Genomic DNA, 57671 nt, shown 5'->3' on the forward strand with positions numbered 1-57671 from the left:
CTTCAAATTCATCTTCAAAAAAACCCTTCTTCTGGGTAATAAAGGGTGGAATTTTGGTCAGATGGATTGAAAAGCGCCGCCGGGGTGTGTTGAAAAACCGCGCAGATTCAACGATTGAGGGGCTGTGTGGCGGCGGCCGTTTTTAATTCTAGTCGAGGTTGGTTGGGCGTTAGAAAGGTCTGGGAGCAGCTTCGCGAGGGATGTGGCCGGGACTTAAACGCGGGCATTGACCATCAGGTATGTGCCTAAAGGTGGAGAATAGCCGGGTAGCTGCCATTATTGGCAGCTACCCGGCTATTCTCCCCGGATAATCCCAGCTTCAAACCGTGAGGTACTGGAAATGGATATTCTGCGGGGGATTTTTCGGCATTCTTTCTAAAACTTGGTGCTTCGAGACGGTTTGTCCCCGCGGACCGATATGACTGGTAAAAATTGTGGCGTATTCCCAAAGGCTGTCGTACTGTGCCGCCGCGGACCAGTAGGGTTGGAATCGAGAATTCCAGCCGTGATACCCCAACGTCCAAAATAATACCTGTGCAGTTTTGACTTGAACCGCCGCATACACCCACGATGTCGGCACTTCTCAGCGTCTCGCGTCCCGGGCACTCCAGCAACTTAGCGAAATCCCAGCTAACTTTAACGGACACCCGGTATTCCAGCACGACCACTCCCCGCGCCGACTCAAGCCCCCGACTCCCTCGCCGACTCAAGCCCCCGACTCCCTCGCCGACTCCAGCCCCGACCCCCGTGTCCACTCCCGCGCCTACTCGAGCGCCGATTCCAGCATCGATTCCAGAGCTGACTCCATTGCCAACTCCATAACTGACTCAAACCCCACTCCCAGTTCCTTTGCAGCATCAACCCAGTTGCAAACTGTATTCCAACCCTTCGGCACATTCACCTGCCAATCGCCGGGATGCCCTTAAACCTTGGGTGAAACGCGGTGTCGGCGCCTTTGCAAAATAGCGCTCAGCCTCTGTTTTGTACGCTCCCATTCGTGCCAAATCTGTTGGTAACTCAGCCTGGTAGTCAGATATCCGGCGGCGGTGTTCGACAAATCCCGCTCGCGGTCAACCTCAAATGCGTTGGGTCTGTCGTGAAACTCCCTCCCGTCGCATTCCACTATCCACGAGTTGCCGACCAGCAAGTCTACCCATCCGGGCGCGGTCCGGTTCTGGGTATGCACGCTGACCCCGCGGCGCTGGAAAAATAACCTGACCCGAGTTTCGCTGCCAGACTGCGCCCCGCGGTCGAGGAACCGGTAGGTTGCAATCTTGTCCTTTTGCACTCCCGATGCCAGATGTTTTGCCTGGTCGTAGCCAATATGTCCCAGCTGCAGCGCCGATTCCAGCACAATCAGTCCCGTTTCAGCATCGTGATAGCGCATGGCTTGGTACAGGCAGTCCTCCAAGTCAAACATGGGGGAGTGCGGGTGGGTAGCGCAGCGGTGGAATTCGGTGAATTCAGCGGCGGGCACGGCGACTTTGTTTGACAAAACTACGTGTGTTTTGGCTTGGTAGGGAACCCAAAGACCATACTTTGCGCACCCGGACAGGCACCCCAGCCTGCCCCCGAGTTCCAGGGCACGGACGACATCCGGGTCTGCATCCGCCCCGGTATACCAGCCGCGCATAATCCGCTGCAGTTTTCCGGCCTTAACCAAAGCCTTAATTTGTCGCTTCGTGTACCCCGTGAGCAGCTGTTTTGCCGTGTAAACCCCATAGTTTTTCGTTTTCATGACCCCACCTTGCGGCATGGCCGAGAACAAAATCAACGCCGATTCAGATTACCTGTGGAAAACCCAGTTTTCCACAACCCTGTGCCTAAAAGGGGAGAATAGCCGGGTAGCTGCCATTATTGGCAGCTACCCGGCTATTCTCCCCCTATAAATCCAATGAAAAATTTACCTTGGCAAAATACTTGGCAATTCCCACCTCGTTTTCCTGTCCTTCCCTAAAACCCCAGGCCGATGCCGCCCATCCCGCGGATCACCGGCTTGGAAACCCCGTTTCCCGCGCGGTAGCTTGGAAAAGTGAGGCGGAAACAAAAGATTGCACTGGCATTAGTGCTGGTGACCCCCATTTTTGGGGTCACCACGGCCGAGGCGCTCACCGGGGATTTCAGCGGGGTCGGAAATATTATCAGCGGGATTCTCACCTCGACCAGCTCTGCCAGCTCCGATACCGACTCGAGCGCCACAGACACCGGTTCTTCCGGCCAAACCAGCGCCACCAGTTCTCACAGCTCATCGTCTTCTTACGGCTCGAACTCATACGTTTATTCGCCCCCGAAGCCCACCTACAACATTGTCGACATGGAAACCAAGTATGACTCGGAACTCGACACGTTGACGGTGACGGATCCGAAAACAAAAAAAGTCGTGGATACGATTTACTTACAAGATCTGAGCTTCATGGGCAATGCCACCGCAGCCATCGACCAAGAAGCCCTGACCGAATCAATCCAGGAAAAAATCGAGCCTCCCACGCCGGCGATGGAACCGCCTTCGGCCAACGTAGCTGTGGGCAAGGATGTCTACGCCCATGTCGAGGTCGACACCCAACATTTCCAGGAAAACGTGGCTGGCCAGGATGTCAATATCTCAGTTGAACCTGCGAGCTTCGAGTGGGATTGGGGCGATGGCGAAACCACAGATTCCGGCGCGGACGCGGGAGCGCCCTGGCCGGACGGCACGGTCACCCACAAATATCAACATGTCGGCCGCTATGCAATCACCTGCCGGATTCACTGGCGGGGCACCTGGGCTATTGGGAAAGGCGCGCCTCAGGAAATTCCCGGCGACATCGTCACCGAAAGTACCTCCCCAGAGTTCTTTGTGAAATACCTGGTTTCCTACCTTTCCTAAATCCCAATCCGCGCCAACCCTGGCATTCCAAACAATTCCGGGGGTCACGGCCAACAACCTCTCACTCTGAGTCCCCGCGCGGGCAAAGAGATGTTACTAAAATCGGGGTAGGATTCGAATCACTGGGCTACGGCCACGCAATCCCTAAATCACCCCATCGGAGAGGAATCTGTAATGGTAGACCAGCCGAAGTATCCCGGCAAAGTGGAAGTTATCAACGGCAACGGCGCGGTTGCCCGCGTAATGAACATGGTGTGTGGAGGGGTCATCGGCTATCCCATCACGCCTTCGACAGAAATCTCGGAGACCTTCGAAGCCGCGGTGGCGGCAGGTCAAAAGAACGTGTGGGGCCAGCACCCCTTCTTCTTTGAGCCAGAGGGTGAGCATTCCGCCCAGTCCGGGGCCATGGGCGCGGCTCTGACCGGCGGCAAGTTCATCTCGAACGCCTCTAGCTCGCAAGGCATCCTCTACGGCTTGGAGTCCCACTATGTCACTGTCGGCAAGCGCATCGGCGGTTTCGTGCTGCAGGTCGCGGCGCGCGTGGTGTCTCGCCACTCGCTGAACGTGATGGGTGGCCACGACGATGTATATGCCCTGCTCCCAGCCGGTTACACGGTCCTGTTTGGGGCAAACCCGGAGGAAGCGGCGAACCTGGCGCTGATTTCTTACCGCGCCTCGTCGCTGTCATTGATTCCGGTGGCAAACTGCATGGACGGTTTCGCGACTTCCCACATGATGAGCGAAGCGCGCCTGCCGGAAGCCGCGCTGGTCAAGGAATACTTGGGCGACCCCAAGGGTTACATTCCCTGTCCCACCGCCGCTCAGGAAATTTTGTTTGGTGCCAAAGGCCGGGTTTTCCAGTTTGGTCAGTTCCTGGAGAGCAAAAGGCCGGTGCTGGCGCCCGCCTCCCTCGAGGCGCTGCGGTCGTTCCTGAACTGCGCCGATAACGCCGAAGCTATCGAAAATGACTGCTGCGGCGAGCTGTTTGACCGGGAAATCGCGGGGCATCTGCCCGCGGCGGAAGTCGCCAAGTGGCGCCGCCAGTGGGTCAACGCTCCGGCGCGAGGCACCCGCAAACTTATCCCCTCCCTGGTGGATGTGGACAATCCGGGCTTGACCGGACCGGTGCAAAACCAGCCGGATTTCCAAGCCGGGGTGGCTGACCACCGCACCCACTTTGTCGCGGATGTGCCGCGCTTGGTGCGTCAGGCGATGGACGAATATAACGCCCTGACCGGTAGCGATTACGCCCCGGTGAAAACCTTTAACTGCGAGGACGCCGACTTCATCATGGTCGGTGTCGGCTCGATTTGTGAGGACGTGCGCGCCGTGCTGCCGTACTTGCGTCAGCGGGGTCTCAAGGTCGGTCTGGTCCAGATTGTCATGTTGCAGCCGTTCCCGGAGGCCGAGTTGGTGGCGGCTCTCAAGGGCGCGAAAGCCGTGACGGTGCTGGAGCGTTCCGACCAGGCGGCCTTGACCAAGTTCGTTAACGGCGCCCTGGTGAAAGCCGGGCAAAACGCGGGAGCTGCCAAACGTGACATGCCTGCGCGCTACCCGGATATTGCGGCGGTAGAGACTGGGGAAATGCCCCAGCTGTCCACCGGATTCTTTGGCTTGGGCGGCCACGACGTCCAGCCGCGCCACCTCATCGCCACGTTCAAAGCGATGCAGGCCGGCGACCTCGCTCCCGAGTTCTATATCGGCTCGACGTTCTTTGCCGATGACGCGACCGGGGAACAAAAAGCGATGCAGGATCGGCTGCGCGAAGCCTACCCGGAAACCGCCAAAATGGCCCTTCACCTGGAAGAAAACCCGAAAGACCTGCTGCCCAAGGAAGCGATGCGGATTCGGTTCCACTCTGTCGGGGGCTACGGCACGATTGCGACCGGCAAACTGCTGGCCGACATTTTGGCTGAAATGCTGCACTTGCACAGCAAAGCCGCCCCGAAGTACGGTTCGGAAAAATCGGGGGCGGCCACGAACTACTACATCACGTTGAGCCCGGAAACCATCAGGATTACGAACGCCGAGCTAGAGGACGTAGAGATTGTGGTCAGCCCGGATCATATGGTGTTTGCCCACACGAACCCGCTGAAGGGCTTGGCCGAGGGCGGGACGTTTATCTTGCAGTCCGACAAAACTCCCGCCGAGCTGTGGGCGAGCCTGCCGCGCCGGGCGAAACAAATCATTCGGGATCGGCATATTAACCTGTTTATTCTCGATGCGTTTGGGGTCGCGCTGAAGCACGCCCCCAATCCGGGCTTGCAAACCCGCATGATGGGCGTGGCCTTTATCGGGGCCATCGCCACCAAGGTCGACCGGATTGCTTCCGGGGCCAGCGAAGCGGATATGTTGGCCAAGATTCGCGAACAGATTGAGCACAAGTTCGGGGCGAAAGGCCCGGCGATTGTGGAAGCGAATATGGCGGTGGTCAAGGACGGGGCGGCCGCCACGCAAAAGGTCGAGTGGGAACAGCTCGACGCCGACCCGGGCGCGTCTGGTGGTGTGTCGGGCGAATCCTCCCAGTCCCGCCCAGTTTTGGACGCCTCCCTATCAGCCACGATGTGCCAGCGCGGCGCTACCGGCTGCGCGCTGACTGCTGGGCTGTTTGATCGGGATTATTTCCGGCGGGTCGTGGCGGAACCCTTTGCTCAGGGCACCATCAGCGAAGCCCCGGTTTACCCCGGCACTGGCTACTTCCTGCCCCCGGCGTCCTCAGCGGAAAAGGATAAGGGTCTGTTCCGCCGGACCATTCCGGTGTTCGACGCGAGCCTGTGTACCGGCTGTATGGAATGCACCTTGGCCTGCCCGGATGGGGCGATTCCAAACACGGTGTTTGGCATCGACACCTTGCTGCAGACGGCGATAGATCAGTCGGGCGAGGCCGGTGCCTCCCTAAAGTCGCAGGTGGATGACATTGCCGGGGCGATGCGCCAGGCACTGCTGGACACGAAGGCGCGTCCGGAAATCGCTGACGTCTTTACCGAGGCTGCGACCTCGCAAAACGCCGACCCCGCGGCGGTGGCGGCGGTGGCCGACACCTTGCGGACTTTCCCGGTGGCGCGCACCCGACCGTTCTTTGACTCCACCGAAAAACGCCAACCCGGAGCGGGAGTGCTGTTCAGCGCGACGGTTGACCCGTGGAAGTGTACCGGCTGTTTGGAATGCGTGGCGGTGTGCGGCCCGAACGCCCTGATTGGCACGGACCAGGACGACGAGGTACTGGCCACGACCCAGCAGCGGTTTGCGTTCTTGACGAAACTGCCGAATTCTCCCGCTGAATTCAGCGACCCGAACGGCGGGCCCAGCCTGGATATGAAACGGATTTTCCTGAATCGCGACAACTATTACGCGACCATCGGCGGGCACGGGGCGTGCCGCGGGTGTGGCGAAGTCACGGCTGTGCGCCAAACTATGGCTTTGGCCAACGACATCAATAACGGCCGGGTTTCGCGCCACCGCCAGGAACTCGAGGAGTTAGTGGCGGCCCTGGAGGAAAAGCGCCAAACCGTGACCGATGCTGAGCTTAGCGCCCTGATTGACCAGGTGCGCGAGCGTTTGGAGCAGCGTCTGTACCGTTACGAAGGGCCGGCAGGAGGGCGGGGCCCGGCGGCCGCGGTGGTCGCGAACTCGACCGGGTGTTCCTCGGTTTATGCCTCGACTGCACCGTTTAACCCCTACCAGCAGCCGTGGGTCAACGGCCTGTTCCAAGACGCGCAGCCCCTGGCGAAAGGCATTTACGAGGGTCTGGCGGCCGATTTGTCGATGGATGTTTTGGCGCTGCGGCAAGCCCGGGCCATCCTCGCTGGTGCGACCGGTGCGGCCATTCCATCCGATGCTCCGGAATGGAAACAGTTCACGGACGAGGAACTCGCGTTGATGCCCGCGGTCATGTCCATCGGCGGCGACGGCGCGTCCTATGACATCGGCTTCGGGGCGATGAGCCGTATCCTGGCGTCCGGCACCCCGATTAAGATGCTGGTGTTGAACACGGGAGCCTACTCCAACACGGGCGGCCAGGCCTCCACGGCCTCCCTGGAAGGCCAGGACGCTGACCTGTCCCGCTACGGCAAATACTTGAAAGGCAAGTCTGAGCAGCGCAAAGAGCTGGGCCTGTTGGCGGCCATGCACCCCAACGTCCTGGTGGTGTCCACCTCCACGGCTTACCAGGGACACTTCCTTAAGAACGTGTCGCGCGCCCTAGCCCAGGTCGACTACCCGGCGCTGATAGACGTGTACACGCCCTGCCAGCCCGAACACGGTATCGGGGACGACATGGCTAGTGAACACAGCCGCTTGGCGGTGAAATCGCGTATCAGCCCGCTGTTTGTCCACGAACCGGCCCACGCCGAGTTCAGCGACCGCTTCATCATTGACGGTAACCCGGATGTGAAAAAGCTGTGGTCACGCTACAAACTCAGCTACCATGACGCGGACGGCAAAGCCCAGCTGATGGACCTGCCCTACACGCCAGCGGACTTCGCCTACTCTGAGCTGCGGTTTAAGAAACACTTCCAGCCGCTGCCGGATAACGCCGAAAACCCGACGACCGTAGCGGATTATGTAGAGATGGACCCGGCCACTCGTGAAACCGCTACTCCATTTATCTATACGACCGGCGCGGACGGAGGCTTGGCAAAAATCCAAGTGTCGCCCTCCATCGTGAAACTGACCGAGCAATGCCGCGAACACTGGACTTTCCTGCAATACCTGGCCGGACAAGACCTAGCCGAGGCCCGCAAGGCGCACGCCGACCTGGAAAAGGAGCTGACCGAAGCTCGTGACGCCGCCGCGAAGTCGCAGGAAGAAACCATTGAACTCATCGCAAAAGCGATGGCAGAAGTCGCCGCGACCGGCACCACCACGACGCCGCTACCGTTCTTGGGCGGATTCGGCGGGGGAGCCAGCACGGCTGGGGGCGCCTCCGGAGCAGCCGCGTCCGACGCCGCCCCGGCAGACTCGGGAGCGCCCTTTCGCTACGAGCTTGCGAAAATAGCCCAGTGCACGGACTGCAAGACCTGCTACCAGGAGATTCCCGAATACTTCGAGGCGTCCACGGAAATCATTGACGGCAAGCCCACCCCGGTGGCGCGGCTCATTCCCGGCTCGCTGGAAAGCGTGGAAGTGACCGACGAACTGCGCGCCCGGGTCGCGAAAGTTGTCGCGAACTGTGACGCGGAAATCATCTTGTGACCGGGGAGGGGGAAAACGATGCTTGACACGACGAACACGGTCCAGCTAAACATTTTGGAACGCCGGTTTAACGCCGACCCGAAACTGTTTCAAGCCATGTTTGTGGCCGAGGGCCTGGCCCAGCTGCACGCGGCTTTTGACGCCGGGGAACTGCCCGAGGCTATGACCTTGAAAATTTGGGAGCTGCTGGAGCGCGAGGACACGGTGGGGCGCATCATGATGCGTTTCTTGTGGAACCTGCCGCTGGGCAAGAAACGCGTGTTTATCCGCGCGATTGACACCTGGCTGTCCGAGCGCTACCCGATGTTTACGGGGGTGAGCGATAACTGGCCCGCCGCCAACCATGTCGCCCCTTACGTGCGCCCGGCCTCCCAGCGGGTACACGACTTTGACCTGGTCACGCAAGGGTATCTGGGATATCTGACCCAGGGCTATTCCCAGCGGGAAGTCGACCTCTTTGTGTGGCTCGAATCGATGCGGGACAAGCACTGCGCGGATCGGCCCTGTGAGCTGGGCGAATTCCTGCAGGGGCGCAAAGTCGGGGGCTGCCCGGTCCAGATTCACGTCCCGGACGTCATGGAGGCCATCGCGGAGGGCGACTTTGACCGGGCGCTGCGCATCGTGGAGGAGTCGAACCCGCTGCCGAACGTGACCGGGCGGGTTTGTCCCCAGGAGCTGCAGTGTCAAGGGGTCTGCGTGCACAAGGCGCGGCCCATCGAGATTGGTCAGTTGGAGTGGTTCTTGCCTCAGCGGGAAAAAATCGTGCACGGCAACGAGGCGATTCTCAAGCGTTTCGAGGGACGTCCCGACCCGTGGCAGACCGCCGAAAAGCCCCCGATTGCTATCGTCGGTTCGGGTCCTTCCGGGCTAATTAACGCGTTCTTGCTGGCAAACCAGGGTTTTCCGGTCACCGTGTTTGAGGCGTTCCACACCCTGGGTGGGGTGTTGAAGTACGGGATTCCCGAGTTCCGCCTGCCCAATGAGCTGGTCGATGACGTGGTGGACAAGATTCGCCTGCTGGGCGGGCGTTTCGTGACGAACTTCGTGGTGGGCAAGACCGCGACTTTAGACGACTTGAAAGCGGCCGGTTTTTGGCGCATTTTCGTCGGTACTGGCGCGGGGTTGCCGAAGTTCATGAACGTGCCCGGCGAGCATCTCAACGGGGTCATGAGCGCCAACGAGTTCCTGACTCGCGTGAATCTGATGCACGGCAACCTGCCCGACTATGACACGCCCCTGCCCGAAGTCGCCGGCAAAGAAATCCTGGTCATTGGAGGAGGAAACACGGCGATGGACGCGGCACGCACCGCCCGGCGCTTGGGCGGTCACGTCACGATTGTGTATCGGCGCACCAAGGCCGAGATGCCGGCCCGCGTGGAGGAACTGCATCACGCCTTGGAAGAGGGCATCGTCGTGGCTGAGCTGCGCTCGCCCACCGAGTTCCACGAGGACGAAAACCACCATGTCGCGGGAGCCAGCGTAGGGGTGATGGAGCTGGGGGAGCCTGACGAGTCCGGGCGGCGCCGGCCCCAGCCGACCGGGGAAATCCTGGAAATGGACGCTGACCTGGTGATTATGGCGCTCGGTAACAGTTCCAACCCGATTATTCGCGATTCGCAGCCTGACCTGGCAGTGCAGCAGTGGGGTGCTATCAAGGTCGGGAAAGAGGCTACCGGTGAGGCTGGCGGCGCTGATGGGGCTGATAGTGCGGCAGAAACCCCCTCGCAAGCCACCAACCTAGAGGGAATCTACTCCGGCGGAGACGCTTCTCGCGGCGGATCGACCGCGATTAAGGCAGCCGGAGACGGCCAAGCGGCCGCCCGCCAGATGGGGGACCTGGCCGTACACCTGAAACCGGAGGAAGTCCGCCAGCGGGTACAACGCGCTTTGGAATATACGCAAAGCGCCGCCTCGGCCTACCGAATCTTGGAAAAACGCCAACTGTCGGAACGGACTTGGGAAATGAAACTGCACGCCCCGGCAGTCGCCCGCGCGGTGCAGCCCGGCCAGTTTGCCCGGTTCATGACCCACGAAAAAGGTGAGCTCATTCCCCTGACCGTGGCCGATTTTGACCGGGAACAGGGCTGGATTTCCATCGTGGTGCAAGCGGTGGGCAAATCGACCCAGATTATGTGTGCGATGGAAGTTGGCCAGGCGTTTTACGGGATTGCCGGGCCACTGGGCTTGGCGTCAAAGATGGAACGTTTTGACCCGGCCGCCCAAAGCGTGTGCTTCGTGGCTGGTGGGGTCGGGTTGGCGCCCGCCTATCCGATTGTGCGTAAACACCTGGAGCTGGGCAATCACGTGACCCTGGTGCTGGGGGCGCGTAATCGCGACCTGCTGTTCTGGACCGACCCGGACGGGGATCCAGCCGGGGATAGCCCGGAGCGTGTTGAAGTGCTGCGCCGCCAGTACCCGGATTTGCTGGATGTGGTTTTGACCTCGGACGATGGGTCGTTTGGTCGTCAGGGCGTGGTGACGTTGCCGCTGGAAGAGATGCTGCGGGACGGCCGCGGTGATGGGCGCCAGATTGCGGAAATCACCACTATCGGTCCGCCCATCATGATGAAGTTCGTTTGCCTGTTGACCGCGAAGTACGGTGTGCCGACAGTGGCGTCGCTGAACTCGATTATGGTTGATGCGACCGGGATGTGCGGAGCCTGCATGGTGCCTTTTAACGACCCGGAAACCGGCAAGCTGGTGCGCAAACACGCCTGTATCGACGGCCCTGAGCTGGACGGACACGCCATCGATTGGGACAAATTCCTGCCCCGATTCAACCAGTTCAAGGCCCAAGAAAAGGCCGCCCTCAAGTAGTTAATTTCCCGCGCGTATTTGTTGCGGGGTGGTCGCTTGGGGGCGCTTCCTTGCGCCCCGTTCACCTGTCTCAACTCACATCTGTGGGGCGTTCGCTCGGGGGCGCTCGCGAGAGGCGGAAGGGTACCCCCTCGCGTTTTGCGCGACTATTGTCGCAAAACGCTCACCAGCCTCTCGCTCGCATCGTAGATGCTCGCGCTAGGGCTGAAAACGCTGGCGCGTTTTCTTAACGCCCTAGCCCTCACGGGGTTCGAGTCGCTCCGCTGACTGTATGTTTACGCATGGGCGCCACTTGGGCGCCCCTGCGTAAACAAAAGTGGGCGAGAGGGGACTCGAACCCCCACGTCAAAGACACAGGAACCTAAATCCTGCGCGTCTACCAATTCCGCCACTCGCCCGGGCGCCCCTATAGTGTAGCGGATTTCAAGCTAAATCCGTGAGCGCGATATCAGCTAGGCGCGGGGTCGGCAAAGCCTGGGGGGAATCCGGGGGAGCCGGGGTCGCCTTCTTGGCGGCAACAATCAAATCCTCCAGCGGTTTGTCGTTGCGAATCCAGCCCTCGGGCGAGGGCCAATCGGCTTGTGGACCGGGCTGATCCGAACCAGCCGCAGCCTTTGCCAACAGCGCGTTCGGTGCGAAACACCACTTGGCCCGGTCAAAATCATTCAAGCCGCGCGACTCCAAAATATCCAAAATCGGCGGCAGCATCCGCACGCAGTTCGCGTAGGCCTGGGGCGAGGAAAACTGCCAAGTCGGGTAAACCCACTTCCGGTCCAGTGTCCGAAACCCCAGCAAGCGCCCGTCCCGCACCGCTTTCATAATCGCTTGGCGAGACACCCCCAGCCAGTCGCAAACGTTACCGGTCCGACAAACGGGTCCCACCAGCGTGTTTAGCGACGTCGGCGCCGCCAGGAAAGCCTGGGCAAAACGCGCCAGCCGATGCATATTTTCCCTGCTGGCATCGGCGGATGCGCGCGGCCGCGCCAAGAGCATAGTGCGGATGGTCTCTAAAAATTGTTCCTCTTCGTCGGTCAGTTCTCTCCGCACCGCTTCGCCTTTCGGTCAGAATAAGTAAACAAGTTTGTCTGATAGCGTCACTGCTATCACCAAGACTATCAAAAGCAAGATAATCGCGGTAATAAGCCAGCGCTGCGCCGCCCAAATACGGGCAAATCCGGTGTCGGGAAACAGCCATCCGAGCCGCATTAGCGCCGCCCCGAGCTGCACCCACAGGACAATCGTGCACGTCCAGACGATAAAACAGAACGGGCACAGCTTCGTGAACTCGAAAATGGACTGGTGCAGGAAAAACACAATCAGCACCATCCCTGCGGTCAGGCCCGCCTCAATCAGCAGCGCCAGCCAGCGCGACACCCGCCCGCCGCACCAAGCCAGGAACACGCCGGCCAAACCAGCGAACAAACCGACTCCGACCAGCGCGTTCGGGATGCCAAACAGCAGGTGAGCCTGCCAGGTCGTGAGCGAAGCCGAACAGCCAATCAGCGGGTTCAAATCGCATCCGAGATGCGCCGCGGGCTGCTTCAGCGTCTGAATTTCGGACAGCACCAGCTCCGCGCTCGCCGCCATCGCGATGACCGCCAGCACAATCAGCAGCACGAGCGTGGGGATGCCGGGCCGGGCGTCCCGGGCATCCGGGGCTTCCAAATCGGCCGGGGTTTCCGGGTCTGCCGAGGTCACAAGGGAGGTCGCGGCGGTCGCTGCTGTCGAGGTCGCCGGAGTTTCCGCAACCGCAGTCGCGTCCGCAGCAGCCGGAGTGTCCGGTTCGGGCGTTTGCGCTGGGCTCGGCGAGCGTGAGGCATCCGGGGCCGTTCCCTCATCGGGTTCTTGCTTCATGAGGATTATTCTAACTTTTATGTCCGCTCACCGGACCTAGTGTTCCTGAACAGCGCTGAAATGGGGCAACAACCACGACGGCCGCGCTGCAACTCAGAAAAATCGCCGCGGCCCTAACCGCGCCCCTGGAACCGCCACAAAAACGCCGAAACTCCCGCAACTCACTTGTGCGCCCGAACCCCACCGAACTCGTGACGGGTTTAGCCGACAACCTCACCAAAATCCGGGCCGAGGCGCTTGCCGAGTTCAGTTTGTCACGAGCGCCAGAATCCTGTAAACTAAACTTTCGTTGCCCCGGTAGCTCAGTCGGCAGAGCGTCTCCATGGTAAGGAGAAGGTCCAGAGTTCGATTCTCTGCCGGGGCTCGCTTCACGCTTGACGGTCCGCGCCGCTGAGCAGCGAGGCGGGGTAGCTCAGTTGGTGAGAGCGCACGACTCATAATCGTGAGGTCGAGGGTTCGAATCCCTCCCCCGCTACGAACCCGAAACGGGTAACCGCAGGGGATAAGCGATTAGAAAGAAGTAAAACAGTGGCTGCAAAATCGAAAGACATTCGCCCGAAGATTACGTTGGCGTGCACTGAGTGCAAGGAACGCAACTACATCACGAAGAAGAACCGGCGCAACACTCCGGATCGCTTGGAGTTGAACAAGTACTGCCCGCGTTGCAAGAAGTCCACGTCTCATAAGGAAACCCGCTAAGCGGTTTTTCACAAGTTTCCCGGCGTCGCCCCTGCGGTGACGCCGGTTTTTCGTGTCTCACGAGCCCGGTCACAAGCGCGGTGCGCGGGTTTTGTGGGGGCACAAGTGTGGGGTGGCGGTTTTTTCGGGTTGTGAGCGTGGGCGCTCGGGTCTTGCGGGTTCACAAGTGTTTTGCGGGGTCACCAGCCCGGAGCGCGTCTGCGTGGGGCGTGGTGCTGGGGAGTGGGTAAATGAAAGGGGGCGGCCGCAGCCGCCCCCCAAACTTCTCTGCAGAACTTACTTCAGTAAGCCCTTGAATTGGTCAACCAGGGAATCAGAGACTACGCCGAAGCCGCCCAATCCCTTGAACTTGCCTGCCAGAGCAGCATTCGCAGCGCGAGCCGCCTTGGCATAATCGGTCACTGCCGCAGGAGCGGAACCGGCCTGAACCAGCAGAACCGGGCCAGCCAGCTCGGCCTTGTTATCGAGGAAACCAGCCACGGTGGCATCAGCGGAGGCCGTGCCGTTAGCGGCATAGAGAGCCTTAGCCTTAGCACCGTTCGGGTACTGCGCCTTGGCAATTTCCAGGGCGGTCAGGTAGCGATCCGCACCAGCGATACGGGAAGCCTTGGCGCCCGCTCCACCCAGGTATGCCTGAACGTCAGCATCGCTCGGGCCTTGCTTGGCAGCTAACTGAGCGTTTTTCATTTCATACTCAGCCTTCAACAAAGCCGAATCCAGCTCGCTCTTGGTGGGAGCCATGTCATAGGCAGCCTGGACTTTGCTCAATGCCGACTTGTTAGAATCGGTCTTGCTAGCTTTAAACGCATCCTTGGCGTCCTGCAGATCCTTTTCGAGGCTGTCTTTGGTGACAGTGTCTTTCAGAGCCACCCGGGTGGACACTAAGAATCCGAAGGTACCCTTGTCGGTATTTTGGGCAGCTTTGTCAGCAGCGGCTTTGTTGCCGGACAGGGCGGTGCCGTCGACTCTCAACATATCGCAGGTTGCGCTAACCTCACCGGGCAAGAGGCGGGGGAAAGTCGATTCCAACGCGGCTTTCTTTTCAGCTTTCATTTTTTCGCTGTCGCTGGATGGAATCGGGGTGCACTTCGCGTCCTTGACCAGGTCCTCCACAGTCTTGCCAGCGTAGGTGTACCATCCGTCAAGTTTCATTTGGGCTTCGCGGACCGCTTTATCCAAATCGGCTTGAACCTTTGCTTTGGCTTGTTCCGCGGTCATTCCTGCACCGCCGCCAGCACCGTTAGCAGTTGCTGCCGCGCTCAATTCCGTGGGTCGAACAGCGCCTTCGCCACCCAGAGCGACAACTTCGGAGGGCTTCAATCGCTTGATTTCTTTCAGGGTCGCGGCGGGCAGGGTACCGGAACCGTCGGTCAACAAAATCGGGGCGCCATCGGTCATGGTGCCGCCGACCAGGGCATCAACCAGGGTAATGCCGTTAGCCAGGTACACCTTGGCGCTGGTCTTGCCCGAGGGGAACAGGTTCTTGGAAATCTCTGCTGCCGTCTCGAAACGGTTCGCGCCCGCCAGACGAGTGACCAGGGCATTGCCAGCGACTGCCTTTACTGCCGCATCGCTGACTGCACCGGTGCCACCCAACACCACGACTTTGGTGGCCTTTAACTTAGCGATGGCTTCGGCAACGTTTTTTTGCACGGTGGGCGAATCGTTGACCAGCAACAGGGGACCGCCGGGCAGTTTGCCGCCGGCGACCGCGTCAGCTTGGGAGTCGCCGCGGGACAGGTAAACCACGTCAGAGGTGCCAAAAGCGCTGGCCACCGAGATGGCGGTGTTGTAGCGATCCGAACCGGCGTAACGGTCAGCTTCCGTCGCCGCCACCGCGCTCATCGGCACGGTCATGGCAAAAGCAGCCGCGGCCGCGCTCAGAGTCAAAACAGACTTCTTCATGTTTATATTTCCTAACTTGTTGGTTGGATGAATTCCGTACTCATCCTATTGATAACTTCGATATCTCGCAGGGGATGGTAAACCTCCCACACCCTTTAGACGTTTCAGAATCCTAGTTTCTTACAGGCGTCATTAACGGTATCACGTCTGGTTTTTGAAACAGGTCAACCGGCTGCGGTGGGTTAGACTTAAACGGTGAGTGAAGAAACGACGAAAGACGAAAACCTGGCGGCCGGTGAGACGGAAATCCGCGCCACCCTAAAAGCAGCCCAGGAAACCTCAAAAGCGATCGAGGCCGACATCGCGGCGGGAAACGTTGGAAAGTACCGCATTCTAACCGGGGACCGACCCACCGGATTCTTGCACATTGGCCACTATTTCGGCACCTTGAAAACCCGCGTGGACCTGCAAAACCTCGGCATCGACACGACCGTGCTCATCGCGGACTACCAGGTCATCACTGATCGGGACAACCTCGGAAACGTGCGCGAATACGTATTAAACCTGGTGGCGGATTACCTAGCAGCGGGGATTGATCCCGAAAAATCCACGATTTTCTGCCATTCTCAGATTCCGGCTATTCACGAAATGCTGGTCATTTTCCTGTCCCTGGTGACCGAGGCGGAGCTGCACCGCAATCCAACCGTGAAGGCGGAGCTGGAAGCCGCCGCGCGTCCCATGTCCGGGCTGCTGCTGACCTACCCGGTGCATCAGGCCGCGGACATTCTGTGCGCTAAGGCGAACCTGGTGCCGGTGGGCCAGGATCAGCTGCCGCACCTGGAGCAAACCCGCGTGGTGGCCAAGCGGTTCAACAAGCGTTATCCGCAGCGCGACCCCAAGACCGGCAAAAAGACCGGGCGCGGCGTGTTGCCGATGGCGCAGGGCCTGCTGGGGCAGGGCGCGATGATTCTGGGCACTGACGGCCAAAAGATGAGCAAGTCGCGGCATAACACGGTGGAGCTGCGTGCCAGCGAGGACGACACCGCGAAAATCCTGAAAAAGGCCGTGACCGATTCGGATCGCCAGATTACTTTCGATCCCGTGCATCGTCCCGAAGTATCGAACCTGCTGCTCATTGCCTCGCTGTGTACTGGGCGCACGCCTGAGGACATCGCTGCGGAAATCGGAGCGGGCGGCGGCGGGGCGCTAAAAGCCCTGGTGACCCAGGCGCTGAACGAACACTTGCGCCCGCTGCGCCAGCGGCGCGACGAACTGATGCAGGACGAAGGCTACTTGTGGAGCGTGTTGGCCCGCGGCAACGAAAAAGTCCGCGATGAAGCCAGCGATGTGCTGCGCGAAATGAAGGCCGCTATGGGAATGAACTACGGGGTCTGATGGAACAGGACGACAAGAAGCCAGAGGATTTGATTCGGCGCCGCGACCACGCTCAGGCCGTGGCGGACCGGATGGTGGAACGCGCCCTGTGGATTATCAACCTGGATAATCAAGGTGCGTCAGTGAGCCCGGAAACCCGCGATGAGCTGGTGGATGAGACGACGGATATGCTGCTGGAATGGGCTTATGAGGTCGGGGAAGATTCTTTCCGCGCCGGGGAGTTCAAAGGGCGTCCCGGGGCGGCGGGGGAAAACAAGCCCTACCCGTCCTCGCCCGCGAAGGCCAATCCCAAAAGTCTGGGGCGCCGCGACTATCTGTTAGACGAATAGGCGCATTCTTCGGCGCGTTCACAAGGGCATCCGGCGGCTCGGTCGGTCTGTCCCCACCACACCGCAGGTCACGTCTGTTTTGCGGTATGTTCACAAGGGCGGGTCACCAGCGTGTCCGGCAGCTCGTCGTTCACGTCACCGGTGGCCCGACCTCACTACACCGCAGGCCACACCGGCCTTATGCGCTACACCCCGACGCAACACCCTAGTGCTTTTGGACTTTGCGCAAGGTGTTCAGCAAATCGATTTTCTCGTCCCCGGAGGGATTGTCCGGGACTTCGGCAAAGAAAATCCGCATCGAGAACGGCGCCATCTTGGATCTCATGCCGCGCACCGTCACGGGCAGCTCGGAAATGACTTCCGCCAAACGGATTCCCGAACCGGGGGTGACCCCGACTTCCTCGGCAAACAGCGCGACCGGGTCGTTCGTGTCTTGATGCCGGGCAGAGGGCGTCGCGGAGTTTAAACCGGTCAACAGCTGCAGCTTTTCCCCCGCGCTGCCTTCGCGGGCACTCGGATCGGGCCAGGTGGAGTCCCACACCAGCCGAAACACGCGGGAACGCGCCCGCGGGGGGTTAATCTGGACTTCGTCATTGGTCCCGTTAATCATGACCAGCAAATCCACGTCGTCCCAGGGCGCTCCGGAACGCAGCATCTGGAGCACGCGGTTGGCGGGATCGTGCCAGGCGCCGGGGGTCAAATGTTCGCCTTCGCGGTTGTACCACGACAGGTCCTGGAGTTTATCCCCGGCCTGGGGCATCCCGGAGGCAAACTCATCGGGGCGCATGACCGGGTGTTCGGCGCGTAAACGTAGCAGGTAGCGGGCAGTTTCAAACAGTCCCTTTTGCCAGGGTTGCCAGCGCCAATCCAACCAGGAAATCGGCCCATCCTGGCAATAGGCGTTGTTGTTGCCGTTCTGTGTGTTCCCGAACTCGTCCCCCGCCAAAATCATGGGGGTGCCGGAGCTAATCGCCAGGGTGCCCCACAAGTTTCGCAAGGTTTTCAGCCGGTTTGTGGCGACTTTGACCATCTCGGTGCGGTTCAGCGGGTCGCCGTGGAAAGGCGTGGTGGGATCCATGCGGCTAAACCGGCGGGAGAAACCTTCGCCAGACTGCGGGTCGGGGCCGATTTCCGCGGCAGCGCTGGGTAGGTCCTCGTCCCCCAGTTCTTTGCCGCTCAGCACGTGGCCTTCGTGACCGTGGTTCCACGAGTTATTGTTGTTCGTCCCGTCCCGGTTACCTTCCAGGTTGGCTTCGTTGTGTTTGTGGTCGAAAGTCACCAGGTCAGCCAGGGTAAAGCCGTCGTGGGCCGCGACAAAGTTGATGGACGCTCCCGGACCACGGTTGTATTCGGCGATGTTGGAACCATACAGGTCAGCCGACCCGGAGACGCGGGTGGCGAGCTCGTGCGGGCCGTGGGCGTGACGGCCGTGAGCTAGCGCCGCCGCATCGGTGAGCCAAAAACCCCTGATGCCGTCGCGGTAGCGGTCGTTCCAGTCCGCAAAAGGCGAGGGGAAGTTCCCAGTTTGCCACCCGTTCGGACCCATGTCCCACGGCTCGGCAATGAGCTTACAGCCAGCCAGAACCGGGTCGGTCGCCATGCCCACGAAAGAAGGATGGCGCAGGGCGTACTGTTCCCGGTTGCGCCCCAGCGTTACCCCCAAGTCGAAACGGAAACCGTCCACCCCGACTTCTCCGGCCCAATACCGTAGGGAATCCAACAGCAGCGCCACCGACTCGGTAGACGTGAAATCGACCGTATTACCGCAGCCGGTGAAGTCCACCATCTGGTTGGGGTAGCCGTGATTCCACACGTAGTAACATTGCGGATCCAAGCCACGCAAGCTGAGAGACGGTCCCAGGGTGCCACCCTCGGCGGTATGGTTATAAACCACGTCCAACAGAATCTCGATACCGGCCTGGTGCAGTAGTGAGACCATGCCGCGGACCTCGTCCAAGACGGCCTGGGGGCCTTGACGCTGGGCGGCTTCGGTCGCGTAGGTCGGTTCGGGCGCGAAATAGCTCAGAGTCGAGTAGCCCCAATAGTTACTCAGGTTTCGTTCCGCCAGAAACGGTTCAGGCATTTTGGCGTGAATCGGTAGCAGCTCAATAGCGGTCACGCCCAAGTTTTTCAGGTAATCAATGGTGACCGGGTTTGCCAAACCGGCGTAGGTACCCTGCAGTTCCGGAGGAATTCCGGGCAGTTGCCGGGTCAAACCTTTGACATGTGCTTCATAAATGACAGTGCGCCGCCAAGACGTGCGCGGCCGATCCGCTACCGGGAAAGAATGCGTGTTCACCACGACCGACAGCGCGTTGTAGTCCGCAGAATCCAACGGATCCATAGTGAGTTCGCGAGTCACGGGCTTCAGCTCGGCATCGACCTGATGGGCGTAAAGCTGGGGGCTGAGGACGGGGGGCTGCGTAATCGCTTTCGCGTAGGGGTCGAGCAGGACCTTCTGCGGGTTATAGAACACTCCCGCGTCGGGATCCCACGGCCCATAAGCCCGATATCCGTAGACCTGACCGGGACGTACGCCGCGAATGTTACCGTGCCAAATCCCGCGGAACGGACCGCGCAGCCGAATCCGGCGTTCTGACTGGTAGTGCCCGTTTTCGTCCGGAGAGTCGAACAGGCACACCTCTACTGCCGTGGCTTGGTGAGAATAAACGGAAAAGGCGACCCCGGATTCTGTAATAGTGGGTCCCAAGTGGTGTGGGTCGAGTTTCGGTTCCTCCGCGACCACGTCAGTGGGAGCAAATGTCGGTGTTGTCCCCTTCTTCTCGACAGTCATAGGTTCGACATTACCGGGAAAATGTCTCGCGTGCCGGACTTTATGAGCTTCGCCTAACTTGTGGCGGGTAATTCTGGCTTTTTCCGGTCGCGAGTTCTCCGTGGTCGCCCGATTTCAGTCACTGACGTTTTTCGTAAATGAGTTCCGGGGTCACAAGTGTGGTCCGCTGTCGGTAGCGGTGATGGTCGCCTGGGCGATGACTCGGTCTCCCTGGGGACTGTCCTGGTAAAGCACCAGAGACTGGCCCGGCGCCACTCCGGTAACCTCATCGGTGGGCAGTAGCGCCACTCGCAGTTCGGTGCCGCCATCCCCGGTTTCCAGATACACGCCCTGCGGGGTGACGGGTTTGCCGTGGGCACGGAACTGGATAGTCAATCCGGCCGGGTCCAACTGACCCTCACCCGTTGCGCCGAGCCCCAGGCTGGTGGGGTCTATCAGCCAGTTCACCGTCGGCCCGGCGTGAATTTCCGTGACGGTCAGCGCCTGGCGGGGAGCCACAAACACCGTGTTCGTTTCCGGATCCGTACCCTGTACGTAGCGGGGAGCGCCGTCCGCGTGAGGCCGGGGAATGTGCAGGCCGCGGCGCTGGCCGACCGTGTATTGGAAAGCGCCGTCATGCGAGCCGACCACCGCTCCGTCCTCGTCCACAATGGGACCCGGCGCCGCCCCGATACAGCCGCGCAAAAATCCGCGCGTATCCCCGTCCGGGAGGAAACAAATGTCGAAAGAATCCCGTTTGCCGGCCACCGGAATCCCCAGCGCTTGAGCTTCAGCGCGGGTGGCGGCCTTGTCCGTCACGTCTCCCAGCGGGAACACGGCTCGTGCCAACGCTGCGGCTCGCGCTCCTGCTAAAACGTAACTTTGGTCCTTGCCCATCGCCGACCCGCGCAGCAGGGCAAAGTCCGGGAACACGCCGTCCGCACCGGTCTGGGGAACTCCCGCCGGAATCAACCCTGCCTGGCCGGGACGCCACAGTCGGGCGTAGTGGCCGGTCGCGACGTAATCGAATCCCTCTCGCAGAGCGCGTTCGATGACGTAACCGAACTTGATGAAACGGTTGCAATGCACGCACGGATTCGGGGTCAGCCCCTCGCGGTAAGCCTGCACAAACGAATCCATCACGACCCGGTTGAACCGCTCGGCCAAGTCCCACACCTGCAGCTCGACCCCCAGGAAATCCGCGACACGGCGCGCATCAGCCAGGGCATCGACCGGCTCGGCAAAAGCGGCAGGACGCGACCACGGGCGGGAGGGGGACTCCAACTGCATAAAGAAGCCCGAAACTTCGTGACCGGCCGCTTGCAAGCGTGCGGTCGCCACGGCGGAATCCACCCCGCCGGATAATCCCATTAAAATTTTCGCCAAGTTTTTCCTCCTCAGTGACCTCACATTCTACCGTTTCCCATTGTGCTGGCTCCCGCCAGCCCCGAGACCTCGGGAATTTGCCTACTTGAAAGGGAAAACAATGGAAGAACTGACAACCACCGACCCCCGCGCTGACTTCGAACCGCGTACTTTCGCCGATTTCGGCCGGATTTGGCTGGAAAGCCGGGTCGACCTCAAGCCGACCACACGGGCAAGTTATCGTTCGATGCTAAACACGGTCAACCTGGAATTCGGGGAACAGGCTCCGAACCAGGTCAGCTACCTGCAGGTCGTCTCCTGGGTCGCGAAGCTCGCTCAACAGGGCGTCAGCCCTACCGGGGTGCGTCAGGCTTATCAAATCGTGGGGCAGGTGCTGGCCTTGGCCAACCGGTTGGGGGCCATCGAAAGCAACGTTGCGGCCGGGGTGCCGCTGCCGACTGTGTGCCGCACCGGACGCCACCGTTACTTGACCGTGCTGCAGCTAGAATCCCTGGCTTTAGAGATTGGGTGGTGGCGGTTGACCCGCGAACCTGCGGGGGTTATTTTGCCCGGCGGTTTGGGGCAGAATGTGGTGTTTTTGCGCAAGAAGGGTCGCGGCGGGTACCTGACTCGGCGCAAGTCCCGGGCGGGGGCGATAGACACGGGGTTGGCCTCGCTGGCTCGGGGGCGCGGTGGGCAAACCCCTGCGCCGGGTGGCAACCAACTGGAAATTTTGGTGCGTTTGCTGGGGTACACCGGTTTACGTATCGGGGAAGCCTTGGCGTTGACCCCCGCCGCGGTCGACTTGGAACGCCGCGTGATTCGGATTGAACGGGCGGTGTCGGAGGTGTCGGGGCGGCAAGTATTCGGTACTCCCAAGAACGGGCGCACCCGGGTCGTGCCGATACCGGATTTCTTGCGCCGCGACTTGCGGGTATTGACCCGGGCGGCGTGCGGAGGCGAGGATTTCCTGTTCGCTACGAAACATGGCACCCCGCTGCGGGCCTCCAACCTGCGCTTACACTTCGACATGGCGGCTCTCGCGGTCGGACAGGCCGGACTGCACATACACGACCTGCGCCACACCGCCGCCACTTTGGCCGTGTCGGCGGGAGCTAACGTGAAAGCGGTGCAGCGCATGTTGGGGCATTCCTCAGCTTCGCTGACCCTCGATGTCTATGCGGACTTATTTGAACCGGACTTGGGCGATGTCGCCGGGGCGTTGAGCCGGATGCGGCAAACGACTCTGCGCCGGGCTGCCGCCTAGTGCGAACGAGTTATACACATGGCCTGTGGAAAAAATGTGGATGAAGGAGTTTCCGGCGGAAAAGTGCAGGTAAACTCCAGGTTAATAAAGGGGTGAAAAAATGGCGTAATATCAGGCGAGTTGCTGCAAAGACCCAGTTCAGAGCCCTGACGACAGCGAAGGCTTTGTTAATACACCGATTCGCGATTTCCCCAGTAAACTCTGCAAAACTGTCCCCAACACCTGTGGATAACTTGTGGAAACTGTGCGCAGGGGGACGGGTTTTCGTCCCGTTTACCTACGCTGGCTTTGATAGGCTGAAGTCATGAACGAACCTTTGGCGGGCGCCAGCGGGCTGCCTGATGATCAGCCGGCGACCGGAGAGTGTCCCGAGCATGGCGCGGATAGCCTGCCGGGACGGCCCTCTACCAGCCGTGAAGAATACAACCGTGTCGTCTTCTTGGCGCGGGTCGTGTTGGGATTCACGGTAGTGGCGGCGGCGACGCTGATAGTCATTGCTCTCACGGCGCACCGGGACTATCCCTCCATCGTGGTCAGCATCGTGATGGTGGCGGCGGCTGTGTTCTATTACGTCAGGACGACCCGCGCGGTGAAACGGGATCTCGATGCCGGCCCTGAACTGGGGGAATAGGTTTTTTCGCGGCCGCGGCCGTCCGGGGCTCACCTAGGCTGGACCCCACGAAAACGGTGCGCTGCCCTGGCGAAAAGTGCAAGAATGGGGGCATGAGTAAAAATCGTGTTTCTGCGCGCCTTGCCGCCATTGCCCCGTCCGCGACCCTCGCTGTCGATAGTAAAGCGAAAGAACTGAAAGCTGCCGGAAAGCCTGTTATCGGCTTCGGCGCTGGTGAACCGGATTTCCCGACCCCCGATTACATCGTGGAAGCCGCCGTGGCGGCCTGTAAAGACCCCGCGAACCACCACTACACCCAAGGCAAAGGGATGCTGGTCACCCGCGAAGCCATCGCCGCCAAGACCTTGCGCGACTCCGGCTACGAAATCGACCCGAACAACGTCATCGTCACCAACGGCGGGAAACAATCCGTGTTCCAGGCTTTTGCCGCCACCGTCGACCCCGGCGACGAAGTGCTGCTGCCCGCGCCCTATTGGACCACTTACCCCGAAGCGATTCGCCTGGCTGGCGGCGTTCCGGTGGAAGTTTTTGCCGGTGCTGACCGGGACTACAAAGTCACCCCGGAGGACCTGGAGGCGAAACGCAGCGAGCGGACCAAAGTCCTGCTGATGTGTTCGCCGTCCAACCCGACCGGCACGGTCTACACCCCCGAGGAGCTGACCGCCATCGGCCAGTGGGCTGTGGAAAAGGGTGTGTGGGTCATCAGCGATGAAATCTATGAACACCTGCTCTATGACGATGCTAAGCCCGCCCACATTCTGAAGCTGGTTCCGGAACTGGCGGACACCTGCGTCATTGTCAACGGCGTGGCGAAGTCCTACGCCATGACCGGGTGGCGTCTGGGCTGGATGAACGGCCCGACTGACGTCATCAAGGCCGCCACGAACTTCCAGTCCCACCTGACTTCCAACGTGTGCAACATTGCCCAGCGTGCCGCCATCGCGGCGTTGAACGGGCCGCTGGATGCGGTGGAACAGATGCGTCAAGCCTTTGACCAGCGTCGTCAGACCATCGTGCGGATGTTGCGTGAGATTGAAGGCTTGCAGGTACCCGTGCCACGCGGCGCGTTCTATGTGTATCCCGACGTCACGGGGTTGTTTGGGCGTAGCTTGGATGGGGAGCGCATCGAGTCCTCCTCCCAGCTGGCTGCCATGATTTTGGACAAGGCCGAAGTCGCGGTCGTTCCCGGCGAAGCCTTCGGCCCCAGCGGCTTTATCCGCTTGTCCTACGCCCTGTCCGACGCTGACCTGGTCGAAGGAGTTAGCCGGGTGCAGGATTTGCTGGCAAAAGTGAAGTAGATTTTGGATTTCACCGGGGGTGGCGCGTGGGTGCGTTGCCCCCGGTGAAATTTTTATGATTCGGCTCGGTATTAGCGCGCTTGAAAGTTATGGCAGATTTGCCTTATCATTGAGGACGCTGCGTTTTTCGTTTCCACCCGGCGGGGCGTACGCAAAACTAGGGAAGTGGCGCAATTGGTAGCGCAACGGTCTCCAAAACCGTAGGTTGCAGGTTCGAGTCCTGTCTTCCCTGCCACTTGGATCAAACAGTTTCCAACGTTTCCGGGAGTGTCTGTGTACCGAAGCCGCCCCAGTACCGCCCTTTTCCTGCTGTTTTTCCTGGCGGGAATCGTCGCGCTGGTCGCGGTCGCGGCGGGTCTCGGAACCGTGAACCAACACCACACACCGGCCCCAGTGACCTCAGCCGCGCCCCGCACTCCTGCGCCTCTCGCTCCAACCACCCTAACCGTGGCGATGACCGGAGACATTTTGAGCCACGGCTGGGTCACGGCTGCGTCTCGAGAGGCAGACGGACAATATCACCTAGAGAAACTGCTGGCAGAGGTGAAGCCCTACCTGGAACGCGCCGACCTGGCCTTGTGCCATCAAGAAATTCCCTACGGAAAACCCGGACAAGCTCCCCACGGTTACCCGATTTTCAACGCCCCGATGGATTGGGCAAACGGCCTGGTCCAGGTTGGTTATGACGGCTGTTCTACGGCGTCGAACCACAGTTGGGACCAAGGAACCGCGGGTATCACCCACACTTTAGAAGTGCTGCAAAACGCCGGGCTGGGGACGGCCGGGACCCGCGCGAATGCCGAGCAAACCCCTTGGCAAATGTATGAAATTCACAAAGGGGGACGCACCGTACACGTGGCGCACCTATCGTTTACGTATGGGTTGAATTTTGAATCTGTGCCGGAAGTGGACCGCCACCCTTACCTGGTGGAGATTAACGATGTCGAGCAAATCATCGAGTATGCTCGGCAAGCCCGCCAGGCCGGGGCGGATATCGTGATTGTCAGTCCCCACGGCGGCAGCGAATACGTCTATGAGCCCCAACCCCAACAGCGGCAATGGGCACAGGCTCTGGCGCAATCCGGGGTTGTGGACGCCTATGTCGGCCACCACGCCCACGTTCCTCAGCCGATTACGCTCACGCCCGGAGGAGTGCACGGCACTGGGATGTGGACCTATTTCGGCACCGGAAACCTGCTGACCAGCCAAACCCCCGATATGGGAATCGGCACCCAGATTGAGTCGATTGCGTGGCTGAGCTTTGACATCTCCGGGCCGGAGAAACACCCGCAGGTCACTCTCAGCCAAGCGGCGTGGGTCCCGGTCGTGCTGGATCGCAGCCGATTCCACGCGGTTCCCGTCCACGATTTCGATGGCGGAACCGCGCCGCCTGGCTCGCGTCTCGATGCCGCTACCGTCCAGCGCTACCATGAGGAACTGGTAAAAGTGATGGGAAATGAGGCGACAGAGCTGAAGTCCCCGCCTCCTGCTCCGGCCGAGCCCACCGCGGTGACGGTCTTGGCGCGTTAGACTCCGCCGGGCCGGCCGCGGGTCAGCCTCGCACAAGCCGCGTACCGGCCGAGTAACAGCCTGCACGATTGGCTTTAGGTACGGTTTTCTACTATGATTTGACACATCCCCCCGTTAATTTGTTTAGGGTGAAGTGTGCCCGCGGCGGGGAAAGAAATTGCCTACAGGAGGAACAAATAATGGCAGAAACCGAAGGTGCCATTCAGCCGGCGAAAAAAGCCGAAGCTACCCCTAGCGCTGATCAGGAACTTGGTTTTTTCGCGCGTATCATGCAGTTTTTCCGCCAAGTCGTGGATGAGATGAAAAAAGTCGTCTATCCCACCAGCGAAGAACTGTGGCGCTACTTCTTGGTCGTGATTGTTTTCGTGGCTATCATCATGACCGCGGTCGGGTTGATGGATTTGGGCTTCGGAGCCCTCACCGACCTTATCTTTAGCTAGACCTGTTTGGTCTTTTCAATATCATTGCCCCACGAGGAATATCAGTAATGTCAGACGAAAACGAATTGCAAGAAAACGATGCTGTGGCTGAGGAAGCCCAGTCGGAACCTAACCAGGCCGCCGAGGCCGCTTCTGCGGCTGAACCGGACCTAGAGGAAGTCCCCGCGAACGTGGACCCAGAAACTGGTGAAATCATCGAGGATACCGCGGATACTGCGGACACCGAGACTGAGGAACTCGACCCGAAGCAGGCCCTCGAAGTCGAGCTACGCGCTTTGCCGGGCCGGTGGTACGTGGTACACACGTACTCCTCCTACGAAAAGCGCGTGAAACAGAACATCGAACAGCGCGTGGCGAATAATCCCGGCATGGAAGATTATGTCTACCAGGTCGAGATTCCGATGGAAGAACATGTCGAAGTCAAGGCCAAGAGCCGCAAGGTCGTGCAGCGTCCGCGCATTCCAGGATACGTTTTGGTGCGCATGGACATGGATGAGAACTCGTGGCGTCTGGTGAAGGACACCCCGGCCGTGACTGGTTTTGTCGGCAACCAGCAGGATCCGGTGCCGCTGACGTTGGCGGAAGTGGTCAATATGCTGGCCCCGACCGCTAAGGAGGCCGCGAAAGTGGCGGTGGAAGACGGTCAGGTCGAGATTTCACAAGCGACGCAGCGGACTGCTCCGGTGGCGGCAGATTTCGAGGTGGGTCAGTCGGTGACTATTACCTCCGGTCCGTTCGAGACGCTTTCTGCGACGATTGCCGAGGTCAATGCCGAAACTCAGAAGCTGACCGTGTTGGTCACCATCTTCGAGCGCGAGACTCCGGTGGAGTTGAACTTCAACCAGGTCGCCAAAATCGACTGATTTTTCAGGCTTGGCGGCGGGCGCGGGACTTCCATCCTGCGCCCGCCGTTGATTTTGGTCTTAATTTCCGGGACAGCTGACCGTATTGGCGTTCAGACCAGGCAAGAGGTCGTGGACATGGTTAAGGAAGTTCGTCGCGAACGCGCCGCGAACGCGCTACAGCCGCGCCACGAAATTATTATTTGAGAGGTGGAAAAAAAAGGGCGCTACTGGGAGAATTTGTTGAAATTGCAACGTTTTGAGTGGTACGCCATCAGGGACTCGAACCCTGAACCCACTGATTAAGAGTCAGTTGCTCTGCCAATTGAGCTAATGGCGCTTTGCGTTTTTGGCGCGGTTAACTATGCTAACGCTCCGGGCGGGGATTGACAAATTGAACGTGCCCCAACCCGGGGTTTAGCTCGCACAGATTTGGCGCGTCGCCGCCAGTCCGCTATCTGGCGCGGCCCGGCTATCCCAGGGATTCCAAAGATTCGGGGACGTTCGCGCCAAAGCCTAGTTCAATCAGGGCGCCGCGCAGTTTGTCGCAGCTGGCTTTGATTGCGTCCGCAGAGCCCGCCGCTTTAGCATCGGGATGCAGCACCCGCATGGAATCGGTCGGAATGACATGAATATGCAGGTGGGGAACATCAAAACCGGCGACGACAATCAAGGCGCGCGACACGTTGAACGCATCGCGCCCGGCTTGTCCAATAATCTGAGCTACCTGGGACAGGTGCGCAATCAAAGCCGGGTCGGCGTCCAGATAGTTGTCGACTTCCTCACGCGGCACCACCAGCATATGACCGTCGCTGCGCGGTTCGATGGTGGCGAAAACGACGCACTGCTCATCTTGCCAGACAAAGTTTCCGGGGATTTCGCCGTTGATAATTTTCGTAAATACGCTGGCCATGAGGTGTTCCTTTCGTTCGCAGAAGTCCGGTCGGGCGGCTTTTGTGTTCAGCGAGCGCATCAGGTGGGGGCGGAGAGCCCTCCCGGTGTTGCTCCGCTTTTATAGTAGGGGAATTTTTGTCTCCCGGGGGGCATGTAGAGTTAAAGCGTGGCAACAAAGAAGAATGCTCAGAGAAGCTCCCGGGCTGGTTTCGAGCCGTGGTCGCGCGCGGCGCTGGCTCCGGTGGTGTTGCTACTGGGCAAACAACGGGTTTTCGCCCAGCGCGCCATAGCCAGCTTGCGTGCTGCGGCCCTGGCCAGCGCCGAAAAGGACGGGGCGATGGAACCCCCGGAAATCACCGAGGTCAACGCACGGACTTATGAATCGTCCCGCCTGAGCCAACTGACTTCCCCCTCCCTCTTCGGAGGGATGCCGCTGGTCATCGTTCCCGGACTGGAACAGGCCAACGCCGAGTTGCTCCAGGATTTAGAAGCCTACCTGGCAAGCCCAGCGCCGGATGCCTACCTGGTGCTGTGGCACGCGGGGGGAAACCACGGGAAAAAGGTTTTGGACCTGTGCAAGAAGGGCGCTGCGAAGGTTTATGCCTGCGATGAGCTGCGCTGGCCGGAGGAGAAAGCTCAGTTCCTCCAGGCCGAGGCCGGTCGGTTGGGGCGTCCCATCAGCCAGGACGCAGTAGCGGCGCTGGTGGCGGCGCTGGGTGATGAATTCGAGGAATTGCTCTCCGTGACGACCCAGCTGTTGCAAACGGTAGGGGATCCCACTCAGCCGTTGAGCCTGGCTGAGGTTGATCAGTACCTGCAAGGGCGGGTGGAGGCCACCGGGTTTAATGTCGCCGATGCGGCCGTGACCGGCAATGTTGGCGAAGCGTTGCGCCTGTTGCGCCACGCTTTGGCCACCGGGGTAGCGCCGGTGTTGATTGTTTCGGCGATGGCCACGAAACTCCGCCAGATTTTGACCTCATTTTCCACCCAGTTGCCCCCCGCGGTGGCGCAGATGGACCTGGTGGACCCGCCTAAGCCTCTGTTCGGACGGATTGCCCAGGGAATCCACGCCGTTGCGCCGCGCTGGGACGATGAGCGGCTGGGCTTAGCCATCCTGGCGGTTGCCCGCGCAGACGAAGCGGTAAAAGGGGCTTCGCGGGATCCCGAATACGCCCTGGAAGCCATGGTCTTGGCGGTGTGCCGATACGCCAGCGGCGTGCGCGAGCCAGTTGGGACGCCACCCATGTGAAGCTGAGTGCCACAATCAACAGCCCGGTCACGCCCGCCGCCGGGTTTTCCAACCAGTCGACTTCCGCTCCCGGTCGACTGGCAAAGAACCTGGCCACGCCGGCAATCCACGCGGCAGCCCACCCGGTTACGTGCGCCGTGCCCTGTTCCAATAACCGCACCGGCATCGCAATAACGGCAAATGACGCGGCCGGGAGTCCCGCCAAGGCTGCTAGTGCGACCAGCCCTAAACCGCCCACGGTTACTATAGAGGAAACCCCTCCGGTCAACAGGTTCGCGGGGAGGGAATAAACCTGCAACTTCCCGCGCATGACCAGCATTAGTGGCGCACAAGCCAGCTGCGCACTGAGGGAAACAGCCAGCGGCAGAGCAATCAGGCGCGGCAAGAACCGTGCGCACCAGGCCGCCAAGTAAGGCCCGCCGGTCACGATGGCGCCGGTCGCCACTACCGACAGGGCAAAGCCCCAGGACGTCGCTTGGAACGGCTGCACCAACAGCATTCCGATGATGGCCGCAGACAGGGAGGACAGCGAGCGGGACGGACGGGATATCCACAGTCCTACCAGCGTCAACGACCCCATTGCCGCCGCGCGGGTGACGGAGGCGGAGCCTTCCAGCATGGCCAGGAAGATTCCCATAATTCCCGCTGCCACTACGACTTGCACCCCGCGGCGTTTCCGAGCGGTTAGCCCCAGCGCCACGGCCAGCACCACGCTGAGATGCATTCCAGACACGGCAGTCAGGTGTGATAAGCCTGCTACCTGCATAGATTCGCGGTCCAGGGGGTCTTGGACGGCGGTCAGCCCCAGGCTCATCGCCATAATCATTCCCGCCGTTGATTCCGAAAGCTCCGCCGTGGCCTCGCGCAGGCGCTGGCGCACCGCATTGACAAACACAAAACGCCCGGTCGGAGGTCCGATAATTTCAGGACCGGTCGGAGACTTCGCATAGCCCAGGTATTGGGTGGAAAGGTCCCGACTGGCCAGGCCGGTGCGCAGACGTACCCACGAACCGAGGGGGATACCCTCCCAGCCAGCCCCTTTGACCTGCAGCAGGGCGTGGGTGGGGTAGGTTGAGCCGTGCCAAGTCAGGCGGGTCACTTTGAGGTCAACGCGGTAACTGTCCCTCCAGCTCAGTTTCGGAGTGGAGACGACCTGGGCTTTCACGTCAAAACGGGCGGTCGGGTGAGCGCCAATGACCGCTAGGTTATCGCGTGAATCTAGCTCCAGACGCAGTGCCAGCGTCCCAAAAACGATGGCAATGACCAGGGCGGTGATCATAAGTGTAGCCAGCCCGGAGCCGCGCGGAAACAGGCGGTGGCGCCGGCGGGCGGGCATGACCGCGCCAGCTTTCCCTGCTCGGCCTGGCATTTCCGGGTAGCGATTCACCGCGCAACCAGGCATTTCAACGTTACGTTTCCCCACGCGGATGGGCGTGAGCGTGCCACGCCTGTCCCTACGGGCTTGTGACCGGTGCAACCACCCCAGCGCACCTCCCGCTAGGGCCGCGACCAGGGCGAATCCAACGCTCACCACCAGCGCGACGCCCTCCCCGCGGTTTCCCGCCGCCAACAGTGCTACCCACAGGCTCACCGCCGGAATCGCCAGGCGCAAATCCAGCGGGGCGGGGCGATAGTCCCGATCGGTACGCAGCCGCCGGACAATGAACGCGGTTTCGCCCTGCGCAGTCATCACGAATCCTCACACGCACACGTGGTCGCGCAGGCGCGCCATCAGCGACGGGCCAATCCCGCTGACTTCATCGAGCTGATCCACCGAAGCGAAACGCCCGTTGGACTCGCGGTAATCCACAATGCGTTGGGCCAGGGCCGGGCCGATGCCGGAAAGGGTCTGCAAAGTGCCCAAGTCCGCGGTGTTCAGGTTCACTTTTTCGCCATCAGCCCCCGCTGACTTTGTGCCCAAGCCCGGAGCGTTACCCGTGTTTCCCCCCGCGCTCGGCGGGGGAGTTTCCCCAGGTCGAGCCACATAAATCATTTCTCCATCCGTGAGAGGACGGGCCAGGTTCAGGGTGCTCAGATCCCCTTCGGGCAGGGCTCCGCCCGCCGCTTCCAGAGCATCGGCCACGCGAGACGGATCCGCCAGGTGAACCACTCCGGGATGGCTTACCGCTCCGGCCACGTGAACTACGACTTCGGCGCCGTTTGCACCGGGCAGAAACAGCTGCGGGGCGGCCCCCGGTGAGGGCGAAGCACCGGCCTTGCCTGCCGCGGTATTGCCGTCTTTCCCCTCAGCGGCTGCCAGCGCGGCACCCGGACCTGCGGAACTGCCCGTTTTGGAATCCGTTTTCCCTGTGGCGTCCCCGGACAGCACCCCGTCGGGAGGTGGTGTGGGCGGGGCGGCAAACACCTGCCAACCCACTACCAAAAGCCCGCTTACCAGCATAAACGCCGCAATTAAAGTCGCTACTCGCGGGCTGGGCGCCAGGCGTAACCGCTGTTCGCGCTCGGCCACGGGTCTGACTTGGAGACTGCTTTCAATGCCCTGTACCAGGTCCTCAGCCCGCCCAGCCAGGTTACCGCGAGTCGGTGGGTTCCCATCCGCGCCAAAATCGGGGGTCGGCGCAGGACGGCGCGCGGTTCGGTAATCAGGCTCGGCATCGTCCAGATAGCCCACACCCGCGGCTCTGGCCCGCTCAAAAACACTGGCAGTGAGCCGGTCGCGGTCCGTTTGTCCAAACTTATTTAGCATCCTGGCTACCTCCTCTATCGTGCCGGGAACTGTCCGCCCCTTGCTTGTGAAACTAATCGCGACCCACCGGTGCGGAAAGTCGAAAATGTTTTACCTGTGGAAAACCTGGAATTACCCGCCCCTGTGGAAAACTTCTCGAAAGGCAGTTTTTCGTTGCTATAGCCGGGATAAACTGAAGCAGTGAAAAAACAGAAACCGGATTTAAGCGATTCTGCGGCCGCGGTGCGCCAGCCCCGCTTGGTCGAACGCATCATCGGCGCGGTCATTCTGGCCCTGGCGGTGGTGGTGTTGGTGACCGCCACGACACAGTGGCTTGGTGATACCGCCCGGATTCGCAGCAACGCGGAAGTGAAGAAAATCACCACGGTCGCCCCGTTGAAAGAAGCCTGGACCCTGGCCATGCCCGCAAAAATGAAGGATCCGCGCACGGTACAGGTGTGGGACTACGCCGATTCCCAAGACTCTTTGGCGGCCCAGGACGCCGCTACCGGCGTGACCGCTAAACTGGCCGAAAACGAAAAGCTTGTGCTGGTGAAAGGCACTGATGGCAAGGCTCAAACCCAGGCTATTGCGCTGATAGACGAAACGACCGGCACCGCGAAATGGTCGAAAACCTACGATGACCTGCCCCTGGACTATTGCCTGAAACAGCTGTGGCAGAGCTCGATTACCTGCGAATCGGACGCCGCGAAAAAGGTGGTGCGTATCGACCCCAGCGGCAATGTTGCGGTAGGGGACTTGCCACAGGGTATTTGGGATTTAGCGACCGGAGAGCACGTGTTAGGGGCGATTTTTGACCAGTTCCTGGTGGTTCCTATTGCGGTTGCGGAAGGCAATTCGGCTGGGGTACAGGCGGTGTACGTCACGCCGAACTTTGCGTGGAAAGGCAAGTTCCCGCTCATGGTGCCAAACGCCCAGGCCGCCCAGCCTCTGCTGGCGCAAACTCGGGGGTCAGTGACTTTGCTCGGGGTGACTACTTCCAATCAAGACGGGTCTAACCGGCAAAATACCTGGAGCTATTCCCAAATCATCAACATGAAAATCGGTTCTCTCGACACCTCGAAACTGGGGTCTGCCCCCCAGATTTCCATGTTGGAAGCCGGTTTTTTTGCCTCCGCTGACCCGCAAAGCGCCGCTGAGGTTCATTGGCAAATTCACGGTTCTGACGGTGGTGTAGTGGGGGAGGGCCAGTGCCCCTCTGTAGCCGCTCAAGCCCTGCACGACCAACTGCGCGCCGGGCTGCGGCTGGATACGGACAGTGCTCTGGCCGCCTTGAAATCCGGGAAAGTTCCCGTCCTAATGCCCGACCGGACGTATTTCCTGGGTGCGACCGGGGAAACTTGTGCGTCCTGGCCTGGTTGCGCGGCTCAAACCTGGACTACCGGGGACGGCGTGGCCATCAATCTGAAAGCTCCGGGGGCTCCGCTGGCGTCTGACGGGACAAAAGCCGTGTTCACCGAAGGTAACGGCGGGCTGTTGAGCTACGGAATCGTTGACGGAAAATTCCTCTGGGAAGGCGTTGCCCCGCCCTTGAAAGATGCTGCCACCAGTGGTGATATGTTTGTTTTCGGGTCTGGATTGGGCCAGTTGGCGCAAACAGGCGACCTCAACAAGGGCAGCGCCAAGGCAGTATTGCGTTACCTCACTTTGCCGTAGGGGGTTGTCTCAAGAAGCAACCTGTTTTGCGGTTCCGGGTCAGGGCTGGGGGCGGCAGTCTGCGCGCCATGATAGCGCTGTAACCGCTGTTGCCGAAGCAAATCAACCAGCCAAACAATCAGGAACAATACTCCCTCAAGCAGCACGACTGTGGCTCCTGAAGCCGTGTCGAACCAGTAGGAAATATAGGCCCCCAGCACGACGCAGGATACGGAAAGCAAAGGAGCTATCCATAACATAGCGTTGAACCGGTTTGTGAGCAGTCGGGCAGTCGCGCCAGGGGTAATCACCAGTGCCACGATGAGGATTGCGCCCACTGCCTGCATCGCCACCACGACCGTCAAAGAGAGAGCTACCAGCAACAAAGTCGCCAACCAGCTTGTAGAAATGCCGATAGTGTGGGCATGAGTCTTGTCGAAGGCATACAGCACCAAATCCCGCTTTTTGTATAACAACAGCACCAGAGCGAGTGGACTCAATATCAAGACCTGCCACATATCGGCCCTGGTGATACCGAGCATGTCGCCAAACAAAATATGGTGCAAATCGATATGACTGGGGAACAGGCTGATTAGGACCAGGCCGGAGGCAAACATAGTTGTGAATACCACCCCAATAGCTGTGTCTTCCTTGACCCGTCCGCGCCCCCGCACTGCGCCAATCAATCCCACCACCAGCAAAGCTGCCACGAGGGCACCTATTGCAAAAGGTGCTCCCAACAGGTAGGACACGACGATTCCGGGAAGAATTGCGTGCGACAGGGCGTCACCTAACAGTGACCAGCCAATCAGGACCAGCCAGCAGGACAACACGGCGCAAACCGCCGCCGCGACTCCGGTGACAATAATGCCGCGGAGCATAAACTGCTGTGTCCACATTTCGATAAAGATTTCATAAAAATTCACTGTCCACCTCCCGACGCGGCGGGATTTAATCCAAACGCTTTCGCGAGATTCTGTGGGTCCAAGGCTCCAGCAGGATTGCCTTGATAAACCACGCGGCGATATAACAAAACCACCTCATCGCAGAGCTTTTCCAAAGAAGCCAAATCATGGGTTGAAACCACCACAGTGGTCCCTTTTGCAGAAATTTTTCGCAGTAAATCAACGATATTGGTTTCTGAGTATTTGTCTACTCCGGCAAACGGTTCATCGAGGAGCAGGAGCGGTGCGCCTTGGGCAATTGCGCGCGCGATAAACACCCTTTTCTTTTGACCGCCGCTCAACGCTCCAATTTGGCGCTGTTGCAAATCTTGCAATTCCACCATTTCTAACGCGGATTGCACCGCTGCCAGATCTGCAGATTTGGGACGACGGGTCGGTCCCATAAATCCATATCGCCCCATCATGACGACTTGGTTTACGTTAACCGGGAAGTCCCAATCGATTTCCTCGTTTTGTGCAACATAACCAATCAGTCGCTGTTTCCGGGCTTGGTTTGCGTCAATTCCGGCAACTTTAATGCTGCCCTTTTGATACGAAACGCTGTTGGTGATGGCTTTGAACAGTGTCGATTTCCCCGATCCGTTCATCCCTACCAGACCACAAATTTGACCGCGCGGCACGGTTAAACTGGCACCTTCCAGTGCCACATTAGCCCCGTAACAAACATGCAAATCTGAGACTTCTAATATAGGTGGGGCTGATTTTGAGCTGGACTCAGTTTCAGACCCGCCTGGCGCTACGTGGTTGTCGAGAGTGTCACTCATTTCTGAGTCAACCCTTGGGTAATCAGATCTGCGTCGTAGCGCAACAGATCCAGATAGGTCGGAACGTCTCCATCTGCGTCTGACAAGGAATCAACATACAATTCCCCACCAAATTTCGCCCCCGTAGCTTCCACAACGGGTCGCATCTTGTCTCCCACGGTGGACTCGCAGAATACTGCGGGAACGTGGTTTCGCTTCACGTAGTCTTCCACTTCCGCTACGCGAGAGGGAGTGAGGGCTCCTTCGGCATTTACGCCCCACAGGAATTTCTCGTTTAGGTTATAGTCCCGAGTCAAATACGAGAAAGCTCCCTCACAGCTGACCAAAGTGCGTTGTGACGGGTCGAGATGAGAAAGAGTGGAGGTGATGTCCTCGCCGACTTTTTCAATCTTGGCGCCATACTGTTCGGCATTTTCCTGGTACTCGGAGCAGTTCTGGGCATCTAAATCGCAGAAGGCTTTTGCCATATTTTTCACGTAGAGGGCACCGTTTTTCGGGCTCATCCAAGCGTGGGGATTGGGCTTACCCTTGTAGTCGCCTTCGGTTATCGGAATAGGCTCCACGCCCTGCGAAACGTTGACCTTTTTGGCATCCAGGTCGGCGGTAAACTTCGTGAACCAGCGTTCCAAATCCAGCCCGTTATTTAAAATCAATTTCGCTTTCTGCGCCGACTTTAAGTCCGAGGGCGTGGGTTGATAATCGTGGATTTCCGCCCCAGGTTTGGTGATAGAGCGGACTTCCATGTGGTCTCCGGCAACGTTTTGAGCCATGTCCTGCAACACGGTAAATGTGGTGAGGACCAGGGGCTTGCCTTGTGTGGCCGAATCCGAGCTGGCGCTGGATGTCCCGCTGCACGCACCGAGAGAGGCTCCCAGGCACAAAATCGCAGCTACAGTCAAGGTTTCTCTAATTTGCTTGTTTTTAATTCTCTTCATGGGTATAGCCTAAGTTAGGTATACCTAAGTTTGCAAGCCGGAAACCGTTGAAATCCCGTAATCTAGCGAATTTTTTGTACTGACAAATCCTACAAAACCAGGGACACGAGTTTCGGGGCGCGCACGATGACTCGCTTTGGTTCGCGCCCGTCCAGCAACTTCACCACGGCCGGTTCCGCCAGGACTTTTGCCTGCAAATCCACCTCGGAAATCTCGGGGTCCACCGAAACTTTCGCGCGCACCTTGCCTGCCACCTGGACCACGCAAGTGACCTCCTCGGCAGCCAACAGCGACTCATCGGTAACGACTGGGAACGTGGCACGGGCGATTCCGCCCTTGTGACCCAAGCGCTCCCACAGTTCCTCCGCAATGTGTGGAGCGATGGGGGCAACCATCACGACCAGCGCTTCTGCGGCCTCGCGCGGCACCCTGGGCAACCCGGTCAAGTGATTGTTCAACACAATCATCTTGGCGATAGCCGTGTTCACGCGCAGATTGTCATACTCCACGGTGACATCGTGAATGGTGCGAGCCAGCACTTTCGCGGTCGCCAAATCCGGGGCGTCATCGGTCACGGTGAGCGCGCCGGTGTTTTCATCGACGATATTGCGCCACAGCCGCTGCAGGAAACGCTGAGAGCCGACCACCGCGCGAGTGTCCCACGGACGGGACATATCTAGCGGCCCCATCGACATCTCGTAGACCCGGAACGTGTCCGCGCCGTAATCCGCACACATCTGATCAGGGGTGACGATGTTCTTTAGCGACTTGCCCATCTTGCCGAACTCGCGGTTGACGGGCTGGCCCTGCCAGGTAAAGCCGTCATCTTCGCTGCCCTCCACTTCGTCGGCCGGGACGTATTGCCCGCGCGAATCCGTGTAGGCGTAAGCCTCAATCATGCCCTGGTTGAACAGGCGATGGAACGGCTCTGAACTGGACACATACCCCAAGTCATAGAGGACCTTGTGCCAAAAACGCGCGTACAGCAGGTGCAGCACCGCGTGCTCCACGCCGCCCACGTACAAATCCGTGCCGCCGCTGAGGTTGCCCGCCTCGGGACGCGGACCCATCCAGTAGGCTTCGTTGTCGGGGCTGGCAAAAGCCGTGGAGTTGTCCGGGTCGGTGTAGCGCAGCTCGTACCAGCACGAGCCCGCCCAGTTCGGCATGGTGTTTTGGTCACGAGTGTAGGTCTGCTTGCCTTCGCCCAGGTCCAGTTCGACAGTCATCCAGTCCGTAGCGCGGCCCAGCGGGGACTCCGGGGTGGAGTGGGAATCATCGGGGTCAAAAGTCCGGGGCCGGAAGTCCGACACTTCGGGCAGCTCCAAGGGCAGCATCTCTTCCGGCAGGGCGTGAACCCGCCCGTCAGAGCCGTAAACCACGGGGAAAGGCTCGCCCCAGTAGCGTTGCCGGGAAAACAGCCAGTCACGCAGGCGGTAGGTCACGGTCTTTTCGCCCCGCCCGGTTTTCGCCAGCCAGTCGCTGATTTTTGCGATAGCCTCGGCCTTGCCCAGGCCGTTCAGGCTGATTTCGCTGTTGGCGGAGTTTTCGATGACGCCGTCGCCGGTCCAGGGTTCCGTCTGTACATCCAGGCCGTCCGGGCCGGAAATAGTTTGGATAATGTCCAGGTTGAACTTTTTGGCGAAGGCGTGATCGCGCTCATCGTGGGCGGGCACGGCCATAATCGCGCCGGTGCCGTACCCCATCAAAACGTAATCCGCCACGAAAATCGGCACCAGGGAACTATTGACCGGATTCGTCCCAAAAATGCCGGTAAACACGCCGGTCTTTTCGGTGAAGTCGGTTTCCGCAGTCCGTTCGCTGTCGCTCTTTGCGCTGGCTTGCGCCCGGTAGGCCGCCACCGCTGCGCGCGGGGTCGCGTAACCGCCGGTCCACTCCGGGCGGGTCCCCTCCGGCCAAGCATCCGGCACCTGCAATTCCGCGTCCGCGCAGTCCTCGGCACCCACCAGCGGGTGTTCCGGAGAAATGACCATGAAAGTCGCGCCGAACAAGGTGTCGGGCCGGGTTGTGAAGACCTGCAAAGTCTGTGGCTGCGGCCCTTGACCAGCCTCGACCTGGAAGTTTACGGTGGCGCCGAAAGACTTGCCAATCCAGTTGTGCTGCATGGTGCGGACCTTATCGGGCCAGTCAATCGTGGCCAGGTCGGCATCTAGCCGATCCGCGTAGCGGGTGATGCGCATCATCCACTGGCGCAGTTTCGTCTTAAACACGGGGAAGTTGCCGCGTTCGGAACGCCCCTCGGCGGTGACTTCTTCATCCGCCAGCACCGTGCCCAAGCCCGGCGCCCAGTTCACTGGCGCGTAAGCCACGTAAGCTAGGCGCTCGGCATCAATGAGTTCCGCCTGTTCCACTGCGGAAAGCTCGGCCCAAGCCCGCCCGTCCGGGGTGGGGCGGGTGCCGTCCTCGTACTGTTTCACAAGGGTGGTAATCGGCCGGGCCGCGCCCTTTCCGGAGCCGTCGCGGCGCGGAGCTTCGGGGTCATACCAGGAGTTGAAAATTTGCAGGAAAATCCACTGGGTCCACTTGAAATAGTCCGGGTCGGTCGTGGCGAAAGAGCGCCGCCGGTCGTGGGACAAGCCAATGCGGGCCAGCTGTTTGCTCATGTTGGCGATATTGTCATGCGTGGTGATGGCTGGGTGCTGGCCGGTTTGCAGGGCGTATTGTTCGGCGGGCAGGCCGAACGCATCGTAACCCATGGTGTAGAGCACGTTCTTGCCCTGGGCGCGCTGGTAGCGGGCCACCACGTCGGTGGCGATATAGCCCAGCGGGTGTCCCACGTGCAGGCCTTTGCCGGAGGGGTAAGGGAACATGTCGAGGATGAAGTATTTTTCGCGTTTTGCCAGGTCGCCGGCCAGGGGGCCGCTGGGGTTATCAGCGTTAAATGCGCCGGTTTCGTCCCAAATCCGTTGCCATTTTGCTTCCAGGTCCCCCGCCATCTCAGCCGTGTAGCGGTATTGCGGGGTGTCTGGGGTTTCCGGGGTGTTTTCAGCCATTATTCCTCTTCTTTCCGACAATCAACGTATCCAGTTTAGACCAGAATGATATACGCGACTTAAACCGATTAGTTTGTGCGCTGTTGTGGGCAAAAAGAAAACGTCCACCAAAAGGTGGACGTTTTCAAATAGCTTAGAGAAACCGGTTACTGCATGGCAGCAACGCGGGTGGCCAGCTTAGATTTGCGCTGAGCCGCCTGGTTCTTGTGGATGACACCCTTGGAAGCTGCCACGTCAAGGTGACGGGTAGCCACCTTCAAGTTGGCCTCGGCTGCGGCCTTATCCCCGGCCTCGATAGCCTCGCGGGTCTTGCGCACCAGGGTCTTTAGCTCGGAGCGCACGGCCAAGTTGCGCTGGCGCGCCTTTTCGTTGGTGCGAATCCGCTTTATCTGAGACTTAATATTTGCCAATGTTCTTCCCTCAAAAGTATTGATTTTCGCCGGTTTTGGCGACACACAAGGAAATATCCTACGCCATTTTGCGCCTCATCCGCAAATCGGTGCTGAGAACGATGAGCTAACGGATTCAGGCTACGTCCCACGTTCGTGATGCCGCTCATCATCTAGATGTTTCGTGCTGATTTCCGGTGTCTGCACACCGATACGGGACACGTTCACAAGGGCGTTTCTTGGTTGGTTTCAAAAATAACCGCGGCGATGCGCGTGTCATCGTTGGCGATGAACAGCGCTTGTTCTGCCTGGGGAAATAGCGAGGTCGAAAGTCCCACTGTCTGAAGCTCCGCATCTGAATCGCAGGCCCCGATTTCCGCTAGCCGACGTAATTCGCTGTCGTGCCGAAGCCAAATAGAAACCGGGGAGGGCGAGTCTTGTGCACACCGAAAAGCAATCTGGCGATAAGAGGACTCCTCCTTGACAGGCTTCAAATCCAGGTGCTTATCCGAACGGAATGATGCCTGCGCCAGGAATTGGGTAGGCATCCAACTTTCTTGAACTTCCTGTTTAATGTCGGAAATGGACAACTTGGGAGCTGCCGCATCACTCGGAGCAGAATCGCGCTGGGAACACCCCGACAAAACAAACGGCAAAGCAAGGACTAATAAAATCGCGATAAATGGTTTGGAAGACAGCTTTGACATGGATTCCCCCTAGACTTTGAGTATGGCGGGTGCATCGCCCGACATAGATAACGAGTGGTGAAGATGCGGGATATATCCTGGCTGGTGTGATAAAACCGGCGTTCCCGTGGCTCTGGGAAAACCCGGTGACCTGCAGCTAAGAAGTGGCTAACGCGTCGGGGTCAGCGAACAATCTCTGCGGCGAGATTAGAGATGTTTCAAGGTAACAGATTCCGCGTCTCTGCGCAATAGTCCGGCAGGCCCAAATTATTCCTGACCGGAGGAACGCCGCACCGGGCAACAGCCAGGGCGATTGCCGAAACTTGTGCGCGAAAGTCCTCCGGTAAACTTCGTGGCGGGAGACCCAGCCCCTTACAGCCCGCTAAAGATTGGGCAAACGGGGGAAAAATGACAAAATGGAATGTCTAGCGAGAAAGATAAGGAAGTCCATGCCCATTCCTGGTGATGCCCTGTCACAGTCGATTGCGCCCGCCGCCACCGACCCGTCCCTGATTCGTAACTTTTCGATTATCGCCCACATTGACCACGGCAAGTCGACGCTGGCGGATCGGATGCTGCAGCTAACCGGTGTCGTATCGGACCGTGAGATGCGTGCCCAATACCTGGACCGGATGGACATTGAACGCGAACGCGGCATCACCATTAAATCCCAAGCCGTGCGGATGCCCTGGCAGGTAGGCGACACAGCCTACGCCCTAAACATGATTGACACCCCAGGTCACGTGGACTTTACCTATGAAGTCTCGCGTTCGCTCGCGGCTTGTGAAGGGGCGGTCCTGCTGGTGGACGCCTCCCAAGGCATCGAGGCGCAAACCCTGGCGAACCTCTACCTGGCCTTGGAGGGGGACTTGACCATTATCCCGGTGCTGAACAAGATTGACCTGCCCGGCGCGATGCCGGAAAAGCACGCCGAAGAACTGGCGAACCTCATCGGGTGCCAGCCCGAGGACTGCTTGCAGGTCTCGGGTAAGACCGGGGAGGGCGTACAGGCTCTGCTGGACGAAATCGTCTCCCAGGTCCCGCCGCCCTCCGGACAACCCGACGCCCCGACCCGCGCACTTATTTTTGACTCGGTTTATGACACGTATCGCGGGGTCGTGACCTACGTGCGCGTCATGGACGGAACGCTCAATGCCCGCCAGAAAATCAACATGATGTCCACCGGCACCACCCACGAACTGCTGGAACTCGGCGTCATCAGCCCGGATCCGATTCCCACAAAAGGTATCGGGGCGGGCGAAGTCGGCTACCTCATTACCGGGGTGAAAGACGTGCGCCAATCCCGCGTGGGCGACACCGTCACTTCTGCGGAAAAGGGCGCTCGCGAACCTTTGCCGGGCTACCGCGACCCGATGCCGATGGTGTTTTCGGGGCTGTACCCGATTGACGGAACCGATTTCCCGGTGTTGCGTGACGCGCTGGACAAGCTGAAGCTCAACGATGCGTCGTTGACTTTTGAACCGGAATCATCGGCCGCCCTGGGGTCGGGTTTCCGTTGCGGTTTCTTGGGTTTGCTGCACCTCGAGATTATTCGCGAGCGTCTGGAACGCGAGTTTGATCTGGTGCTGATTTCTACCGCCCCGAACGTGGAATACGTGGTGGTGGCGGAAGACGGCACGGAAACTCACGTCATGAACCCTTCTGAGTTCCCCGAAGGAAAGATTAAGGAAGTGCGCGAGCCGGTGGTGGCCGCGACCATCCTGACGCCCTCGGACTTTGTCGGTCCGGTCATGGAACTGTGCCAGGATCGGCGCGGCGCCATGAAGAATATGGAGTACCTGAGCTCGGATCGGGTGGAACTGCACTACACCCTGCCGCTGGGCGAGATTGTTTACGACTTCTTTGATCAGCTGAAGTCCCGCACCAAAGGTTACGCCTCGCTGGATTACCACCTGGACGGGACGGCTCCGGCCGACCTGGTGCGGGTGGACATTTTGCTGAACGGGGAACAGGTTGACGCGTTTTCCGCCATTGTTCACAAGGACAATGCCTACAGTTACGGGACCGCGATGGCGACGAAGCTGCGCAAACTCATTCCGCGCCAACAGTTCGAGGTGCCTATCCAGGCCGCTATCGGCACTCGCATCATCGCCCGGGAAAACATTCGGGCGCTGCGCAAAGACATGCTCGCCAAGTGCTACGGCGGCGACATCAGCCGGAAACGCAAACTGCTGGAAAAGCAAAAGGCCGGCAAGAAACGCATGAAAGCCATCGGGCGTGTTGAGGTTCCCCAAGAGGCCTTCATCGCCGCGCTTTCCAACGAGGAGCCGAAAAAATAATGGGCAAAACGATTCGAGCCGACGCCCAGTCCGGTGGGAACGACGAAACTCCTGACCGCCAGCGGCCTTACCCGCGGGTCAGAACCTTTGCTCGGCGCGGGGACCGCATGGGCCAAACTCTGGAACAGACGTTTGAAAAGTACAAAGACGCCTACCTGTTGGACGTGAAACGCGGGGCAGGGCCGACGATGGCGGCCGAGGGGGAGCGCTTGGACCCCCGCTTCGTGTTTGGCCGCGAAGCTCCACTCATTGTCGAGGTCGGCTGCGGTAACGGTGAGCAAATCACTCACGCTGCCGCGCTGCACCCGGAAAATAATTACTTGGGATTTGAAGTGTGGCTGCCGGGGGTGGCGAAAATCGTGTCCTCCGCCGTGCGCAACTACGACGGCTTGCCCAATCTGAAAGTCGCGGACGTCGACGCCCTGCAAGCTCTGCCCATTCTGCTGGGTGAGGCGACGGTACACGAGATGTGGACGTTTTTCGCTGACCCGTGGCCGAAAACTCGCCATCACAAGCGGCGTCTGGTGGCGCCGGAGTTTGCGGCCATCGTCGCCCGGCTGCTGGAAGACGGGGGGCGGTGGCGCCTGGCGACCGATTGGGACGACTACGCTTGGCAGCAGCGTGACGTGGTTGAGTCCACCCTCGGATTGTCTAACCCGCACGTTGGCCAGCGTCCCGATGTCAACGATCCACGGGGCCAGCGCGGCGGTTTTGCGCCACGTTTCGACGGTCGGGTGGTGACGGCGTTCGAGCGCCGGGCCGCCCGAGAAGGCCGTGACGTGCATGATTTGTGTGTGGTGCGCCTGGCGCGCGGCTCGGCGGAAGAACGTGAACAGGCGGCGTCGTTCCAGGTGACGGCCCGTTTGGGGCGGGTTAGCGCCACGGAGAAGCCCGCCGAGTCCGGATTTACGCCCAGCGAGCCGTGGTATGGGGCGGACGAAGCCTGATGAGTTCGCCGCGCACGCTCTGTGCTTACGTGCATGTGCCGTACTGCCTGCGGCGTTGCGGCTATTGCGATTTCAATACGTACTCGAACCTGTCGCTGGGGCCCGGCGTGGAGGGCTACGCTGCGGCGTTGCTCCGTGAAGTCGGCCTGTATGCGCCGGATTGTTCCGGCGCTGAGGCAGTGCGCCGGGACTTGGGTCACCAGGACGGGGGTCACAAGGGCGGTGTCGGTGGCGTCGGCCCCGGTGGTGTCGGTGGTGTTGGTGCTGTTAACCAGGACGGTCGCGCCCTGACCAGCGTGTTCTTTGGCGGGGGAACCCCAACAGTCTTACCGGCTACCGATTTGGTCCGAGTCTTGCGCGGCCTGAGCGAGGCTTTCGGGCTGGCACCCGAGGCGGAAGTAACGACCGAGGCAAACCCCGACACGGTGACGCCGCAGTATTTAGAAGCCCTGGCGGCGGGCGGTTTTACGCGGGTGTCTTTTGGAATGCAGTCGGCCATTCCCGCCGTGTTGGCGACTTTGGACCGGACGCATCAGCAAAAGCACCTGGTGGCAGGCGTGCGGGCGGCGCGTGCGCAAGGGCTCGAGGTCAGCGTGGACCTCATCTATGGCACGCCGACAGAGAGCTTGGCGGATTGGTGGGCGTCTCTGGATGCCGCACTGGAGCTAGGGGTGGACCACGTGTCCTGCTACGCCCTGGTTATCGAGCCGGGCACCGCGCTGGGACGCGCCCTCGCGCAGGGTGAAATTGCCCCGGTAGACCCCGACGATCAAGCGGATAAATACGAGTTGGCTGATGAGACGCTCAGCGCGGCGGGCCTGGAATGGTACGAGATTTCCAACTGGGCGCGCCCGGGCCACGAATGCCGTCACAACCTGGCCTATTGGCGTGACCAAGATTGGTACGGTTTCGGGCCCGGCGCCCACTCCCACCTGGGCAGCACGCGATTTTGGAACCTGCGACACCCCGCGAAGTGGATGCAGTCCCTGCAGGCGGGCCACCGGCCTGTTGACGGCCAGGAAATCATCACCGGCGAAAGCGCCCGCCTGGAAAAACTCCTGCTGAATCTGCGCCTGCGTCAGGGCCTGGACTTGGGTGAATATGCCCGAGAGTTCGGGGTCGACGCGGCGGCGCTGCTTCGTGAGGTGCACGAGTTAGCTGGGGAAGGCTTGCTGGACGACGCGCTGCTACCCTATACTTCGGCCAGCGGCGCGGGTCGAGCGGTGCTGACCCGGCGCGGCCGACTGCTGGCCGACACGGTCATTCAACGCCTGGCGGGGGTGTCATAGAGGGCGGCCCGGCTGTGAACGTTCGCGACACACCGCAGTCGAACTTCCCACTTAACATCCCACTTAACTTCCCCAAGTGTTACGTTAAGTGGGAAGTTCGGGTTAAGTACCAGGCGCAAAGGGGCGCCAAAGACCGGTTGACGTGGTCTTATAGTGTCTGGCGGGGTGCGGGCGCCTGAACATCCTCGCCGCGTCCGGTGAAAAACTCTGGATAAAACTGGCGAAAAACTATGGATAAAACTAGCGAAAAACTATGGATAAAACTAGCGAAAAACTCTGTATGGAGAGGTCATGTACACTCGGGCGGGTGGGGTGATGGTCGTTCCGTTAGCGGCCCTGCGAAACTAAGCACCGCGTGGTGGAGAGCGGGGCTGCGGGCAGGATTTGTTCGGACATGGTGGTCAAGATTTGGTAAAGCAAAAAAAAGATTTGCTCGTTAGCGACCCTGTGACCAGCGCTTTGAGGCGCTGACCTGCAATTATGGAAAATCACTGGAATGTATGCGAGGTTTCGCTGAAATGAAGCCAAAAGGCTCAGAATTGGACGTGTGTAGCCGAACAAATTACATGAGTGTTCGGAACACTGTGCTGACCCCGTCCGGAAGGGGCAGTGCGCGAATCCATGGATGGTATTCGAGGAGGATAAAGTGGAGACATACAGCCACGTTGTGAAGAAGATGCGCCGCGCGGGCATTGTGGGTCTGTTTGCGGCTGGTTTAGCTTTTACGGGTGTCGCCCCGGCCAATGCTATTAGCGGGGGGAACTTTCAAACCCAGGACCTGGGTCAAAATGGTCAGGCGGTGGCCCTATTGCAAGTCCCTGTCCCAGGAGCTTCCACCCTGGCGTATCGGAGCTGTACAGGTGTGCTGACAAAGCCTGACGAAGTGCTGACCTCGAACGACTGTTTCTCGTTCTCGAATGACCCGTACAAGGACGTGTTTAATCGCAAAAACTCCACTATGGAGGCCTTAGCTCAACAGACCGCGCGGATTACCTTCGGTAAGGATGCTGTGAGCAATACGAATGCGGATAAGCGCGTGTATTTCTCCGTGCGTGTCGAACCGTTCAATCCCACCACTCTGGGCTTGGCAGTGGTACAGCTGGATCGTCCGGTAGAGGGAATCACTCCGGTGACGAAAGCTGAGGGCATGGCCAAGGATGGCGATGGCTTGAACATGGTGGGTTGGGAATCGACCGACTTTGTGCCTCATCCGGGTTCGTTCACCAAGAACATCACCAGTTCTGATTTGCGCATCGCCTACTATCTCGGTGGCGGGAAGGGATACTACAGTTCTCCCCAGTCGTGGCAGACTTTCTTGGATCAAAACAGGACTATCCCGAAGCTGGATATGCCGGGAATCAACGACAAAAACGGGGTGGTTCCGGCTTTTGCCCTAGCGGGATGGCGTCCGGCAAAAGAAGTCAATAAGGAACTCGGTACGCCCGTGCTGACGGGGGACGGCAAGCTACGGGGTATCCTGGTGGGCTACGATGCTGCGGGCGACGCGGTGTTCCTGGATGCCGGTGAACCAAGCATTGCGGACCAGATTTTCCGCGACCACACCCCGCCTGTTTTGGTCAATGCGAAGGACGCTGAAACCGAGGCGGCTCTGGCGGCTCAATACAAAAACTTGCGGGATATGCTGTGCTCCGCTCCGGCCAACGATGTAGAGACCGCTGTTCACGACGCAGCTAAAGCCGACTTTAAAAAGGCAGAAGACAAGTATTTAGCGCCCGATGGTGCCAAAGCAAAGTACGACAAAGAGAAACCAACTTATGATACGGCCAAAACGAAGTATGAAGCAGCCAAAGCAACACATGACGCGGCTGCGTTGGTTTGGCAAAAAGCTGAGGAAGACTGGACTCAAGCTCAGAATGACTATGATGAGGGTTTAATCGATGACACTGCAAAGGCGGCCGCTTTGGTCGCCTATAGCGCGGCTCGGACTGCGTGGAAGCAGGCGGAAGACACTTTCAAGACAGAGAAAGCTGCTTGGGGTAGGGCAGAGTCTAATTTTAAGCCTTTTAAAGAGGCTTATGAGGCAGCCGAAAAGGATTATAAAGCTGCCCAAAATGCTAAGAAGAAAGCAGACACCGAATTTAACTCCACCACAAAGAGAACTCCTATTCTGGATAAATTGGATAAGCGCTCGGCTGAAGCAGCGACCGACGCAGCCAATTTGGTCAAAAGCTACAACGAGGCGGTGGGTAATGACCCAGCTTGGGTTTACAAAATCGTTCCGCCAGCACCTGACCCCATGCACGCCCCGGTTTATGGCCTTACGACTGTAGACGATCCCCTGTATTTCCCGAACATGGCTACTGACCCAATGACATGGTCACAATACTGTCAATCAACAGAAGGGGAAGACACCCTCGATATGTCGATGCTGTTCAAGCGTTCCGTGGCTGACCGGGCGGCATACCAGGCCGAAAAGGACAAGATTACCCAGCGTGTCAAGCAAGCTGAAATGGAAAAGAATTTGGCCGACCAGGAATTAGATAAGGCTAAAAAACTGGAGGAAAAGAAACGTCAGCTGTTCAATGTTGATATTGCTGATCAACAGGCCAAGAAAGAGTACGAAGATGCGCAGGCTGCCACGAAGGTAGCTCAGCAAGAAGCTGACGCAAAAACTTCGGCTTGGGAAGTGTTGAAAGACCTGGAAGATCAGATTGTCAAGGGTCTCGATCCGGTCATTTTGGATGCTGAAAACGCTACCAAGAATGGTCTGGCCAATACCGCCAGCATGGTCAAAGCTGCTCAGGACAAGTGGATTGGTGAGGACACCGCGAAGCAGAAGGCGTTCGAAGCTGCCTTGGACAAATACCTGGAAGCCAAGAAAAAGAAGTATCTCTATGAAAAGGCTGTAGCTGAAAACGCTGACATCAAAGCTGATAATGCTTCGCATTGCCATCCCAATCCTACCCAGCCTTCCGAGATTATTTGCGATGCGCCAGACTATCCCAGGCCCCTAGTGCCGGAAGATAAGCTGAGTGCCGCGGAGGAGGAAATCCTCAAGGTAGATCCGAAGGATTCCTACCTTAAACCCGGTGCTGCGGATGCAAAGATGGATCGTGACCTAGCGGGGATTAAAGATTACCTGAACAAGGCTGTACCCATCATGCTGGAATCGCGTTACCAAATCTGGAATATGAAGCGCATGACAGAAATGCTGCAAAAGGGTGAAAGCCTGAACGATTCCGACAAACAGCAGATGCAGCAGGAAATCATTGACATCCTGAAGAAACAGACTGACCTGGGAACCAAGATTCGTACCCAGCACGGCAAGATGCAAGAGTCGTGGAACGAACTGGAGAAGCTCTATGCGTCCCTGCCTCAGGAAGTTAAAATCCAAATGGACAAGAAGGGCTACAAAGAGGCTGTTAAGAAGTACAACGACGCCAAGCTGTCCTACGGGGGTGCCGAATCTGATTTGGCTAACCTGGCTGAAGTGCAAAATGACTTGGCTGACGCAAATACTGCCGCCAAGATGGAGTCCCTGTTAAAGAAGGCCAGCAACGCTTACGCTAACTTGACCGACATTCTGCGTTCCTTGGAAGATGCCACAAATGCACTGGACAAGATTAAGAACTATGGCCAAGCCGTGGTGGATGGCAACGTGCCGAAGGATAAAGATCCCGACCCGACTTGGGGCATGACCGAGAAACAAAAGAAGGCCTACGAGGAGGCTTTGGCGAAACAGAAGGCCGCTGAAGAAAAGGCTGCCGCCTTAGAGAAGGCAGAAGCCGATAAGAAGAAGGCCGCTGAAGAAGCCAAGAAGAAGGCTGAAGAAAAGGACAAGAAGGCCAAGTCCGAAAAGGACAAGAAGAAGGACGAGCAGGACAAGGAACGTCTGGCTCGGGCGTTGTCCAAGAACACGCTGCGTGCCGATGGTTCCGACCGGGTGCTCACGGCTATTGCCGCCTGGAAGATGGGTAAGTTCCCCGGCGACTCGGTAGTCCTGGTGGATGGCAACGTTCATGCTGACGGCTTGTCCGCCACCCCGCTGGCCGCGGCTCTGCACGCCCCGGTCCTGTTGACCACGTGGAAGACCGGTCTGGAACCAGCGCTGCTGGATCAGCTGAAGGTCTCCGGAAAGAAGAACATCTATCTGGTCGGCGGTCAGGTGCCGATGAACCCCTACGACGAGTTCGAACTGAACGAGGCGGGGATGACGGTACACCGCATTGCCGGGCCGGATCGCTTTAGCACCGCTGTGTCTGTAAACCAGATGACTGAACCGCTGGTGGGTGCTGCCCCCCGGAAGCCTTTGAACCTGTACATTGCTGACGGTGTCGGTTTCCCGGATGCTTTGGTTGCCGGGGCTGCCGCTGGACGCACCGGTTCCCTGATGCTGTTGAGCAAGGGTAAAACTTTGGATCCGAATACCTTCGGCTATATCTCGGCGTTGGGTCAGACCCGCCCGTTGACGATTACGGCGGTTGGTGGTCCGGCAGTGCATGCCGTCCGGAACACCCCGTGGCCTACGACCATGTCGGTGAATATTAAACCGATTATGGGCAAGGATCGTTACGAGACCGCGGCTCTCACCTCGGGTACGCAGGCGGGAACGACCGCGGCGGTGCTGGTCACCGGTCAGGACTTCCCGGATGCTTTGTCCGGTGGTGCTTTGGCCGTGGATCAAAATGCGGCTTTGGTGTTGACCAAGACCGAAGAACTGCCTCCGTCCTCTTACCAGGCGTTGCGGCGCTACGGCTCGAATAAGACCATCGTGGTTGGTGGTCCGGGAGCGGTCAGCGCGAAGGTGGCCGAACTGGTCAACGGCGCGGCTCTGGAAAACCCAGATTCCGTCAACGTGACCGGAACACTGAAGGAACGCGAGGAAGTGAAGGCGGCTGCGGAGGCGAAACTGGCCGAGCTGCAAGAACGGAAACTCGAAGCCATTAAGAAGGGCGATTGGGATGCTCTGGCCGAAATAGAGAAGGAGAACCAGAAGGCTCAAAGCGCTTTGCGTCGCTACAGTACTCCGAGCCGGGCGGCTGCTGGGATGCGCACTCCGGCCAGCGCTGGAACAAACAACTCTCTGGATTATGTCCAGAGCCTGCTGAGGTCCGGAAACTCGATGCAGGACGTGTTCAATAAGATGGGCGTGAGTTCCATCAGCGAGTTGGCACACCTGATAAACACGGGTTCTCCAACCGCGGCGAGCATGCCGTATCCTAATCCGACATTCTCCTGATGAGACAGATTATCCGGCCGGGTGGGCAACCATCCGGCCGGATTGCATTTGCCATCATTAGGGGTCACAAGACCGGAATGCTGGTAGTTGGTGCCGGGTTCGCTCCCGGCTGTGGTAGCCGAGCGTGCACTGTAGGCGAGTACGCGTTGTAGCCGAGCGTTTAGTCCTTGGTGAGGGGAGAGGGCGTGAGCGGGAACGGCGAGTTGTGAGGCGGCAAAATGCGGGCCAGAATCCCGCCCAGGATGGCCGTGGCCACCAACAGGGAAGTCAGGATGGCGGAGGCCGTTCGCATAGCCACGTCCGCATCAAAAGCCACCAGCAGGAATGGCGCCGTCACCCCTACAGCCAGGGTCGCCCCCGCTTCGGAACCAATGATTTCCCCGGCCACTATGGACAGAACCAGGGTAAAAGCCAGCAGTATCATCATGGAGGCACCGCCTCCGGCCAGGAAGTTGCGGGGAGCCGGCAGGGCGACTTTCAGGAACCCCGCCAGCCACCAGGCTCCGGCCACGGTCGAAGCCACGTAAGCAACAATCAGCAGCGTCCGCACTCCGGCGTCCTGTAGCCAGTGTGGACGAGGCGCGCTCAAAAAGGCTGCGACCAGTACCGCAACCCAGACCACAGCGCCCAGCTCCACGATTCCCCACGGAGAAATCAGCAGCAGCAAGAAAGTCACCACAACCATCACAATCGGAAAGATGAGTTGACGCAAGGATTGGGTGCGTGAGGACGAACGGCGGGTAGAGCCGTCCTCCGAGACCTCCGCGGTCGCTTTGGCGGTCGTCTTCCAGGATTCCCCGTCCGTGGAACGCATTTTCTTCAAAGTCATCTGGCTGATTTTTGGAGCTGAGAATACCGCCGCGCTCCCGGCCAGCAACGCCGTCGGTATCAGCACCAGCAGCATCTGGAACAGTAGGAAATGGTTGTCGGCATAGACGATAGTTCCGGCCGTGATCAGCAGGGCCACCGTAGTCATCGGCAGTCCTTGAATCGAGTTGCTCCAAGACTCGCGCCGAGCCGGGGTGACTTGGCGTCCGCAGACGATGTGCAGAGCGGTGAAATACTTCTCCATCAGCCCGGACTCGATGAGAGTTCCGGCCACACCGCCCCAGATGAGGAGGCCCACAAAATTGAAGTTAGCGAAGGGCGTGACAACGCTCAAACTGGCTGAAAGCAGTGAGTCAGGGCTTGCGGTAACGATGAGGGTGCCGACCAGAGACGGCAGGCCGAGGGCAAAAATGACGGGCACCCGGGCCAGTAGCAGGACCGCAGCCAGGATGATGACAATCAGGGCGGCAATAGTTCCGGTCATTTGGTGCCTCCTTTCCGCGGGGTTTTTCCTTTGGGGACGATAGTGGGTTGTCCGGTAGTCCCCGGTTTCACGGAGGTGACTTTCAAGCGCTGCGGGGCAGGTTGCGTGCCGCGGGAAGCTCCCGCGGTTTTCGCCGCGGTCTTTGCTGCAGATTTTGCCGCAGTCTGTGCCGAAGGCTGTGGTTTCGTGGTGGTTCGGGTTGTCTGGCTGGGTCGAGTGCTCATTACCGGCCGAGGTAAAGGCGAGCTGACGGAATCATCGGAAAGTGCCTTGAGCAGGAGGACCAGCGAACGAATCCCCAAGACCAATAAAGTTAGACCTAAAATCAGTATTGGAATGAATTGAATAGCCAGGGGAATCCCGACAATCATCAGGGGCTGCCCACCCGACACAAAGCAGGCGTAACCGCCGAGGAACAGGATAACCAGGGCAAACAGTATCGTGGCCAGCGATTCCAGGAGCACACTGAATCGGGGCTGCGCGCCCGAAAAAGCCAGGCGGGGCAATCCCCAGGCTAGATAAGCCCCAATAATTGCGGCCACCGCCGCCCATACCGCCAGCACCGCCGCGTACTGTTCCACCGCCAACATGAGCTTTAAAGCCGGCGAATTCTGATGGTTCAACCAGGTTTCCGGGGCAGCCAGAAACAGCCCGCCCTTTCCCAAATGAGCCCAGCGGGTCACGCCGTGAATAATGGCCAAAACTGCAGCCAGCGCCGACAGAACCATCATGGCCAGCCCGGTGTAGTTCAACCAAACGTTTTGCGATGAGGTTCCGGCATCAGCGGAACTGACAGCAGACGAACTGGCCGAAGGGGCCTGGTTCGCTTCGTTTTGTTGGCTTGCCGCGGGACGGGACGCACTCGGTTCAGGACGTGAGGAAGATGAAAAATCTGGGCTCATGTTTAGATTTTACAAGGACAAAGGAGGCAAGTGTGGACAAGCGCGGGGAAAACCGCGAGGCTTGCGGTCTTTTGGGGCGTGCGGTGGGAGTTTTGTGCCGAAGCGGGGTAAGATTAGCAATCGGAGGTTGTGAGTGCTAACGCGAGTTAGTCGGGAAGCTAACGGTTGGGCAATCTCAGGGATAGGAACAGGAGGAACGATGGCAGACAAGGCGGCGAATCGACGTCTCGGGGTGCTGCGGGCCATCGTTTCCGACTATGTCGAAACCCAAGAACCGGTCGGCTCAAAGTCCCTGGTAGAGCGGCACTCGCTGGGAGTTTCCGCCGCGACTATACGCAACGACATGGCCCAGCTGGAGGAAGAAGGCCTGATTCGCCAGCCCCACACTTCTGCGGGTCGTATCCCCACCGACAAGGGATACCGCTACTTTGTGGACCAAATCGAGGCTATCAAACCGCTTTCCGCCCCGGAGAGAAAGGCCATTACAGAATTCTTTACCTCCGCGGTGGGGCTGGAGGACGTGATGGAACGCACCGTGCGCCTCTTGGCCCAGATGACGCACCAGACGGCAGTTGTGGAGTTCCCGGCGTTCAACCCCTCCGGGCTGCGGCACCTGGAACTGGTGCGGTTGGGGGCGGGGCCGGACTGCAAAGTGCTGGCCATCATTATTTCCGAAACCGGACGGGTGGATCAGATTCTGGTGAGTCTGCCCCACGAGGTCAGCGAGTCAGATCTCAGTTCTATCGGCACCCCGCTCACCGCGGTGTTTTCCCAGTCCGATATTGCTGCGCAACGGGCGGCTTTGCAGGAATGGCTGGCTACCGTGGGCAATCAAGCCCTGCGGGAAAACGCCACCATCTTGGCACAAAACATTGCCGCCGCCCTGGAACAAGGCGCGGTCGAGACACGGATTGTGATGGCGGGAATGGCGAATCTGTCGCGTTCCGGGGCGTTCACCGAAACCCTGACCGCCCTGGTGGAAGCGTTGGAAGAACAGGTCGTACTGCTGAAACTATTCGGTGAAATGCGCGAAGCCGAGCCGGTAAACGTCATTATCGGCGAGGAATCCGGCCACGAGGTGCTGAAAGAAACCGCCATCGTATCCTCCAGCTACGCTCCGGCCGGTGCCGGTCAAGCCCATGTGGGAGTCATCGGACCCACCCGGATGGACTATCCCGGCTCGATGAGTTCGGTGCGGGCGGTAGCGAGGTACCTGTCACGAATCTTAAACCAGTAAATCCAGAGCCACCCGGGGAAACGACCGGGAGACTCGGCCAGACAAATGAGACAAATAGGAAAGAAAAACCTTGAGCGACTACTATGAAACCCTCGGTGTGAGCCGTAACGCTACGCAGGACGAAATTAAGAACGCCTACCGCAAGTTGGCGCGCAAACTGCACCCTGACGTGGCTGGTCCCGAACACGAGGAAGAATTCAAAGAAGTCAGTGCCGCCTATGACGTGCTGGGTAACCCGGAGAAACGCCAGCAATATGACCTGGGCGGTTCCGGGTTCGGCTCGGGCGGCTTCAGCGGATTCAACGGGGCGAACGCCGCCGGATTTGGATTTGCCGATATCCTCAACGAATTCTTTAGCGCCGCATCGTCGACCAGCGGCCCCACCCCGCGCGGCGGACGCGGCCAAGACATCCTGACCACGATTGACGTGGAGTTAAAAGACGTCACGTTCGGCACCGAGCGGGAAATTAAAATTAACACCTTCGTGAAATGCAAGACCTGCAAAGGCAGCTGTTGCGCGGTAGGGACTCGCCCGAAAACCTGTTCTAACTGCGGCGGGACCGGTTCGGTGCAGCGCATGGCGCGGTCTTTCCTGGGCCAGGTCATGACGACCGCCCCGTGCGGGACCTGCAAGGGCCACGGCACCATCATCGAGCGCCCTTGTGCGGATTGCTCCGGGGAAGGCCGGGTGCGCGCCACGCGTAACATCAAGGTGGAAATCCCCACCGGGGTGGAAAACGGGACTCGAATTCGCTTGTCCGGCGAGGGCGAGGCGGGACCTGCCGGGGGCTCGGCGGGCGACTTGTATGTCGAGATTCACGAGCTACCCCACGAAGTCCTGCAGCGGCGTGGCGATGACCTACACACTTCCTTACGAATTCCTATGACTGCGGCGGCGCTGGGGATGGAGTTTTCTCTGGAAACCCTCGATGGAACCAAGAAAATCAATGTCGATGCCGGATCTCAGCCCGAGTCGGTTATCGTCATGAAAGGTCTGGGTGTCGGTCGACTGCACCGTCAGGGTCGCGGCGACCTGTATGTACACCTCAATGTCGAAGTTCCCACCGGCCTGGACCAGCGTCAACGCGAGCTGCTCCGCGAACTGGCACGGCTGCGCGGCGAGGAATCCCCGGTTCCCACCGAGAGCTCGTCTGGCAATACTGGCGGAGCACACCGTAAGGGTCGGCAATGACCCGGCAAGCGTTTTGGTTTTCCGGTGAAACCGCTGGGGAAACGGGCGGGTCACTGGCCGCGAATTTTACGGGTTTAGACGGTTATCGCGAGGGCGAGGAAGTTTCCATAGGCGGCGCGGAGGCGCATCATGCCACGGTCAAGCGGCTGCGGTTGGGTGAGGTTGTTGATGTCGTCGACGGGTTGGGCCGGCGTGCCGGGGCGGAAGTCATTGCGGCGGCGAACTCGGGGTTGCAGCTGCGGCTTATTGAAGATGCGGTGCTGGATTCACAACCGGCTCTGCGCATCACCCTGATTCAGGCGTTGGCCAAGGAAAAACGCGATATGCAAGCGCTGGAATCAGCGGTTGAAATGGGGGCGTGGCGAGTCATCCCCTGGGGGGCCACGCGTTCGGTCTCCCGCTGGGATACCGTGCCCAAACGTGCCAAAGGCCGAGAAAAGTGGCGAAACCTAGCGGTTTCCGCGATGAAACAGTCGCGTCAGGCGAGGCTGGCGGAAGTGTCGGAGTACCTGGAGAGCGGTGTGGACATTTCCTTAGAGCGTCGCGGTGGTGAAGCGCGGTGGGCTCGTCCGGTGGTGAAAACGGTTTTCTCTGAGGTTGAGGCGATGGTGCGCGGTGGGGCCGCGGTCTTCGTCCTGCACGAGGTCGCCGAGGAACATCTGGCCGATATGCTGGTTCCCCTGGCGCAGTCGGGGCAAACCCCGGAGGAAATCGTGGTCATTGTAGGGCCAGAAGGCGGGATTACGGGACCCGAGCTGGCGGCTTTCGTCGAGGCCGGGGCGCGTCCAGCGCTGCTGGGACCGACCGTACTGCGCTGTTCTTCCGCCGGTCCCGCTGCGCTGGCCGTCATTCAATCCTGGTTGGGCTCTTGGCGGAATACGGAGAGTAGGTGACCATGGCTCAGAAACGCGCTGCTGTTGAGGTCCCTGACGAAATCCCGATGATTGAAGTCCTCGGGGTGAATGACGCCAACCTGCACCGATGGGAAAATGACTTCCCCACTCTCAACTTTTGGGTGTCCGGGAACCAGATTTTCATTCAAGGCCCTGACCCGGACCTGGAGCCTGCTGCCCAGGCCATACGGGCGCTGTTTACCAAGACGCACCCCGAAAAACTAAATATACCGGAATATGGTTTACAAACGAACCGGCATGCCCCCGGCCCTCGCGCGCTGGTGGAACCGCCCACCCGGGCTGCGGACTCTCGGTATCGGGCTGTGTTCGTCAGCCGCGAAAAAGTCATTCGTCCCCAAACGGAGGGCCAAGCCCGCTACGTTAACGACATCAACTCCCACACCATCACTTTCGGAATCGGACCGGCCGGAACCGGCAAAACCTACCTCGCGATGGCTCGTGCCGTAAAAGCGTTGCTAGAAGGGGAAGTGACCCGACTCATCTTGACCCGTCCGGCCGTTGAAGCGGGAGAAACTCTGGGATTTCTGCCCGGCACCTTGACGGATAAAATCGACCCTTACCTGCGCCCGCTCTATGACGCCCTGCGCGAGATGCTCGATACCGGCACCATTAGCCGCATGATGAGCGACGGTACCATCGAGGTCGCCGCCCTGGCGTATATGCGCGGACGCACCTTGAACGGCAGTTTCATCATCCTGGACGAGGCACAAAACACGACCAGCGAACAGATGAAGATGTTCCTGACCCGCTTGGGCTTTGGCTCCAAGATGGTCGTGACTGGCGACATCACTCAGATAGACCTGCCGTCCCGGCAGCCCTCCGGGCTGAAGCAAGTCAGCGAAATCCTCAGCGATGTTCCCGACATCGCGTTCAGCTATTTGAGCGCTGCCGACGTGGTGCGTCACTCGCTGGTCGGCGAAATCATCAACGCTTATGATTCCTACGAAAGCCAAACCGTATCGCGCCGCCCCCAGAGTTATGGAAGGGAATAACCATGAGTGTGGAAATCAATAATGAAACCGAGTGGGAACTGGAGCTGAGCGAGTTCGTCGACCTGGTGTCCTATTGCCTGGAACAGCTCTATGTGTCTCCCGCCGCCGAGGTCAACATTATGTTCGTGGATATTAAAACCATGACTGACCTGCACGTAAAGTGGATGGATTTGCCGGGACCCACCGATGTCTTGAGCTTTCCGATGGACGAGTTGACACCGGGACGCGAGGGGATGCCTAGCGAAGCCGGGGTGCTGGGGGATATCGTGCTGTGCCCTGACATTGCCGCTGAACAGGCCCGCGATGCCGGACATGCCCCTATTGAAGAAATGCTGCTGCTGACGGTACACGGATTGCTGCACCTGCTGGGATTCGATCATGCTGAACCGGAAGAAGAAAAAGCCATGTTTACCTTGCAGCGCAAATTGCTGCTGAATTTCCTGGCGAATGGATAGGGGCACGTATGCAGTTTTCTGACGTGGCTGGTGCGGTCCTCACGCTCATCGCGACAGTGTCTTTCGGGCTGGCGGTTCCGCTGAGCCTGGGAGAAGGTGCCGTGTCGCGACTGAGTGTCGCCTCGGCGGAAGATTTAGCCGAAGAAGGCGCGAAACATGCCCGCAAAATTTCTCAGTTAGCCGAGAATCGGCGTTTGGTACTCGCGAGCTTGCGCGCCTGCCGTACTTTCGTGACGACCGCGGCGGTGGGTTGTGGGGCGCTGTTGGGGTCGCAGCTGCCTCTCAGCTGGTGGTTAGTGGCGATTCTGGTTGTCGCCGTGGGGACGTTCTTGCTGGTGGTACTGACTTTGCCGTGGAATCGTTTGGGGCGGCGCTACCCGAACACGACGGTGCGCTACCTGGCACCGTTCCTGATGACGGCCTGGAACGCAGGCAAACCGTTCGGGATGCTGCTGCGCACCGCGCGGGGGCCATCGAGCCAGACTGACCAGGAAGCTCGCGATGAAGTCGCCGAGGACCTGCGTGAAATGGTGGACCAGATGGGGGAGCCGG

At 59.5% G+C, this 57671-nt stretch carries 40 protein-coding genes, 5 tRNA genes and 1 pseudogene (1 of these 46 running past the window's edge); 27 read left to right on the forward strand and 19 right to left on the reverse strand.

What is annotated here, in order from left to right:
* Positions 1 to 922: 922 nt before the first annotated feature.
* Positions 923 to 1738 (reverse strand): hypothetical protein, encoded by an 816-nt coding sequence (locus tag Q0V70_RS08300; RefSeq protein ID WP_297590652.1) that lies wholly within the window; start codon positions 1736 to 1738, stop codon positions 923 to 925.
* Between the two features lie 294 nt (positions 1739 to 2032).
* Between Q0V70_RS08300 and Q0V70_RS08305 the strand changes: the two genes are divergently transcribed.
* The 3 genes from Q0V70_RS08305 to Q0V70_RS08315 all read left to right on the forward strand — a co-directional run bounded on the left by Q0V70_RS08305 (position 2033) and on the right by Q0V70_RS08315 (position 10876).
* The gene (locus tag Q0V70_RS08305; protein WP_297590655.1) at positions 2033 to 2866 is read left to right on the forward strand and encodes a hypothetical protein; all 834 of its coding nucleotides are present in this window, start codon (positions 2033 to 2035) and stop codon (positions 2864 to 2866) included.
* 174 nt (positions 2867 to 3040) lie between these two features.
* On the forward strand, positions 3041 to 8059 hold the full coding sequence (locus tag Q0V70_RS08310; protein ID WP_297590659.1) for a 2-oxoacid:acceptor oxidoreductase family protein: 5019 nt from the start codon (positions 3041 to 3043) through the stop codon (positions 8057 to 8059).
* Between the two features lie 18 nt (positions 8060 to 8077).
* A complete protein-coding gene (locus Q0V70_RS08315) occupies positions 8078 to 10876 on the forward strand; it encodes a sulfide/dihydroorotate dehydrogenase-like FAD/NAD-binding protein (RefSeq protein WP_297590661.1) in 2799 nt (932 codons plus the stop codon).
* Between the two features lie 317 nt (positions 10877 to 11193).
* Here the strand turns inward: Q0V70_RS08315 and Q0V70_RS08320 are convergent.
* The 3 genes from Q0V70_RS08320 to Q0V70_RS08330 all read right to left on the reverse strand — a co-directional run bounded on the left by Q0V70_RS08320 (position 11194) and on the right by Q0V70_RS08330 (position 12730).
* Positions 11194 to 11274: transfer RNA gene (locus tag Q0V70_RS08320), tRNA-Leu, on the reverse strand.
* Between the two features lie 25 nt (positions 11275 to 11299).
* The gene (locus tag Q0V70_RS08325; protein ID WP_282921152.1) at positions 11300 to 11923 is read right to left on the reverse strand and encodes a hypothetical protein; all 624 of its coding nucleotides are present in this window, start codon (positions 11921 to 11923) and stop codon (positions 11300 to 11302) included.
* A gap of 15 nt (positions 11924 to 11938) precedes the next feature.
* Positions 11939 to 12730, reverse strand: a complete 792-nt coding sequence (locus Q0V70_RS08330; protein WP_297590663.1) for a vitamin K epoxide reductase family protein — start codon at positions 12728 to 12730, stop codon at positions 11939 to 11941.
* Positions 12731 to 13021: 291 nt separating this feature from the next.
* Between Q0V70_RS08330 and Q0V70_RS08335 the strand changes: the two genes are divergently transcribed.
* The 3 genes from Q0V70_RS08335 to rpmG all read left to right on the forward strand — a co-directional run bounded on the left by Q0V70_RS08335 (position 13022) and on the right by rpmG (position 13429).
* Positions 13022 to 13094 (forward strand) — tRNA-Thr (locus Q0V70_RS08335).
* A gap of 37 nt (positions 13095 to 13131) precedes the next feature.
* Positions 13132 to 13205: transfer RNA gene (locus tag Q0V70_RS08340), tRNA-Met, on the forward strand.
* A gap of 53 nt (positions 13206 to 13258) precedes the next feature.
* Positions 13259 to 13429, forward strand: a complete 171-nt coding sequence (gene rpmG, locus Q0V70_RS08345; RefSeq protein ID WP_282921154.1) for a 50S ribosomal protein L33 — start codon at positions 13259 to 13261, stop codon at positions 13427 to 13429.
* Between the two features lie 276 nt (positions 13430 to 13705).
* Here rpmG and Q0V70_RS08350 read toward each other — a convergent pair whose 3' ends face one another.
* Positions 13706 to 15334, reverse strand: coding sequence for a cell wall-binding repeat-containing protein (locus Q0V70_RS08350; protein WP_297590667.1), 1629 nt, complete (start codon positions 15332 to 15334; stop codon positions 13706 to 13708).
* Between the two features lie 195 nt (positions 15335 to 15529).
* Between Q0V70_RS08350 and trpS the strand changes: the two genes are divergently transcribed.
* Positions 15530 to 16669, forward strand: a complete 1140-nt coding sequence (gene trpS / locus Q0V70_RS08355) for a tryptophan--tRNA ligase (protein WP_297346812.1) — start codon at positions 15530 to 15532, stop codon at positions 16667 to 16669.
* On the forward strand, positions 16669 to 16998 hold the full coding sequence (locus tag Q0V70_RS08360) for an isocitrate dehydrogenase (protein WP_295028510.1): 330 nt from the start codon (positions 16669 to 16671) through the stop codon (positions 16996 to 16998). The genes trpS and Q0V70_RS08360 overlap by 1 nt, the downstream gene beginning before the upstream one ends.
* A 205-nt stretch (positions 16999 to 17203) precedes the next feature.
* Here Q0V70_RS08360 and Q0V70_RS08365 read toward each other — a convergent pair whose 3' ends face one another.
* Positions 17204 to 19792 (reverse strand): glycogen-debranching protein, encoded by a 2589-nt coding sequence (locus Q0V70_RS08365; RefSeq protein WP_297590669.1) that lies wholly within the window; start codon positions 19790 to 19792, stop codon positions 17204 to 17206.
* A 150-nt stretch (positions 19793 to 19942) separates the two neighbouring features.
* Positions 19943 to 21172: a tRNA 2-thiouridine(34) synthase MnmA gene (gene mnmA / locus Q0V70_RS08370; RefSeq protein ID WP_297590916.1), complete on the reverse strand. Its 1230-nt coding sequence runs from the start codon at positions 21170 to 21172 to the stop codon at positions 19943 to 19945.
* Positions 21173 to 21257: 85 nt separating this feature from the next.
* Here mnmA and Q0V70_RS08375 point away from each other — a divergent pair, with 85 nt between their 5' ends.
* From Q0V70_RS08375 to nusG, 7 genes are all read left to right on the forward strand, one after another.
* Positions 21258 to 22403: a tyrosine-type recombinase/integrase gene (locus Q0V70_RS08375; RefSeq protein WP_297590672.1), complete on the forward strand. Its 1146-nt coding sequence runs from the start codon at positions 21258 to 21260 to the stop codon at positions 22401 to 22403.
* Positions 22404 to 22707: 304 nt separating this feature from the next.
* Entirely contained in the window at positions 22708 to 23034 is a 327-nt protein-coding gene (locus Q0V70_RS08380) for a hypothetical protein (protein WP_297590674.1), read from the forward strand.
* A gap of 92 nt (positions 23035 to 23126) precedes the next feature.
* Entirely contained in the window at positions 23127 to 24332 is a 1206-nt protein-coding gene (locus tag Q0V70_RS08385) for a pyridoxal phosphate-dependent aminotransferase (RefSeq protein WP_297590676.1), read from the forward strand.
* A 159-nt stretch (positions 24333 to 24491) separates the two neighbouring features.
* Positions 24492 to 24567: transfer RNA gene (locus Q0V70_RS08390), tRNA-Trp, on the forward strand.
* A gap of 38 nt (positions 24568 to 24605) precedes the next feature.
* Positions 24606 to 25862: a CapA family protein gene (locus Q0V70_RS08395; RefSeq protein ID WP_297590678.1), complete on the forward strand. Its 1257-nt coding sequence runs from the start codon at positions 24606 to 24608 to the stop codon at positions 25860 to 25862.
* Positions 25863 to 26041: 179 nt separating this feature from the next.
* Positions 26042 to 26302, forward strand: a complete 261-nt coding sequence (gene secE / locus Q0V70_RS08400; protein WP_297590680.1) for a preprotein translocase subunit SecE — start codon at positions 26042 to 26044, stop codon at positions 26300 to 26302.
* Positions 26303 to 26349: 47 nt separating this feature from the next.
* Positions 26350 to 27165: a transcription termination/antitermination protein NusG gene (nusG, locus tag Q0V70_RS08405; RefSeq protein ID WP_297590682.1), complete on the forward strand. Its 816-nt coding sequence runs from the start codon at positions 26350 to 26352 to the stop codon at positions 27163 to 27165.
* Between the two features lie 243 nt (positions 27166 to 27408).
* On the opposite strand, the gene Q0V70_RS08410 is transcribed toward nusG, so the two are convergent.
* Both Q0V70_RS08410 and Q0V70_RS08415 read right to left on the reverse strand, forming a co-directional pair.
* Positions 27409 to 27484 (reverse strand) — tRNA-Lys (locus Q0V70_RS08410).
* Positions 27485 to 27616: 132 nt separating this feature from the next.
* Complete coding sequence (locus Q0V70_RS08415) at positions 27617 to 28057, reverse strand: HIT family protein (RefSeq protein ID WP_282921185.1); 441 nt, start codon at positions 28055 to 28057, stop codon at positions 27617 to 27619.
* A gap of 147 nt (positions 28058 to 28204) precedes the next feature.
* Here Q0V70_RS08415 and holA point away from each other — a divergent pair, with 147 nt between their 5' ends.
* On the forward strand, positions 28205 to 29287 hold the full coding sequence (holA, locus tag Q0V70_RS08420; RefSeq protein ID WP_297590685.1) for a DNA polymerase III subunit delta: 1083 nt from the start codon (positions 28205 to 28207) through the stop codon (positions 29285 to 29287).
* 49 nt (positions 29288 to 29336) lie between these two features.
* On the opposite strand, the pseudogene Q0V70_RS09665 reads toward holA, so the two are convergent.
* Positions 29337 to 30977, reverse strand: a pseudogene (locus Q0V70_RS09665) (ComEC/Rec2 family competence protein); the annotation flags it as partial.
* 9 nt (positions 30978 to 30986) lie between these two features.
* Positions 30987 to 31994, reverse strand: coding sequence for a ComEA family DNA-binding protein (locus Q0V70_RS08430; RefSeq protein WP_297590687.1), 1008 nt, complete (start codon positions 31992 to 31994; stop codon positions 30987 to 30989).
* Positions 31995 to 32174: 180 nt separating this feature from the next.
* Between Q0V70_RS08430 and Q0V70_RS08435 the strand changes: the two genes are divergently transcribed.
* Positions 32175 to 33650: a hypothetical protein gene (locus Q0V70_RS08435; RefSeq protein ID WP_297590690.1), complete on the forward strand. Its 1476-nt coding sequence runs from the start codon at positions 32175 to 32177 to the stop codon at positions 33648 to 33650.
* On the opposite strand, the gene Q0V70_RS08440 is transcribed toward Q0V70_RS08435, so the two are convergent.
* The 6 genes from Q0V70_RS08440 to Q0V70_RS08465 all read right to left on the reverse strand — a co-directional run bounded on the left by Q0V70_RS08440 (position 33632) and on the right by Q0V70_RS08465 (position 40400).
* On the reverse strand, positions 33632 to 34555 hold the full coding sequence (locus Q0V70_RS08440) for a metal ABC transporter permease (protein WP_297590692.1): 924 nt from the start codon (positions 34553 to 34555) through the stop codon (positions 33632 to 33634). The genes Q0V70_RS08435 and Q0V70_RS08440 overlap by 19 nt on opposite strands.
* Positions 34552 to 35358 (reverse strand): metal ABC transporter ATP-binding protein, encoded by an 807-nt coding sequence (locus tag Q0V70_RS08445; RefSeq protein ID WP_297590695.1) that lies wholly within the window; start codon positions 35356 to 35358, stop codon positions 34552 to 34554. The genes Q0V70_RS08440 and Q0V70_RS08445 overlap by 4 nt, the downstream gene beginning before the upstream one ends.
* Positions 35355 to 36293: a metal ABC transporter substrate-binding protein gene (locus Q0V70_RS08450; RefSeq protein ID WP_297590698.1), complete on the reverse strand. Its 939-nt coding sequence runs from the start codon at positions 36291 to 36293 to the stop codon at positions 35355 to 35357. Before Q0V70_RS08450 ends, Q0V70_RS08445 begins: the two co-directional genes overlap by 4 nt.
* An 89-nt stretch (positions 36294 to 36382) precedes the next feature.
* Positions 36383 to 39304, reverse strand: a complete 2922-nt coding sequence (locus Q0V70_RS08455; RefSeq protein WP_297590700.1) for a leucine--tRNA ligase — start codon at positions 39302 to 39304, stop codon at positions 36383 to 36385.
* Between the two features lie 146 nt (positions 39305 to 39450).
* Complete coding sequence (rpsT, locus tag Q0V70_RS08460; RefSeq protein ID WP_295027654.1) at positions 39451 to 39714, reverse strand: 30S ribosomal protein S20; 264 nt, start codon at positions 39712 to 39714, stop codon at positions 39451 to 39453.
* 203 nt (positions 39715 to 39917) lie between these two features.
* Positions 39918 to 40400, reverse strand: coding sequence for a hypothetical protein (locus Q0V70_RS08465; protein ID WP_297590703.1), 483 nt, complete (start codon positions 40398 to 40400; stop codon positions 39918 to 39920).
* Positions 40401 to 40828: 428 nt separating this feature from the next.
* On the opposite strand from Q0V70_RS08465, the gene lepA reads away from it, so the two are divergent.
* From lepA to Q0V70_RS08485, 4 genes are all read left to right on the forward strand, one after another.
* Positions 40829 to 42679: a translation elongation factor 4 gene (gene lepA / locus Q0V70_RS08470; RefSeq protein ID WP_297590705.1), complete on the forward strand. Its 1851-nt coding sequence runs from the start codon at positions 40829 to 40831 to the stop codon at positions 42677 to 42679.
* Complete coding sequence (trmB, locus tag Q0V70_RS08475; RefSeq protein ID WP_297590708.1) at positions 42679 to 43626, forward strand: tRNA (guanosine(46)-N7)-methyltransferase TrmB; 948 nt, start codon at positions 42679 to 42681, stop codon at positions 43624 to 43626. Before lepA ends, trmB begins: the two co-directional genes overlap by 1 nt.
* Positions 43626 to 44915: a radical SAM family heme chaperone HemW gene (hemW, locus tag Q0V70_RS08480; RefSeq protein ID WP_297590711.1), complete on the forward strand. Its 1290-nt coding sequence runs from the start codon at positions 43626 to 43628 to the stop codon at positions 44913 to 44915. Before trmB ends, hemW begins: the two co-directional genes overlap by 1 nt.
* A gap of 646 nt (positions 44916 to 45561) precedes the next feature.
* The gene (locus tag Q0V70_RS08485; protein WP_297590714.1) at positions 45562 to 50115 is read left to right on the forward strand and encodes a cell wall-binding repeat-containing protein; all 4554 of its coding nucleotides are present in this window, start codon (positions 45562 to 45564) and stop codon (positions 50113 to 50115) included.
* A gap of 160 nt (positions 50116 to 50275) precedes the next feature.
* Here Q0V70_RS08485 and Q0V70_RS08490 read toward each other — a convergent pair whose 3' ends face one another.
* Together Q0V70_RS08490 and Q0V70_RS08495 are read right to left on the reverse strand one after the other, a co-directional pair.
* Complete coding sequence (locus tag Q0V70_RS08490) at positions 50276 to 51427, reverse strand: hypothetical protein (protein ID WP_297590717.1); 1152 nt, start codon at positions 51425 to 51427, stop codon at positions 50276 to 50278.
* Positions 51424 to 52329: a hypothetical protein gene (locus Q0V70_RS08495; RefSeq protein WP_297590720.1), complete on the reverse strand. Its 906-nt coding sequence runs from the start codon at positions 52327 to 52329 to the stop codon at positions 51424 to 51426. Before Q0V70_RS08495 ends, Q0V70_RS08490 begins: the two co-directional genes overlap by 4 nt.
* A gap of 199 nt (positions 52330 to 52528) precedes the next feature.
* On the opposite strand from Q0V70_RS08495, the gene hrcA reads away from it, so the two are divergent.
* The 6 genes from hrcA to Q0V70_RS08525 all read left to right on the forward strand — a co-directional run.
* Positions 52529 to 53566 carry a heat-inducible transcriptional repressor HrcA gene (hrcA, locus tag Q0V70_RS08500; protein ID WP_297590723.1) on the forward strand — a complete coding sequence of 346 codons (1038 nt, stop codon included), beginning with the start codon at positions 52529 to 52531 and terminating at the stop codon, positions 53564 to 53566.
* A 70-nt stretch (positions 53567 to 53636) separates the two neighbouring features.
* On the forward strand, positions 53637 to 54758 hold the full coding sequence (gene dnaJ, locus Q0V70_RS08505; RefSeq protein ID WP_297590726.1) for a molecular chaperone DnaJ: 1122 nt from the start codon (positions 53637 to 53639) through the stop codon (positions 54756 to 54758).
* Complete coding sequence (locus tag Q0V70_RS08510) at positions 54755 to 55651, forward strand: 16S rRNA (uracil(1498)-N(3))-methyltransferase (RefSeq protein WP_297590729.1); 897 nt, start codon at positions 54755 to 54757, stop codon at positions 55649 to 55651. Before dnaJ ends, Q0V70_RS08510 begins: the two co-directional genes overlap by 4 nt.
* 2 nt (positions 55652 to 55653) lie before the next feature.
* The gene (locus Q0V70_RS08515) at positions 55654 to 56664 is read left to right on the forward strand and encodes a PhoH family protein (protein WP_297590732.1); all 1011 of its coding nucleotides are present in this window, start codon (positions 55654 to 55656) and stop codon (positions 56662 to 56664) included.
* A 2-nt stretch (positions 56665 to 56666) separates the two neighbouring features.
* The gene (gene ybeY / locus Q0V70_RS08520; protein WP_297590735.1) at positions 56667 to 57119 is read left to right on the forward strand and encodes an rRNA maturation RNase YbeY; all 453 of its coding nucleotides are present in this window, start codon (positions 56667 to 56669) and stop codon (positions 57117 to 57119) included.
* 8 nt (positions 57120 to 57127) lie between these two features.
* A protein-coding gene (locus tag Q0V70_RS08525) for a hemolysin family protein (protein WP_297590738.1) crosses the window boundary here: on the forward strand, positions 57128 to 57671 show its start. 737 nt of this gene lie beyond the right edge of the window; 544 of the gene's 1281 nt are visible here — the first part of the coding sequence; it begins with the start codon at positions 57128 to 57130; its stop codon lies beyond the right edge, outside the window.

The sequence above is a fragment of the uncultured Mobiluncus sp. genome (assembly GCF_947087965.1).
Taxonomy (GTDB): Bacteria; Actinomycetota; Actinomycetes; order Actinomycetales; family Actinomycetaceae; genus Mobiluncus.

Excerpts from the sequence above, each read along its gene's own strand:
- Q0V70_RS08300 (WP_297590652.1), bottom strand. The coding sequence starts at position 1,738 with ATGAAAACGAAAAACTATGGGGTTTACACGGCAAAACAGCTGCTCACG.
- Q0V70_RS08310 (WP_297590659.1), top strand. The coding sequence starts at position 3,041 with ATGGTAGACCAGCCGAAGTATCCCGGCAAAGTGGAAGTTATCAACGGC.
- Q0V70_RS08315 (WP_297590661.1), top strand. The coding sequence starts at position 8,078 with ATGCTTGACACGACGAACACGGTCCAGCTAAACATTTTGGAACGCCGG.
- Q0V70_RS08330 (WP_297590663.1), bottom strand. The coding sequence starts at position 12,730 with ATGAAGCAAGAACCCGATGAGGGAACGGCCCCGGATGCCTCACGCTCG.
- Q0V70_RS08350 (WP_297590667.1), bottom strand. The coding sequence starts at position 15,334 with ATGAAGAAGTCTGTTTTGACTCTGAGCGCGGCCGCGGCTGCTTTTGCC.
- Q0V70_RS08360 (WP_295028510.1), top strand. The coding sequence starts at position 16,669 with ATGGAACAGGACGACAAGAAGCCAGAGGATTTGATTCGGCGCCGCGAC.
- Q0V70_RS08365 (WP_297590669.1), bottom strand. The coding sequence starts at position 19,792 with ATGACTGTCGAGAAGAAGGGGACAACACCGACATTTGCTCCCACTGAC.
- Q0V70_RS08375 (WP_297590672.1), top strand. The coding sequence starts at position 21,258 with ATGGAAGAACTGACAACCACCGACCCCCGCGCTGACTTCGAACCGCGT.
- Q0V70_RS08380 (WP_297590674.1), top strand. The coding sequence starts at position 22,708 with ATGAACGAACCTTTGGCGGGCGCCAGCGGGCTGCCTGATGATCAGCCG.
- Q0V70_RS08385 (WP_297590676.1), top strand. The coding sequence starts at position 23,127 with ATGAGTAAAAATCGTGTTTCTGCGCGCCTTGCCGCCATTGCCCCGTCC.
- secE (WP_297590680.1), top strand. The coding sequence starts at position 26,042 with ATGGCAGAAACCGAAGGTGCCATTCAGCCGGCGAAAAAAGCCGAAGCT.
- nusG (WP_297590682.1), top strand. The coding sequence starts at position 26,350 with ATGTCAGACGAAAACGAATTGCAAGAAAACGATGCTGTGGCTGAGGAA.
- Q0V70_RS08415 (WP_282921185.1), bottom strand. The coding sequence starts at position 28,057 with ATGGCCAGCGTATTTACGAAAATTATCAACGGCGAAATCCCCGGAAAC.
- Q0V70_RS08430 (WP_297590687.1), bottom strand. The coding sequence starts at position 31,994 with ATGCTAAATAAGTTTGGACAAACGGACCGCGACCGGCTCACTGCCAGT.
- Q0V70_RS08445 (WP_297590695.1), bottom strand. The coding sequence starts at position 35,358 with ATGAGTGACACTCTCGACAACCACGTAGCGCCAGGCGGGTCTGAAACT.
- Q0V70_RS08450 (WP_297590698.1), bottom strand. The coding sequence starts at position 36,293 with ATGAAGAGAATTAAAAACAAGCAAATTAGAGAAACCTTGACTGTAGCT.
- Q0V70_RS08455 (WP_297590700.1), bottom strand. The coding sequence starts at position 39,304 with ATGGCTGAAAACACCCCGGAAACCCCAGACACCCCGCAATACCGCTAC.
- Q0V70_RS08465 (WP_297590703.1), bottom strand. The coding sequence starts at position 40,400 with ATGTCAAAGCTGTCTTCCAAACCATTTATCGCGATTTTATTAGTCCTT.
- lepA (WP_297590705.1), top strand. The coding sequence starts at position 40,829 with ATGCCCATTCCTGGTGATGCCCTGTCACAGTCGATTGCGCCCGCCGCC.
- trmB (WP_297590708.1), top strand. The coding sequence starts at position 42,679 with ATGGGCAAAACGATTCGAGCCGACGCCCAGTCCGGTGGGAACGACGAA.
- hemW (WP_297590711.1), top strand. The coding sequence starts at position 43,626 with ATGAGTTCGCCGCGCACGCTCTGTGCTTACGTGCATGTGCCGTACTGC.
- Q0V70_RS08490 (WP_297590717.1), bottom strand. The coding sequence starts at position 51,427 with ATGACCGGAACTATTGCCGCCCTGATTGTCATCATCCTGGCTGCGGTC.
- Q0V70_RS08495 (WP_297590720.1), bottom strand. The coding sequence starts at position 52,329 with ATGAGCCCAGATTTTTCATCTTCCTCACGTCCTGAACCGAGTGCGTCC.
- hrcA (WP_297590723.1), top strand. The coding sequence starts at position 52,529 with ATGGCAGACAAGGCGGCGAATCGACGTCTCGGGGTGCTGCGGGCCATC.
- Q0V70_RS08510 (WP_297590729.1), top strand. The coding sequence starts at position 54,755 with ATGACCCGGCAAGCGTTTTGGTTTTCCGGTGAAACCGCTGGGGAAACG.
- Q0V70_RS08515 (WP_297590732.1), top strand. The coding sequence starts at position 55,654 with ATGGCTCAGAAACGCGCTGCTGTTGAGGTCCCTGACGAAATCCCGATG.
- ybeY (WP_297590735.1), top strand. The coding sequence starts at position 56,667 with ATGAGTGTGGAAATCAATAATGAAACCGAGTGGGAACTGGAGCTGAGC.